Raw genomic sequence first — 52680 nt, forward strand, 5'->3', positions numbered from 1 at the left:
AACCGCGCCGCACGCAACGCAACAGAAACGGGCAGGGGAGCAAACCCTGCTGGATCGGGAGAGACTTCATGATTTCACGCCGCACTGCGCTGGGCCTGATCGGGTCGGGGATTTCGACATTCGCGATCGGCCGCGCATCCGCAGCCGATTATCCGGCGCGGCCGGTGCGCTGGATCGTGGGCTATCCGCCGGGCGGCGCCACCGACATCATCGCGCGCCTGATCGGGCAGCGGCTGTCGGAAAAGCTCGGGCAGCAATTCGTGATCGAGAACAAGCCGGGCGCCGGCAACAATATCGGCACCGAGGCTGCGATCAACGCCGAGCCGGACGGCTACACCGTGCTGCTGGTCAATCCGGCGAACTACATCAACGCTTCGCTCTATGCCAATCTGAAGTTCAACTTCGTGCGCGACGTCGCGCCGGTTGCCTCCTTCAACCGCGTGCCGAACGTGATGACGGTGAACAAGGACGTTCCGGCGAAGAACGTCGCCGAGTTCATCGAATACGTGAAGGCCAATCCCGGCAAGGTGAACATGGCCTCGTCCGGCAACGGCACCTCGGTGCATCTCTCCGGCGAGATGTTCATGTCGATGACCGGCTGCAAGATGCAGCATGTGCCGTATCGCGGCGCGGCGCCCGCGATCACCGACATGCTCGGCGGTCAGGTGCAGGTGATCTTCGACAACATGCCCTCGATCATCCAGCACATCCGTTCCGGCTCGCTGCGCGCGCTCGGCGTGACGACGACGGAGCGCTCCTCGCAACTGCCCGACGTGCCGGCGATCGCCGAGACCGTGAAGGGCTATGAGGCCAGCGCGCTGTTCGGCATGGGCGCGCCGAAGAACACACCGAAGGAGCTGGTCGCCAAGCTCAACGGCGAGATCAACGCCGTGCTCGCCGAACCGGACATGCGCAAGCGCCTGGTCGAGCTCGGCGGCGACTCGCTGATCCAGACGCCGGACGCCTTCGGCAACGACATCAAGGCCGAGACCGACAAGTGGAAGAAGGTGGTCGAGTTCGCCGGCCTCAAGGTCGAGTAGGTCTCGAGCTGAATGCGCAAGACAAGTCCGGCGCGCGCGGGCTTGTCTTGCGCCCGGCTGCAAAATTGACCGGCTTGAAGCCGAATAGGGTAGCAATCGGGAACCTAACCCGGTATGCCGCGCTTGAGTGACGGCGATACCCTGAGAGTCGGAGCGGGTTGGATCATGCGCACATGGCGATTGGCAGTGCTTGTCCTGGGAACGATGACGCTTGCCGGTGCGGCGGGCATCACGCCGGCCGCTGCCGATTATGACTATCCGTGGTGCGCGCAGGGGCCGGACCTCGGCTATCCCGGCGAATGCGCCTATCAGACCTTCGAGCAATGCCAGGCCAGCGTGTCGGGGCGGTATCTCGCTTGCGGTGAAAACCCGCGCTTCCTGTTTCGCCAGCCACCGCCGCCGTCGCCGCGCCGTGATCATCGCCGGCACCGGACGGTCTATCCCGACTAGGTCCCACCACAGCACGACGGTTGCCAGCGGCCACGACATCGATCGTCGCCCTGCCTCCATCCTGACGCGATCGTGAAGCGGCGCGCTTGACGCGGCGCGGTTTGCGCTTATACTAAACCGTATGGTTAAGTATCAAGACGAAGCGCTGGACCGCACCTTTGCCGCGCTGTCCGATCCCACCCGCCGCGCGCTGCTGGCGCGGCTCGGCGAGCAGGACGGCCTGTCGGTGAGCGAGCTGGCGCAGCCATTCGCGATGTCGTTGCCCGCGATCATGAAGCATCTCGACGTGCTCACGGATGCGGGTCTCGTCGCGCGCGAGAAGACCGGACGCACGGTGGCCTGCCGGCTCACTGCCAGGCCGATGGAGCAGGCGATGAACTGGCTCAATCGCTATGCGCAATTCTGGTCCGACAATCTCGACCGCCTTGCAGCTTTTGTGGAGGAAGACCCATGGTCAGTAAACCGGCCGAAAAATCCGCAGCCGCAGCCGATCTTGCCGCTCGCCCAGAGTCCGCGCGGCCAAGCCTCACCCTCACGCGGCATCTCCGCGCGCGGCCGGAAAAAGTCTACGCCGCGTGGACCGAGCCGGAAAACCTAGTGCACTGGTTCGGTCCCGGCGAACTCAAGCCCGGCACGACACAGGCCGAACTCGACGTCCGCGTCGGCGGACGCTACCGGATCAGATTCACCGGGATGAGCGGCGAACATCACGAGGTCGGCGGCGTCTATCGCGAGGTGGTGCCGAACGAAAGACTGGTGTTCAGCTGGGCCTGGCACTCGACCCCCGAGCGCGAGTCCGAGGTGACGGTGTCGATCAAGCCGGACGCCGGCGGCACGCTGCTCACCTTCCATCACGCCCAGTTCACAGACGAAACCGCGCGCGACAACCACAGGCGCGGCTGGAGCGAATCCCTCGGCAACCTGCAACAATATGTCGACGCCTGATCTGCAAAGGAGCATCTCATGCAACAGCACAAGATCGTTTCGCGCGACGAGTGGATCGCAGCCCGCAAGGCACTGATGGCCAGCGAGAAGGAGCTCACCCAGGCCCGCGAAGCGGTGAGCCGGCAGCGCCGCGAATTGCCCTGGGTCAAGGTCGACAAGGATTATGTGTTCGATGGGCCTGAAGGCAAGGTGACGCTCGGCGATCTCTTCAGGGGCAGGCCGCAGCTTGTGGTGCAGCACGTGATGTTCGCACCCGAATGGGACGCAGCATGCAAGAGCTGCTCGTTCTGGGTCGATGGTTTCGAGCGCATGGTGCCGCACCTGGCCGCGCGCGACACCACGATGGTCGCGATCTCGCGGGCGCCGCTGGCCAAGCTCGAGGCGTTCAAGCAGCGGATGGGCTGGACCTTCGACTGGGTGTCGTCGGGCGCCAACGACTTCAACTACGATTATGCGGTCACCTTCTCGCCTGAGCAGCTGAAGTCCGGCGCGACGCTCTACAATTACGGCACCACGCCGTTCGGCAGTGAGGAGGCCCCGGGCGTCAGCGTGTTCTATCGCGACCAGGACGGCGCGATCTTCCACACTTATTCGACCTATTCGCGCGGCCTCGACATGATGAATGCGGCCTATCACTATCTCGACCTGACGCCACTCGGCCGCCACGAGGAGGGGCTGCCCTATCCGATGGATTGGGTGCGGCTACGTGACCAGTACCAACCGGCGCCGGTTCAGGCATCCTGCTGTCACAGCTGACGCGCAACGCGTCATGCGCGGTCATTGCGAGCCATCCGTCGCGCCAATGCGCGTCCGATGACAGGTTCAGCGAAGCAATCCGTTGCGCTGCAAGCGCAGGATTGCTTCGTTGCTTCGCCCTTCGCAGTGACGACCAAATGGAACAGGGAAGCCCAAATGCCTTACGTCGATGGTTTCGTCGTCGCGGTGCCGAAGAAGAAACTCAAAGCCTATGCTCAGCTCTCGAAGAAGGCCGGCAAGGTCTGGCGCGAATATGGCGCGCTGGATTATCGCGAATGGGTCGCCGACGACGTCAAGCCGGGCAAGCTGACGTCGTTTCCGCAAAGCGTGAAGCTGAAGCCGGGCGAAACCGTCGTGTTCGCCTGGATCACCTACAAGTCGCGCGCCCAGCGCGACCGGATCAACGCCAAGGTGATGGCCGATCCTCGTCTGTCACCGACGATGAACCCGAACACCGTGCCGTTCGACGTCAAGCGGATGATCTATGGCGGCTTCGCCAGCCTGGTGAAGGTGTGAGGCGGCACGCTTCCGCCGCAATTCGCGCAGTAACCGTCCATTAAGCATCCCGCGCGGCGACCAGCGCGATGGCGCTTGCCTTTACTTGGCGATCCCGTATACTTTGCAATACAAAGTTCGGGCGAATCATGCGCGACCTCGACAAGGCGTTGGCCGACATCCTCGCGATCCGCAATCAGATTGCGGCAGGAACCGCGTTCCGCGGCTATGGTCCAGCGACCGTCGCCGCCACCAGCGGCATCGCATTCGTCACCGCGCTCGCCCAACATCTCTGGCTTGCCGATCCGACCGGCCATCCGATCGCGTTCCTCGCGGGCTGGGCGGCGGCCGCCCTGCTGTCGGCGGTGCTTATCTGGATCGAAATGCAGGCGCGCTCGCGGCGGCATCATTCCGGCCTTGCCGACGCCATGGTGCAACAGGCGATCGAGCAGTTCGTGCCGGCTGCTATCGCCGGCGTGCTGCTGGCGATCCTGCAATGGAAATTCGCGCCGGAGACGCTGTGGATGCTGCCCGGCCTGTGGCAGGTGCTGGTCAGCCTCGGCGTGTTCGCCTCGGTCCGGCTGCTGCCGCGCACGATCGCGCTCGGTGGCGCTTGGTATTTCCTGTCGGGCTTCACGGTGCTGCTGATCGCAAGCCAGAGCCACGCGCTGTCGCCCTGGACCATGGGACTGCCGTTCGCGATCGGCCAGTTGCTGCTCGCGGCACTGTTGTATTTCGCATCCGGAGACAATGATGCCGAAGACTGACGTGACCACCGCGCCATTCGCCTATGATGGCCTCGACCGCGTCATCCATGAGAAGGCGCGGCTCGGACTGTTGACCTCGTTGATGGCGCATCCGAAGGGGCTCGCCTTCGCCGATCTCAAGCAGCTCTGCGGGCTGACCGACGGTAATCTCAGCCGGCATTTGCAGGTGTTGCAGGAGGCCGGCCTCGTCGACGTCATCAAGGGCTATGAAGGCAATCGCCCACACACCAGCTGCCGGTTGACCAAGAGCGGCCGCCGCCGCTTCCTCGATTATCTCGCCGTGCTCGAGCAATTGGTCCGCGATGCGGCCAAGGCTGCCGGCACCGCCGAAAAGGACGACGGAACGTCCGGCCGGTTCGGTATCCAGCCGATTTGATCATCCCGTTTTTTGACCGGAGACTTTGTAATGCAAAGTAATGTCGCACTCGAGCCGGTGGCCGCCGCGCGGCTGCATGTCGGCATCATCATGGACGGCAATGGCCGTTGGGCGACGCGGCGCGGCCTGTCGCGGCTACGCGGCCACGAGGCCGGTGTCGAGGCGATCCGCCGCATCGTCGAAGCCGCGCCGGACCAGGGCGTCGGCACGCTGACGCTCTATGCGTTCTCGAGCGACAATTGGCGTCGTCCGAAGGCAGAAGTCACCGCGCTGATGGGGCTGCTGCGGTTCTATCTCGCCAACGAGATCGCCGCCCTGGTGCGCAATGGCGTCCGCCTCACCGTGATCGGCCGCCGCGACCGCTTGCCCGACGGCATTGCCAACGCGATCGGGCGCGCCGAGGCCGCGACCGCCGACGGCCCCACGCTGCATCTGCGCATTGCGATCGACTATTCGGCGCGCGATGCGATCCTGAACGCCGCGGCGCGCGCCGCCGATGCCGGTCAGTTGAGCCGTGAGAGCTTCGCTGACCTGATCACCGGCGAAGTCGGCCTGCGCGATGTCGACCTGATCATCCGCACCTCGGGCGAGAAGCGCCTGTCGGACTTCCTGCTCTGGGAAGGCGCCTATGCCGAGCTGCATTTCACCGAGCGGATGTGGCCCGAGTTCGATGCCCACGATCTCGCCGACGCGCTCGCCTCCTTCCATCGTCGCGAGCGCCGCTTTGGCGGGCTGACCGCGATCGCGCCGGCGGAGGTTGCGAACCTCTAGCGCGGCAGGCCGCGCCTTCCATTCTCTTCCAAAGCCCGGCCGGGGGGTTGGGCTCTCCATCACAAGATGCGGGGACGAACGATCACGCCAACCAAAGCGGGAGCGATCATCCATGCGCATACTTCTCATCAACGTGCCGCATCCGGCAATCGGCAGCCGGATTCCCGACGACCATCTGCCGCCGCTCGGCCTGCTGTCGATCGGTGGTCCCCTGATCGACGACGGTCACGACGTTGCTCTCGTCGATGCCGAGTTCGGGCCGATGCCGCTCACGGCCATCGTGGCGGAAGCATCGCGATTTTCACCTGATGCCGTCCTGTTCGGTCATTCCGGTTCGACCTCGGGCCATCCTGTCATCACCGAGGTGGCGCAGGCGATCGTCAAGGCCCTGCCGAACGTGCGGATCGTCTATGGCGGCGTGTTTCCGACCTATCACTGGCGCGACATCCTGCGCGAGGAGCGTTACGTCACCGCGATCGTGCGCGGCGAGGGCGAGGAGACCGCGCGCCAACTGATGCGGGCATTGGAGACCGGCGGCGATCTCCGCATCATCAACGGCATCGCATTCCGCGACGATTATGGGCCGCGCGTCACGCCGCGCGCGCCCGTGATCCGCGACCTCGATGCCTATCGGATCGGCTGGGAATTGATCGACCACGCGCGCTACAGCTATTGGGGCGGGCTGCGGGCCGTCGTCGTGCAGTTCTCGCGCGGTTGTCCGCATCTCTGCAACTACTGCGGCCAACGCGGCTTCTGGACGCGATGGCGGCACCGCGATCCCGTGCGCTTCGCCCGCGAGCTGGCGCGGCTGCACCGCGAGCACGGCGTCAAGGTGATCAACTTCGCGGACGAGAATCCGACCGTCTCGAAGAAAGCCTGGCGAACTTTCCTCGAGGCGCTGATCGCGGAGAATGTCGATCTGATCCTGGTCGGATCGACTCGCGCCGACGATATCGTCCGCGATGCCGACATTCTGCATCTCTACAAGAAGGCCGGCTGGCAGCGCTTCCTGCTCGGCATGGAGAACACCGACGAGAAGACGCTGGAGCTGATCCGCAAGGGCGCCACCACCACGACGGACCGCGAGGCTATCAGGCTGATGCGGCAACACGGCATCCTGTCGATGGCGACCTGGGTGGTCGGCTTCGAGGAGGAGACCGATCGCGATCACTGGCGCGGCCTGCGGCAGCTGCTGTCCTACGATCCGGATCAGATCCAGATGCTCTACGTCACGCCGCATCGCTGGACGCCGTATTTCCGCCTCGCGGCAGAGCGACGCGTGATCCAGACCGATCGCAGACTCTGGGACTACAAGCATCAGGTGCTCGCGACCCGGTACATGCCGCCATGGCGCGTGCTGCTCTGGTTCAAGTTCACCGAGATGGTGCTGCAATGCCGGCCGAAGGCCCTGCTGCGCGTGCTGCTGCATCGCGACGCCGGGCTGCGGCATGCGATGCGCTGGTACACGCAGATGGGACGCCGGGTCTGGCCGCACGAAATTCTCGGCTTCCTGCGCGACCGCAGGCTGAAGGACGGCCCGACGGTGCGGGAGTTCTGGGGCGCGCCGCAGGATGGCGAAGAGGAATCGATGTCGTCGCATCGGCCCGAGCGCCACGTCGGATCGTCCCGCGCGGCGTAAGTTCATACCGTCATTCCGGCTCTGGATAACTGGCGCTGATGACTGGACGTCGGAGTCATCAGCGCGATAATTTCCAGATCGGCTGCGCAGAACAAAAAGAACCGTGGCGGTCGAGGCTTCGAGTTGAGCATACAGATTGCGATTCTAAAAATATTGGCCAGTCACGTCAGCGGAAGAGCCACACTCGACTCACTGAAGCACGACCTTGCTATCCTCTCATCGAGCGGCGACGATTGGCATGCGCGGATCAAGCGCCTGGCGTCGCGGGTTCCCGAACTCGACATCTTCGGCAACGGCTATTTGCTGCGTGACGTCGACGGTTGGGAGATCACACCAGCCGGACGCGCGTTCCTTGCCGCGCTCGAGGCCGTCACGCAGGACAATCTGCCGCCCGCACCATCGGCCGAAACTCCGGTTCGCGCCGAGGGCACGTTGATCGTGGTCGGTCACCGCTTCCGGAACCGGACGCGGCCACAGCCCGATCCCGAGCAGAGCGTCACGGTGCGCCGCCAGCCGTCCCGCGAGCCGCGTTGAACCTCACAGCGTCGTGCGCGACCTAACTTCGGGACGTGGTTCTGGAGGTCGCGAATGACTGCCTTGGCTCAATCGATTGCGCGTGCGTTTCCTGCCAATTCGCTTCGGAGCAATGTCGTCCGGCATCTCCTACTGCTGGCCTCGGCCGTGGTGTTCGTCGCGATTCTCAGGGCCAGCTATGGTCTCGACCTCAGCGTCGCTTTCTTCTGAAGCATGATCCGCAAACGCGTGAAGCGGCTTCCGGCGCGACAAATTTTCCGCTCGCAAGTCATACTAGGTTAACCGGACCGGGCTAGCTAAGCGCACGCTTTCCTCGACGCTTTCCTTGCATCTCGAACCGGGCCGATCTTCCATGGATAAGCCGATGCGCTGCCAGTGCGGCAGGACGCGAACCATTGTGCTCGACAAGCATTTCCGTACCGCGCTGGTATGCCTGAAATGCGATGACGTCGAGCAGGCCGCGCCGGCCAAGCCGGCGGAACAGGTGTTGACCGCGCGATAGCGCGGTCGTCTTCGGCATCGAAACCCGCTAGGTTCCGTCTCACGAAACGGTCCAAAGCGAAACCAGATGCCGCATCCTTCCAATCCGCCTGCCGTCACCCTCGCCGACGTGCGCCGTGCCGCCGATGTCATCAAGGGCGCGGTCATGGTGACGGCGTGCAACGAGAGCCGCACGCTCGGCGAGATTTGCGGCTGCCGCCTGTTCCTCAAATTCGAGAACCTGCAATTCACCGCGACCTTCAAGGAGCGCGGGGCGCTGAATCGCCTGCAGGCGCTCTCGCCGGACGAGCGCAAGCGCGGCGTGATCGCGATGTCGGCCGGCAATCATGCCCAGGGCGTGGCCTACCACGCCAAGCGGCTCGGTATCCCGGCCACCATCGTGATGCCGGTCGGCACCCCGATGGTGAAGATCGAGAACACCCGGCGGCACGGCGCCGAGGTCATCATCACCGGTCAGACGCTGGAGGAGTGCTTCGCGTTCGTCAGCACGCATGCCGCGCAGCGCGGCCTGATCCTGATCCACCCCTATGACGATCCGCTGATCATCGCCGGCCAGGGCACGATCGGGCTCGAGATGCTCGAAGCCGTGCCGGAGCTCGACATCCTGGTGGTGCCGATCGGCGGTGGCGGGTTGATCTCCGGCATCGCCACGGCCGCCAAGGCGCTGAAGCCGTCGTTGCAGATCGTCGGCGTGCAGGCCCAGCTCTATCCCTCGATGTACAATGCCGTCCGTGGCGAGCAGCTGCCGATGCGCGGCGACACGCTTGCCGAAGGCATCGCGGTCAAGGCACCCGGGCAGATCACCACGACGATCGTCCGAGAACTCGTCGACGATATTCTGCTGGTCAGCGAGGACCAGATCGAGCGTGCGGTCGCGACCCTGATCTCGATCGAGAAGACCGTGGTCGAGGGGGCCGGCGCCGCGGGCTTGGCCGCGGTGCTTGCCGCACCCGAGCGCTTTGCTGGCCGCAATGTCGGCCTGGTGCTGACCGGCGGCAATATCGACACCAGGCTGATCGCCTCGGTCCTGACCCGCGAGCTCGCGCGCGAGGGACGGCTGACCCAGCTCGCGCTCGACATCATCGACCGGCCCGGACAGCTCGCGGCGGTGTCGATCCTGCTTGCCGATGCCGGTGCCAACATCATCGAGGTCTCGCATCAGCGCACCTTCTCCGATCTGCCGGCCAAGGCGACGCTGCTCGAGCTCGTGATTGAAACCCGCGACCGCGCTCACCTTGAGGCCGTGCTGGCCAGGCTCGGTGCCGAAGGATTTGTCGTGCACGAGCGCTAGCCGGCGCAGTACCTATCCGCGCGCCGAAGCACCTGAGCCGTCATTCTGAGGTGCGAGCCTTGCAGCGCTGGGCGAGCCTCGAAGGATGTACGGCCACCGGCGGGGCCGTCGATCCTTCGAGACGCCTGCTGCGCAGGCTCCTCAGGATGACGGGCTTTGAGGCAACTGGCTAGTCACCTGCCGCCAACTCGGCGAGCTTCGCGATGGTGTTGATATTGCGCGCTGTGCCGCTCGCGGCGGCGGCGATCTTCAGCTTGGAGCGGCCCATGCCGCTGCCAAAGGCGACGTAGATCTCGCGTTTGCCGAGCCGCACCTGCTCGTCCTGCTGGCCCTTGATATCCTTCAAGGCATCCTTGGGCGGCGGCGCGTCGAGGAAGATCGCGACCGTCAAATTCGGCGGCTCCTTCGGGAACGGATTGGCTTTCAGCACCGCGGCGATCTCGTCCGCGCTCCTGACGATGACGCCGACCGGCTTGCCGGCATAGGCGTGCAGCCGCTGCTCCAGCGCGGCCTTGACCTTGGCCGCGCCGAGCTTCGAGGAGAACACGACGTTGCCGCTTGCGATGTAGGTCTGCACGTCGGCGAACCCTTCGGCGACGCACATCGCCTTCAGCTCCGGCATCGGCAGCTTGCCGGTGCCGCCGACATTGACCGCTCGCAACAGGGCGACATAGCGCGGCATCACGGCCTCACGTCAGCAGCAGCGCCATGCCCGGATCGCCCTTCTGCATCGCGCGCTGATAGGCCGGGCGCGCGGCGATGCGGCCGAGATAGTTCCTGATGTTGGGGCAGCGGCCGAGGTCATAGGGCAGGAAGTAGCGCATGGTCGTGAGCGAGAAGCCGATCATGATGTCGGCGGTGGTGAATTCGTCGCCTGCGAGATAGCGCGCGTCGCGCACCCGGGCCTCGATCAGATCGAACGAGCGGTCGACCCGTGCCCGGGTCGCCACCAGCATCGGATTGTCGGCCGCGAGGTTGAGGCGGTTCAGGATCATGCTGCGGCCCATCTGCGCCTGTAGCGTGCCGTTGGCGAAGTGGAACCAGTACAGGAACGGTGCGAAATCAGGATGATCGGACTTCAGCGTCAGGCGTCCATCGCCGTACCTGGCGACGATATACTCGACGACAGCGGCGGATTCGGCGAGCACCAGATCGCCATCGGTGATGACGGGCGCGGCGCCGATCGGGTGCAGCGCCTTGTAGTCGGCCGGCGCGAGGATCGTGACCGGATCGCGCGCATAGCATTTCAGCTCGTAGGGAATCTCCAGCTCCTCGCACAGCCAGACGATTCGCTCCGATTGTGACTTGCCGAGATGGTGAACCGTGAGCATGCGCGCTCCTTCAGGCATCTGCCTTCTTCTTTGGCGGCTTGGCCGGCGGCGGCTCTTCCATCGCCTTCTTCATGGCCCGGGCATAGGCGTCGGCGGCGTTCTCGGCCGAATTCTGCAACCGCTTGGCGGTCGCGGTCGCGTTCAGCATGGTGCTCTTGGCGAGGAAGCGAAAGCGCGCCTTGGTCTCCTTGTCCTTGGCTTTGGCCGCGCGCGCAACCCAGACGGCCTGGCGCTTCTTGGCCGCCGCCATCACGGCCTTGGTCTGGGTTCTTGCGGTTTGCCGGATGACGGCGTCGAGGTCGGCTTCGGCCATTCAGATACACTCATTGACTGGACATGCGCCGGACGGGCGCAGGGAGGGAAGGGAGCTATCACTAGCGCAACCGGTGCCATTTGAACATGCGATCCTTTCGCGATGCTCGGAGACGAGCCCGATGAACGACCCTACCGGTCGCGTTGTTCGGCATGATATAGCGGCACCGCCCGGCCGAAGCGAAGGCCGCAGTCGAAGCGAGGTTTCGATGCCAGCGATCAGCCGACGGAGCCTGCTTGGCGGCCTTGCCCTGCTGGCGGCGACACCTTCGCTTGCCGCTGCGACGTCCGAGACGCTGAGCGTCGACGCCGATGAAGGCCGCGTAACCCTCAATCGTTTCGCCGCAGCGCGTCCCGGCAAGCGGCCGGCCGTGCTCGTGCTGCACGGCTCGCGCGGCTTCGATCTCAGGCCGCGGGCCTATCAGCGTTATGCCGACGCACTGACGGCTGACGGCATCGACACCTATTTCGTTCGTTACTATACGCCGGCCGACGAGCGGGCCTTCGCGGCGATGCAGACGAGCGCGCGCCGCGAGGTCTACGAGGCGGGGCGCTTCGATGTCTGGGCCGCGCGGGTTTCGTCGGCTTTGTCCGCGGTGCTGGCGGGCGCGGACAGTTCCGGCCGGGTCGGACTGCTCGGCTTCTCGCTCGGCGGCTATGTCGCCGCGGCCGCGGCGGCCCGCGACGCGCGGGTGTCCGCGTTGGCCGTGCTGTATGGCGGCATGCCCGACCAGATCGCGCCGCAGGTCAAGCACCTGCCGCCGCTGATCGAATTGCACGGTGATGCCGACCGCAACGTGCCGCTTGCCAGCGGTGAGGATCTCGTCAAGCTCGGCAAGTCGGTCGGCGCGGCGGCGGAGATCGTAAGGTACAAGGGCAAGGCGCACGGTTTCGACTTTGCCGACAATGATCCAATGACCGCCGATGCCGTCAGCCGCGTTGCGGGCTTCTTCCAGGCGCGCCTGAGCGAGGCTTGAGGCCATGCCTCGATGCCGCGCGCGCTAGCCGGCAGTCGAACCCGGCGGCATTTTTGTCCCGGCGAGCAATCCGGCCAGCTCGACCTGGCGGCCGAGCCCGGTCTTCGCCAGCACGGCCTTGAGTTGGTTGCGCACGGTCTCGCGGGAGATGCCGAAAGCGCCGGCGATCGCCTCGACGGTTCGTCCCTCGCCGATGCCGCGCGCGACGCGCGCTTCCGCCGGCGTCAGGTCGAACAGGCCCTGCAACACTTCCGCGGTGGGCACTTCCGCCGGCACCACCGGCGTCACGATCACGATCGCCGACGCGCGGTCGAACAGGTCGCGCGCCGCGCCGTGGATCGGGACCAGATGCACGATCAACGGCGGGCGATCGTCATGCGCCGCGATCGGCACCGAGCGGACCTCCGTGCTGACGAGACCCTGGTCGAGCACGGCCAAGGCCTGGGCGAACAACGAGTCCGCGGCGGTCGCCGCCAGCGCGAGGCGATCGGCGCGATCCTGCATCACGTCGGGCACCAGCCGATCGAACAGCGCGTTCGTCGCCATCAGGCGGCCGCCGCGCCGCAGCACCGCCGCGGGCAGGCCAAGCATCGCCAGCGACCCGGTGGCCGCCTTCGCGCGCTCCATCCCGAGCCGCGCCGACAGCAGCGCGGCTCGCGCCAGATGCGGGCGCAGTGCATCGAGTTGCGCGATCGCCTCCCGCTCGATCGGTCCGTGCTGATACTCGCGCTCGACGCTGTAGATCAGCACATCGCCGCTCGGCACCGGAATCGCGGTGCCGGCACCCCATCCGAGCCCGCGCGGTCGGAAGAACTCGCGGATCTGCAAATCCTGCTGGACCTCCTCGGGCGTATCGAACACGTCGATGTCGCGCAGGAAGCCTGCATGATTGGCCGCGAGCAGGCGCGGCAACCGCCCGTTGCGCTCGTGCCAGCCGCCTTCGACATAGGCGACCGTATCCTCGTGCATGTCGGGCGATGCGACCCAGCGGACGTCGTGCGGGGCTGCGGTCAGCAGCACGATACCGCGCGCCTTGGCGATCCCGCCTACCCGATGCAGGACGTTCGGCCACAGTTCAGGGAGGACCGCGGCCTCGTAGGCCAGTTCGATCAGATGCTCGTGCAGGTCGTTCGCCATCGGCCATCCAGGACACTGTGTTACCCAGTAGACAAACCCATCGACCCCGGAAATATTGCGTAGAGCAATTCTGCCCGGCTCACGAGTCCGGGCCATTCCGGGGCGCTCGACGGCATCATGACGCTGTCCGGCGTTTCGCCGGCTTTGCGCGCGATTTTCGCGCAGGCGCAGTGGCCCGTCCTCGCTTGGCGGCGACCCGATGCGCGGCGGCCAGCCCGGCCTGCGCCCATGCGACGAGTTCGTCGGGTTCATCCAGCAGCCGCTCCGGCACACGCCAGAATGCCAGGTCGATGGTCGTACCGTTCTTGGCATAGTTGAGCGGAGGGCTCGTCGCAGCCTCCGCGAACGTCTCGCGATTTCGATCGTCGACCCGCACGTAGAGCGAATTGTCGGCAACCATCCCGAGCATCAGGCCGTCGCAGAATACGCCGGTCTTGCCGAACATCCGCCGCATCGTGAGCTGGCCAAGCGGCGCGAGTTGCTCGCGCAGGAATTCGGCAAAGGCGATGCTGGCAACCATTCCCGGTCTCTCAAGGCAATCAGGATCTGCCGAATGATGACCGGAACCTCAGCCTCGGACAACCGCTGTGATGCGATCCGGAGCGGGAAGGAAAGCCTGGGGTGTTCGTGTTTGGGAAAGGATGGATTGGCGCGAAGCGCTAGGGGAGCGCGGAGAGGTTCTCGCCGGAAGCTGTTGGGAGAGCACCTCGGTGCTCTCCCGACAATGGCACTTAGTTGCAGCCGCAGCCGTGCGAGCGACCGCCGCCCAGGATGCCGGACAGGATGTTGGTGTTCTTGAGGCTGATCGGCAGGATGGCCGACACGTTGGTCTTGTTGCCGTTCAGGACGTTGACGCCGCCACCGAGCACGTTGACGTTGTTGAGGGCGTTGACGTTGAGCGCGGAGACCGCGGTCGTGATCGGAGCCAGCACGGAGCCGATCAGGCCACCGCCACCGCCACGGGGGCCACCAGCGAAGGCCGGCGAGGCCATGAGCGAGGCGAGAGCGACGGCGACGATATACTTCTTCATGACTTCCTCCGTTGTTATCGAGCCAAGCCGTTTGCTTGGTGGCCGCCACTATCCACGCTCCGGATTCGACTACAACTTGAAGTGGTTTTTTACTCTAATACTTAGCGTTAACCATGTTATCAAAACCCCTGATGGCTTCATTGGTGCTGATAATCCCATCAAAATCGCGCAGGCGCCGGCAGGCTCGAACGAGTGAAATCAACCAGAAATTGCTGATTTAACGGCCGATTAACCATGATTGCCGACCCTGCGCATGGAGGGTCGGGTGCATGATTCGGCGTGCGTTGTTGGCGGCAGTTGTTGTTGCTTCGCAGTTCGGCGTCTCCGCAGGCCTTGCGCAGACCGCTCCGGCGGCCGAGACGGTAGCGGTCAATGCAGGTTCGATCGGCCTGCGCACGGGCTATGATTCCAATCCGACCGACATTCTCGGGGCTCATGGCAGCCCGTTCGCGACGCAGACGATCAACTACGATTACCTGCGTGGCTCGCTCCAGGACGGCATCATCGGGCTCAACGTCAAGATCGCCGACACGCAATACGATCCGAACGTTGCGGCGCCCAGCACCACCGCCATTATCGCCGCCAGCGGGGCGATCGAGCTTGCACCGAAGCTGGCGTTGCGCACCACGCTGACGACGTCGGTCGACGACAACTGGGCGCGCCGCTCGCACGGCCTGCAACTGCGCAACCGGGTCGAGTACGACACCACCGACTTCAGGTTCTTCGCCAACGTCGACACCGGCATCAACTCGCTGAACGAGCGCAACATCTTCACGCTCGGCGACTTCCTGCCCCAGGACGAGAACTTCGTGACGCGTACGTTCATGCCGGGCTTTGCCTACAAGTTCGCGACCGGCGAGATCGGCTCGTCCGTCGCTCTGTCGCGCGTCAGCTACTTCGCCACCGACCTGTTCGGCCTCGATCGCAGCCATGACATCGTGCAGCCGAATGCGTTCGTGACGGTGAAGGCCAATGGCGTCGAGGTCGAAGGGTCGCTGTCGCCATACTTCGCCAGGTACGACACGACCGATTTCGACGACGTCAAGCAACTGCTCTACACCGCCAAGGTCAAGTATCAGACGGGGGCATGGACCTTCGGCGTCGGTTCGTCGCGGACCATTCAGGACACCACGCTGTCGTTCGCGTCGCTCGACGTCGGGCTGTCGCACGAGGCTTCCGTCAGTTACAAGTTCGACGACAAAAACGCCGTCAGCCTGCTGGCGCGCTATCGCCGTGACGATTACCTCAACACCGACCTGTGGAGCACGACGTTTCTCACCGGGTTCGATTTCGCCCACGATTTCGGCGACGGATATATCGGCACCGCGGGAGCCTCCGTCCGGCAGGTCAGGCGACCCGACGAGGTCCAGCCCTGGGCATTGAACGTGCAAATCGGGTTCCAGAAGAAGCTCGATTTCGGCGACGTGCCGAAGGCGGCCGATGCCAAGGTCGCCGAGGTCAAGCCCAAGACCTGATGTATTGGACCTGATGTATTGGACGTGACGATCGAGACGTGACGATCGAGACGTGACGAGTGAGCTCGAGCGGTCGCGACCTCGCGATCTCCACCTCGCAATCGCGACAATTGGAAACGTTCGGAAGCGTTACGAAACGTATTCGGCGCCAAATTGCCGATGCGTCGGGCCAACGTGACACGTCTGCAACGCTGCTCGCGATCATGCGCCCATGAACATCCTTTAATTTGTGTTCGAGCAATTCATCGCGCCAGTTTGCGAGGGCGACGACGACGCAAGCCGATCCCATCGGGCTTCAGCGGATGTCGTTCATTCGAAGCGCGATGGAACTCGCAGGAAGGGCCGATGATCAGCCGCAGGGCGCTTTCCGGACTATTGGTGACGCTGGTTGGACCCTCCTCGGTTGCCGGCAACGCGCTGGTGCTCGGCCACTGCCGGGGATCGTGTGCGAATATCGATCTGCCGGCGCTCGGCTACGATACGTTTTGCCAGTCGTTCTTCGACATCGCGGCGAGCGGAAGGCTGAGGGCGGTGGCAACCGGCCCCGAGATTCGAAGGGAGATGCGGTCGCTGTTTCGGGAGCGTCGGCTCTATCGCCCGTCCCACGACGACATGCGGATCTTGTGGCGCGACGCGGCCGACGGGTTCTCGGTCGTCAAGGTCGAGTTCGATCTGGAATGTGGCGTGCCGGTGCGCGGATGTCTCGGAGTTCCCGATGGCGAGCTGAAGGGGTTGATCCTGCTCGGCCATGGCATGGCGAGCACGCCGGAGCGGTGCTTCGATGATGCCGACAAGGACTACATGAACGCGCTCGGCAAGCAGCTGTGCCAGGACGGTTACGCCGTCTGGTGTCCCTACATCGTCCAGATCGGGAATCTCGAGAGTCAGAACAATATCGCCGCGATGCTGGCATCTCACGGCGTCTCAGCGCACAACGTGTCGTGCGCGTCGATCGACGCAGGCGAAATCGTCTGCAGGAAATTGACCGGGGTATCCGGCCTGAACGTCGGCGTCTATGGAGTGTCCTGGGGGGCCTTCCTCGCGCTCCATCTGGAGGCTGCCACCGGTCGGATGCGGCCGACCGTCGTCTCCGGATACATGCGTGACGAGAAGAAGTTTCTGATGTCGCCCGTGATCAGCAAGAACCTCGGCATCGAGCTTGCGGCTTACATCCACTTCAGCAATGGTCGCGCCAAATATACCGGCGCGGAGCTGGCGTGCCTGACCTGTCCGTGTCCGCTATTCGTCGAGATCGGCAATCGCGACGCCGCAAACACGACGGAACTCGGACGCGACGAGAAGTTCGCGGAAATGCAGTCCGTCTATGCGTCGTCAGGTCACCCGCATTCGATCGAGATGGCGGTGTTCGACGGCGTGCACGAGGTCGGCGGCACGCGCGCACGGCCATGGCTGTACCAACAGCTGACATCGCCCGCCTACCAGTTCACCTCGCGCCTGAAGAACGCCGTTGCGCTGTGAAGATCGCCGTGCGCCGTCATCGCCTCATCCGGCGGCGCGCCGCCTGGTCAGGCTGGACTCGACCAGCGCGATTAGCTCCCGTCTGAACGGCGGCGAGGCCAGCAATCCAAGCCGCGCCGCGTCGTGAACGGCGCCGGCCACGGCGGCCGCGAGAACCTGCGCGGCGATCTCGGCATCCACGGCGGCGTTGCCTCGCCTATTGACGATGAAGAACGCGTCGCATCCCCTCCGGTACTCCATCTCGAACCGGCGATGAGTGGCCTCGCTGGCCGCGTCGCGCGGGGCTTCCTCGAGCAGCACCCGGTGCGCGGCGGGAAACCGACGATGCACCGCGATCATGCCGTCGACAAACGCGGCGATGCGGCGCGCGCGAGGCGTTGCCGTGTCGGCCGACGCGCGCAGCACCGCAAGCACCTCGTCGAAGTGACGGCGCCGGACCGCCTCGACCAGCGCCAGCTTGTTGGGGAAGTACTGATACAGCGATCCGATGCTGACGCCGGCCGTCTCGGCAACCGCGTTGGTGGTCGTCGCGGCCCAGCCGCGCTCGCCGAGAATGCGAGCCGCGCTCTCGAGGATGACCTCGATGGTGGCGCGCGAGCGGGCCTGTCGTGGCGCTTTCCGCATCGTGCTCGTCGGTTTCGGAATGCGAGTAGTCAGGCGCGGCTCCCCGTGAATAATGTGAGCGAAGTACTCATATTTCATCCGATGGACCAACCGAGTCAAAGGATATTGATGATGCGGGAGATCGCGCGCGAGGTCAGGCTGAAGATCAGGCCCGAGGGACTGCCAGGACCGCAGCATTTCGAGCTGGTTGAGGTGCCGCCGCCGGTTGCAGGTGCGGGCGAGGTGCTGGTGCGCAATCGCATGTTCCTGGTCTCGGCCTCGCTCCGCCAGATGGTGAGCCAGGGGGCGGAGGATGTGCCGGGGGTCCCGTTTCCGGCGCTGCGTCCCGGCGACGGGCTGCGCGGCGAGGCGATCGGCGAAGTCGTGACGGCGCCGCCGACCAGCGGCCTGTCGCCGGGTGACATGGTGCAGCACATGTTCGGCTGGCGCGATTTCGCTGCCGTTCCGGCCGCGCAATGCATCAGGTTGCGGATGCCGCTGCCCGATCCCCTCGGTTACCTCGGCTATCTCGGGCATGGCTGGACCGCCTATGCGGCGCTGACGCGTGGCGCGCAGATCCGTGCCGGCGACACCGTTTTCATATCGAGCGCCGCGGGGGCGATTGGCTCGATGGCGGGGCAGATCGCTCGTCTGTTGGGCGCGGGGCGCGTGATCGGCAGTACCAGTGCATCGGCGAAAGCGGATCGGTTGGTCGCCGAACTCGGCTACGACGCCGCCGTGATCCGCGGTACCGACAAACCCTTCGTCGCGCAATTGCGCGAGGCCGCGCCCGACGGCATCGATGTCTTTCTCGACAACGTGGGAGGCGAGCAGTTGCAGGCCGCCGTTACCGTTGCGCGCGACAACGCCCGTTTCGTCATCACGGGGACATTGTCGGGGCAGCTTGCGACGACTGGAACCGGGCGTGTGGCGCCCGTGGCGCTGGACTCCACCCAGATCCTGCTGCGCAAGATCACGATCCGCGGCTATAGCGCCGACGACAATCCGGAAGCACGCGACGAGTGGTTCGACCGTCTGCCTGATTGGTGCCGCGCCGGCGACATTGCGCTACCTCATATCGTGATCGACGGGCTGGCGCAGGCCACGCTTGCGCTGGCAGATACCGCCCAGGGCCGCTACTTCGGCATGGTCGTCATCAGGCTTTGATCGCCTGTCGGGCTGACGGCTGTCGATTCCTGTCACGCGATGCACATCGTGACCGGTGAAATGGCGTGCCAATCCGCGACGGCCGCGCCTCTTTCGTGTATCCGCCGTCCCTTCAATCCGTTGTCGTCAACCTGAACCCGGAACCAGGGTTACAGGATTGTCGGATCGGACCCATTATGATTTGCTGCAACGCATCTTGCCGATCCCTGACCTTCCCGGGTCTGGGCACGTCGACGTCATATCCGTCTCGTAGAGCTTGTTAGCCGAAGGGTTGAGCAGCATGAGTGGTGCGGAACGAAGCTGCGGTGGATTGGCGAGGCTTCTGATATCGGCGGGATTGGTGGTCGCGGGAGTTACGGCAGGCCATGCGCAGGCGGGGCCGCCCGGACCTCCGGCCGTCGGTGTGTTCGAGGCGGTAAAGCGGCCGATCACCGAATCCAACGAGTTCCTGGGGCGCGTCGAGGCTCCAAACCGCGTCAACGTGGTGGCACGCGTCACGGCTTTTCTGGAGAAGCGGAACTTCGTCGAGGGCGCCGAGGTCAAGGCCGGCGACCTGCTCTATCAGCTCGAGCGCGGCCCGTTCGAGGCCGACCTCGCATCGAAGAAGGCGCAGGTCGCCCAATTGCAGGCGACCCTGGTCAACGCCAAACTCACCACCGATCGCGCCAAGGCCTTGCTCGGCGGCCCGGCCGGCCAGCAATCGAGCGTTGACGCAGCAGTCGCCAACCAGCAGAGCCTCGAGGCGCAGGTGCAGGCCGCCCAGGCGCAGGTCGACCTGTCCCAGATCAATCTCGACTACACCATGATCCGCTCGCCGATCGACGGCAGGATCGGGCGTACCGCAGTCACCGAAGGTAACGTCGTGACACCGAGTTCGGGAACCCTGACCACCATCGTTAGCCAGGACCCGATGTATGTCACCTTTCCCGTGTCGGTGCGCGAGTCGCTCGAGCTGCGCGAACGCTACGTGACACGCGGCGGGTTCAAGGCCGTCGTCATCCGGCTGCGCCTGCCGGACGGCCGGCTCTATGAGAAGACCGGCGAGCTGAATTTCGTCAACAACACGATCGCGCAGAACACCGACACCATCTCGCTCCGCGGCACAATCCCAAACCCGTCGCTGTACAATTCCGCCGAGACCGGCGGTGCGGTGCGCGAGCTCACCGACAACGAGTTCGTGACCGTCCTGCTGGAAGGCGTGCAGCCGGTCGAGGTGCTCGCGATCCCGCGCTCGGCGGTGCTGTCGGATCAGGAGGGCGAGTACGTCTACGTCGTCGGCGCGGACAACAAGGCCGAGCAACGGCGGATCAAGCTTGGACAGTCGACCTCGACGATCGCAGCGGTGACGAGCGGCATCGCGCTCGGCGACAAGGTCGTGGTCGAGGGATTGCAGAAGGTCAAGCCGGGCGAGGTGGTCGCGCCGGGACCTGCCAGCGCCTTGATCCAGTCAAGCATGAAGGTTTCGGCGGACGGCGGCGCCAGCAGCACGCCGAAATCGATGGGCAACAACCCATGATCTCCGCTGTTTTCGTCGATCGTCCGCGGCTTGCGATTGTCATCGCGTTCGTAATCACGATCGCGGGCGCGCTGGCGCTGATGCAGATCCCGGTCGCCCAGTTCCCGGACATCGTGCCGCCGCAGGTCACCGTCTCGGCGGTGTTCCCTGGCGCTTCCGCCGAAGTGGTCGAATCGAGCGTCGCCCAGCCGCTGGAAGCGCAGGTCGTCGGCGTCGACAAGATGCTCTACATGAAGTCGACCAGCGGCAATGACGGCAGCTACACGCTGACGGTCTCGTTTGCGCTCGGCACCGACCCCGACATCAATACCGTCAACGTCAACAACCGCGTGCAGAGCGCGCTCGCGCAATTGCCGACCGAGGTGCAGGCACAAGGCCTGACCGTGCAGAAGAAATCCTCGGCCGTGCTGCAATTCATCGTGCTGTACAGCAAGAGCGCCGAGCAGGATCCACTGTTCATCACCAACTACGCCATCATCAACGTACTTGACGCGATCTCTCGCACGCCGGGCGTCGGGCAGGCGTCGCTGTTCGCCAAGCTGAACTATTCGATGCGGATCTGGTTCGACACCCAGCGGCTGACCAGCCTCAATCTGGCACCATCGGACGTGATCGCGGCGATCCGCGCCCAGAGCGTGCAGGCGCCGGTCGGCCGCATCGGCGCGCGTCCGATCAGCAACGACCAGCAGTTCCAGTTCAATGTGCAGACCCAGGGCCGCCTGACGACGTCCAAGCAGTTCGGCGACATCGTGCTGCGGGCCAATCCGGACGGATCGGTGCTGCGGATCCGGGACGTGGCAACGGTCGAAATCGGTGCGCAGAACTCGGACTCGGAGTCCCGGATCGATGGCAATCCCGGCGTGCCGATGGGCATCTATCTCGCGCCCGGCGCCAATGCCGTGACCACGGCGAAGGCCGTGCAGGCCACGCTGGCGAAACTGTCGGAGCGGTTCCCGCCGGGCCTGACCTATCTCGTGCAGTACGATTCCACGACCTTCGTCTCCGATACGATCAAGGAAGTGATCAAGACGCTCGGCGAGGCCTTCGTGCTCGTCGTGATCGTGGTGTTCCTGTTCCTCGGCAATCTGCGCGCCACGGTGATCCCGGCGGTCGCGGTTCCGGTCAGCCTGATCGGCGCTTTCGCGGTGCTGCTGGCGCTTGGCTATTCCGCCAACACGGTGTCGCTGCTGGCGATGGTGCTGGCGATCGGCATCGTGGTCGACGATGCCATCGTCGTGGTCGAGAATGTCGAACGCGTCATGGAGGAGGAGCCGGGGCTGTCGCCGGCCGACGCCACCAAGAAGGCGATGACGCAGATCACCGCGCCGATCATCGCGATCTCGCTGGTGCTGCTCTCGGTGTTCGTGCCGATCGCGTTCATCCCCGGCATTTCCGGCACCCTGTTCCGCCAGTTCGCGGTGACGATCAGCGCCGCGATGGTGATCTCGGCGCTGAATGCGCTCACGCTGTCGCCGGCGCTGTGCGCGGTGTTCCTGCGCCATGGTGGTCCGCGGCGCGGCATCATGGGACGGGTGCTCGACGGCATCGACTGGGTCCGCGACGGTTACGCCGGCGTGGTGCAGCGGCTGGTCCGCGTCGCGGTGTTGTCGTTGGTTGCGGTGCTGGTGTTCGCCGGCGCGGTGTTCGGGGTGTCGAAGATCACGCCGACCGGCTTCCTGCCGGAGGAGGACCAGGGTGCCTTCTTCATCGCGGTGCAATTGCCGGACGGCGCGTCGGTGGCGCGCACCAGCGAGGTCACCAAGCAGGTCGAGGCATTGCTGAAGAAGAATCCGGCGGTCGACCACGTGCTGTCGATCATCGGCTTCTCGCTGCTCGACGGTGCGAGCGAGCCGAACTCCGCCTTCATGGTGGCGCGCATGAAGGCGTTCGCCGATCGCAAGGCCACGACCGAATCGGTGCAGGCCGCGATTGGGCAGACCTTCGTCGGAGGTTCGCAAATCCGCCAGGCCTCGGTGCTGCCGTTCAACTTGCCGCCGATCATCGGGCTCTCGACATCAGGCGGTTTCGAATATCAGCTCGAGGCGCTGGAAGGGCAGGACCCGGCTTCGCTCAGCAGCGTGATGGGCGGATTGATCGGCGCCGCCAACCGCAACCCCAATCTGACCCGCGTGTTCTCGACCTTCACCGCGACCAATCCTTCGGTCTATCTCGACATCGATCGCGCCAAGGCGCAGGCGCTCGGCCTCAACATGGCCGACGTCTTCACCGCGCTGCAAGCCACGCTCGGCGGCATCTACGTCAACAATTTCAACCTGTTTGGCCGCACCTGGCAGGTCAACGTGCAGGGCGATGCGGCCGACCGCCGCGACATTCCCGACATCTGGCAGATCTATGTGCGCAACACCGGCGGCGAGATGGTGCCGATCCGATCGATCGCAAGCTTGCGGATCGTCACCGGCCCGCAGGTGATCACGCGCTACAACAATTATCGTTCGGTCACGGTGAACGGCAGCCCGGCGGCAGGCGTGTCGTCGGGGACTGCGATCGCGACGATGGCCGATCTCTCGAAGTCGACGTTGCCGGCCGGCTACTCGTATGAATGGACCGGCACCGCCTATCAGGAGCAGGCGGCTTCGGGACAGACCGGCATCATCCTCGCGCTGGCGGTGCTGTTTGCCTATCTGTTCCTGGTGGCGCTGTATGAGAGCTGGACGATTCCGATTCCCGTGCTGCTGTCGGTGACGGTCGGCGTGTTCGGGTCCTATCTTGCGATCAAGCTCGCGGGGCTGAACCTCGATCTCTACGGCCAGATCGGCCTGGTGGTGCTGATCGCGCTGGCCGCCAAGAACGGCATCCTGATCGTCGAATTCGCCAAGGAGCAGCGCGAGGCCGGCAAGCCGATCGTGGAAGCCGCGACGACGGGCGCGCAGATGCGCTTTCGCGCGGTGATGATGACTTCGATCGCTTTCATCCTCGGCCTGCTGCCGCTGGTGGTCGCGAGCGGTGCCGCGGAGATCAGCCGCCGCGCGGTCGGCACCGCGGTGTTCGGCGGCATGCTGGCGGCGAGCTCGATCGGCATCTTCCTGGTGCCGATGCTGTTCGTCACCTTCCAGGGCTGGCGCGAGGGGGTGAAGAACCGGTTCGGCCGCAAGGGACCTGCTTCGGAATCGACGACGCGCTCGTAAGTGTCGATGCGAGGGACTGCGACGCCGCAGGATTCAATGGAGACGAGCGCTGTATTCGTCGGGGAGACAGCGCTCGATCTCAACGCGTGCCCGGTGACGCTTCGGCCTCAATAGGCGCGCCGGTTCGAGATCGCCCCCCACACGAACAGGATGATGATCGCGCCGACCACGGCTCCAACAAGTCCCGCGCCCTGACCGGGCCCGTACCAACCGAGCGCCTGCCCGAGAAAGTTGGCGACAACCGCCCCGACGATACCGAGCACTGTGGTCATGATGAAGCCGCTGGGCTCGTTCGGGCCTGGCATGATGAATTTCGCTATGACGCCGGCAACAAAGCCGATGATGATCGTCCAGATGATACCCATCTTCATTTCCTTCCTGATGCGCGGTGACGTCTGTTGCTCACCGCTGAATCTCCGTAGGCATTGCGCCCGGATGCGAGCAGGCCGAGGCGACCTGCCCGCGATGTCGATGTTCAGCGAATAATTGTTCGATCGTGCTCCTCATCGCGTGTCTTCACGGCGCCGAAGCGGCCGCCTGCGGCACTTGCAACGGCGCTGAGAAGCAGTGCGAAGAACGCGATCAGCGCGACGCGAGACGTTGCCTTGGCTGCCGCGTCGGCAAATTGGGTTGCCTTCAGCTTGGCGTCGGCAACGGCTTGCGTGTACTGCCGCTGATAGTCCTGCACCTTGGTTTTGGCCTGGTCGACCGGGATGCCCTCCATCTGCGCCAGAGCCTGAGCCGCCTGATCGGTCGCTTGCTGCTGCTGCGCGGGATCCCCGGTCAACGCCGCGCGGATCGCGTTGAGAGCGCTGTCGCGAAGTTGTGCCGGGTCCTGGTTGGCGCCCGACGACTTGATCTGGCGCTCGATGTCGGACATCGGGTTGTCGGACCCGGCGAGCACGGGAACGGCGGCGTGGACCGCGCTATCAACGACACGTCCCGCGCCGCCGAGAATGCCGCCCATCGCGCCAAAGGCGCCGCCGACCACTCCGCCCACGGCCGAGCCAAGCAGAAAAAGCATGACAAGGGTTGCTGCGGCCCACGAGACCAAGCCGTGGTACCCGCCTTTCGACGCGAACGCCCAGCCGCACAAACGGCCGGCGACGTAGCCTCCCGCCAACGAGGCGAGCAGCCCGGCCCCGATCCACCAGATCGCCGCGGCGAGCGACAGCGTGCCGGCACTCGGCGAGCCGGTCGATGCCGGATCGATGCTCGCGAAGCCGAGCCCAAGGCCCAGCGTCGACAAGGCGATTTGCGTCACCAGGGCGGTGACGGAGCCGGCGAAGACCGCACCCCAAGACACGCCTGAACGAGACACGCCTGAAAAGGACACGTTCGAACTCGGACCTGAAGTCCTTCGTGTCGGCGCAACCGGATCCGCGGCGGATTGTGCCGCGTTGGCATCATACATCATGTCGCTTTGCTCCCGATTAGCCGCGGCGAAACAGCATGCCGGCGACAAAGCCGACAGCTCCTGCCAGCACGAGAGAGGAGAGCGGATAGCGTCCGACGGTATCGCCAGCGCTCTGCGCGGTCTGTTTCACATAATGACTTCCCTCGTCGTAGGCCTTGCCGGCAAGATCGCCAGCGTCGCGCATGCCATCCTTCGCCTGGCCGTAGAGATTTTGTCCCTTGCCTTCGATCTGCCGGGCTACGCCTTCGGCTCGGGTCTGCTGGTTGCCGGTAACATGGCCGAACGTTTCCTCGATCCTGCCGCCAAGGTCCTTGGCGGCTCCCTTGATACGATCCGAATCCATCGTCTCTTCCTCCTCGACGCCGGTCGATGCCGGGATTTCCGGCATCGAGCCATGCAATGCTTGCGTGGTGGTGTGCTTATTTCTTCAAGGCGTCGCGCGCGGCGTCCTTTGCCTTGCCGATTCCAGCCTGGGCCTTGCCGGCGATCTGCTCTGCCTTGCCCTCGATCTCGAGTCTGTCGTTGCCAGTGACTTTGCCGACGGCTTCCTTGATCGAGCCCTTGACCTGTTCGGCGGTGCCTTTGATCCGATCCTTGTCCATCCGAAACTCCTGAGTTGTGGCCGCGCGTTTTGCGCCCGGGAAACGTAGGGAATGCCCGTCCTGCCGCAATGAACGGGTTGCACTAGTTCGTTGATGAAATTGTACTAGTTGAGCTACTTTTTTGAGATGTAGCCGTGCTCGCGGCCCCAGATCACCGCTTCGCTGCGGCGATGAACGCCGAGTTTCCGGTATAGCGCCGACACATGGTTGCGTACCGTGTTGGACGATAGCGAAAGGCGCTTGCTGATCGCTGCGTCGCTCACGCCGTGACAGATCAAGCCGAGCACTTCGCTTTCGCGTGCAGTCAGCTTGGCCGCGGGGATTTCGATCGGGGTGTTGCTTGGCCGGCGGAGCGCAGCGAGTTTCTCCATAATGCCCTTGCTCAACCAGGATGCATCAGTCATGACGGCGTCGATCGCTTGCACCAGTTCGCGCTCCGTACGCTTGCGGTCGGTGATATCGAGGAATGTGGTCAGGACGCACAGCTGGTCGGCGATGGTGACGGTTTCGGCGGAAACGATGCAGTCGAGGTCGTTGCCGTTCTTGCACGTCAAGCAAGCTTCGAGCTTGTGGACGTGGCCGGACTCGACGATGCCGGCCTCGAACCGGTGCCGGCTCTCCGGCTGCGCCCACAGCTTCATGTCCCTGGGACTGCGACCGATCAGCTCGGCCTCGGCGTAACCGAACTGTCCGGCAAACGCGTCGTTGATGTTGACGAAAGCCTGACCGTCTACCTTCATCAGCGCGGTCGGTACCGGTGAAAGCTGGAACGCCTTGGCAAAGCGTTGCTCGCTCTGGCGCAATGCGGATTCCGCTTTCTCGCGCGCATCGAGATCCGCAAACGTGAACAGCATGCAGGCCTCCTCGCCGACCTCGATCGGCTGCCCCGCCATGATGACGAGTTTGCGTCCGCCGGCAGGCAGCGGCAGCACGGTCTCCGTCTGCGGAATTGTCTTCCCCTCGGCAACGCGTTCGCGGGTCGTTTCCGGATCTTTCGCCTCTGCAAGCAGGTCCATGTCGTCGATCGAGCGACCAAAAACGTCATCCCGGGCGTAGCCCATCATATCGAGGAAGCCTTGGTTGACCTTGACGAGGAGCTGGTCGGACTGCCGGCAGATGAAGGCAGGTGCCGGGTTGGCGTTGAAGGTGCGTTCGAAGCGGGCCTCGGCGGCAAAACGCTCGGTGACATCGGCGATCACCAGCACCAGGCAGTCGGGATCGCCTTTGGTATCGGTGATGACCAGACTGCGGATCTGGTGCACCCATTCCGGCTTCTCGCCGTTCTGTCCGTCGTGGTCGCGCGGCGCAACCACGACCACGACATCCACGAAGGCCTCGCCGGCGATCACTCGCTCGGCAGGATACTGATTTTCAGTCAGCAGATGATTGTTCCGGTAGCGCAGCACGAAGTTGTTGCGATACTCGTCGACCGTCGTGCCGAGCTGGTCCAGCGTTTCGACTCCATGCATCAGCAGTGCGGATTCGTTGGCCCAGGTGATGCTCTGGTCAGACTCGATGATGATTACGCCTTCGCTCAAGCCGGCAATGATCTTCTGAAGCTGCGAGCGATCAATCGTATTGGTCAAGGGCATGGCTCCGACGCCGCGAACCGCCGTTGCGGCAATCAAAAAGGCGGCTGTCCGGCCGCCTCCTTGCGTCGTCACATCGATCCGATGATGAACGGCTCAGGCCTCTGAAAGTTCCAGTCCGGCACCATTCGGGGGCCGCTGTTGCCGCGCTGGTGCCCTTTCTTGGCCGCCCTGGCGGAGCTAGTTTGATACAAGGAGCTGGAGACCTCAGGCCCCGAGCCGATTCCAAATTCGACCAAAGGGAGTTCGAGATTGAGCGTTGCGTTCACCAAGGAAGACAGTGCCGAGACCGCGTCCGAGACGCAATTGCCGGACCGTCCGATCTCGTCACATCCCAATCTGGTGACGGAAGCCGGGCGCAAGGCGCTGGAGCAGCAGCTCGGGGAGGCGCGCGCGGCCTATGAGGCCGCGCAGCTGGTCGAGGACGTCAACGAGCGGCGGCGCCAGTCGGCTGCACCGTTGCGCGATGCACGTTACTTTGCCGAACGGCTGCGCACGGCACAGGTGATGCCTGATCCTGCCTCGACCGAAATCGTTGCCTTCGGGAGCACTGTGACGTTCAGCCGCGCCGATGGCCGGGTGCAGACCTATCGCATCGTCGGTGAGGACGAGGCTGATCCCAAGGCGGGCTCGATTTCGTTCGTCTCGCCGGTGGCGCGTGCGCTGATGGGGAAGGCCCAGGGCGACGTCGTCGGGGCAGGCGATCAGGAGCTGGAGATCGTGGCGATCGCCTAACGCGAGATGAGGTCAAATCGTCATCTCGCTTCAGCCTCTTGTTCGCGCGTGATCTTTTCGGCAAACCGCTTCGCATGGTTCCGGATCATGCTCTAGCGTGTCTTCCGATCACGCCGCCGGCAGGGCAAGGCGCTCGATAGTCTGGATATGCCGCGCCAGAAGGCCGCAGGCTTGCTCGATGTTGCGAGCGCGCAGCGCCTGCAAGATCACGCGATGATCCTGGCTGGGCCGCGGCCGCCAGCCGGCGTTGCGGGCCATCGCGAACACCAGGCGCGAATTCGCCAGCTGCAACCCATCGAGGCTGGCGAGCAGGCGCGGCATCGCGCACGGCGCCACCAACGCGTGATGAAAGGCGCGATTGGCCATCTCGAATTCCTCGACCGTCTCGGCATTGTCGCCTTCGACCAGCGCGACCTCGATCCGCGCCAGCTGGGCCGACGTGAATTTCGGCGCCGCGTTGCGCAGCGCGACCACCTCCAGCGCGGCGCGCATCTCGGCGATCTCCTTCACCGATTTGGTGTCGAGCGGCGCAACCCGAACGCCACGGCGCGGTACGGCGACGACGAGATGCTGCGCCTCCAATTGCCTGAAGGCCTCGCGCACCGGGACGTGGCTGGAATGGAATTCGCGCGCGACATGATCCTGCCGGAGCGGGGCGTCCGGCGGCAACGCACCGCTGATGATGCGTTCGCCGATTGCCTCGGCGATGCGTCCGGCGGTCGTCGTATTCTCACCTTCATTCATCATAGATTATCTATCGCAAAAACGGATGCGCTCGCGCGCAGCGTCAGCTAGCATCGTTCTAAGTCCAAAATCATAGATAATATATCAGATTATCTATGATCCATAGCAAGTGAGAAAGCAAGCCCGATGGTTGATGTCGTTGAGATCGAACGCACCGAAAGCCGCGCCGGCGCGGTGCCGTGCAAGACCTGGCAGCGCGCCGAGGCCGAGGCGCTCTACAATCTGCCGTTCGCGGACCTGATGTTCCAGGCGCAGGGCATCCATCGCGCCAACTTCAATCCGAACCACGTCGAGACCGCGAGCCTGCTCAGCATCAAGACCGGCGGTTGCCCGGAAGACTGCGGCTACTGCTCCCAGAGCGCGCATTACGATACCGGCCTGAAAGCCACCCGCCTGATGCCGCGGGACGAGGTGGTCGCGGTCGCGCAGCGCGCCAAGGATGCCGGCGCCACCCGCTTCTGCATGGCCGCAGCCTGGCGCAGTCCCAAGGACCGCGATCTCGATCAGGTCTGCGACATGGTCAGCGCGGTGAAGGGCCTCGGCATGGAGACCTGCGTCACGCTCGGCATGCTGACGCCAACGCAAGCCGAGCGCCTCTCCGGGGCCGGGCTCGATTTCTACAACCACAATGTCGATACCTCGCCCGAATTCTACGACAAGATCATCACCACCCGTACCTTGCAGGATCGCATCGATACGCTCGCGCATGTGCGTGACGCCGGCATCAAGGTCTGCTGCGGCGGCATCATCGGCATGGGTGAACAGGTCGAGGACCGGCTCGGCATGCTGATGCTGCTCGCCAATCTCCCCAGCCATCCTGAAAGCGTGCCGATCAATCTGTGGAACGAGGTCAAGGGCGTGCCGGTCAACGACACCGCCGAGCGTCCCGATCCGATCGCACTGGTGCGGCTGGTCGCGACAGCGCGGATCATGATGCCGCAAAGCGTGGTGCGGCTGTCGGCCGGACGGCAGTACATGACCGACGAGTTGCAGGCGATGTGCTTCCTGGCCGGCGCGAACTCGATCTTCATCGGCGACGTGCTGCTGACCACCAAGAACCCGCAGCGCGATCGCGACGCCGATCTGCTGGACCGGCTCGGCATCACCTCCCGCCTCGCCTGATCGCAACCTCCAGCACGCGCGCGGCGTCATTCGCCGCGCGACCAACTGCAAATCTGTGAGTGAAGCATGAGCGCAATCCATGCGGCCAACGCCGCTGATTACGCCGCGGCCTTGCACGCCCTGAGCAAGGACGATCGGCTGCGCGGTCTCAAGCCGCGCGCGGGCATCGATTTCGTCTCGAACGATTATCTGGCGCTGGCGACCGCGCCGCGCATCAAGCAGGCCGTTGCGGCCGCGCTCGAGGCCGGCACGCCGGTCGGCGCCGGCGGCTCGCGGCTGCTGCGCGGCAATTGCGAGGAGCACGAGAGGCTGGAGACTGAAGCCGCCGCGTTCTTCCGCGCCGAGACCGCGCTGTTCTTCGGTGGCGGCTATGTCGCCAATTTCGCGGTGCTGACGACGTTGCCGCAGCGTGGCGACCTGCTCGTGCTCGACGCCTTGGTGCATGCGAGCATCCACGAGGGCGCGCGGGCCGGCCGGGCCGAATTCCGCTTCAGCGGCCACAATGATCCGCAGTCGGTCGAGGACACCATTCGCGGCTGGCGCGCCGAGGGTGGAACGGGCCGGGTCTGGATCGTGGTCGAGAGCGTCTACAGCATGGATGGCGACATCGCGCCGCTCGACGACCTCATCGCCATCGCCGACCGGCACGATGCCTTCCTGATGGTCGATGAGGCGCACGGCACCGGCGTCTATGGCGAGCAGGGGCGCGGGCTCACGGCTCCCTATGAGGGCCGCGAGAACCGCGTGATCGTCCACACCTGCGGCAAGGCGCTGGGCGCAGCGGGCGCGCTGGTCACGGCCCCGACCGTGCTGCGCGATTTCATGGTCAATCGCTGCCGCCCGTTCATCTTCGCCACCGCGCCGTCGCCGCTGACCGCCGTGGCCGTGCGCGAGGCGCTGCTGATCCTGCGAGAGGAGCCCGAGCGTCAACAGCGCCTGGCTAGCCTTGTTGCATTCACCCATCACGAGCTCGAAGCGCGCGGCTGGCGCAGCCCGTCGCGCTCGCAGATCGTGCCCTATATCGTCGGCGACAATGCACGCGCGATGCAGCTCGCCTCCGCGCTACAGGCGCGCGGCTTCGATATCAGGGGCATCCGGCCGCCAACCGTGCCGACAGGCACCGCGCGGTTGCGGATTGCGCTGACCCTCAATGTCGACGAGGACGATGTGCGCGCGCTGCTCGACGCGCTCGTCGTGGAGACCAATGGATGGCCGCAATGAGCAACGCGATCGTGGTGACCGGCACCGACACCGGAATTGGCAAGACCATCTTCTCCGCAGGCCTCGCCGGCTTCCTCGACGCGAGTTACTGGAAGCCGGTCCAGTCTGGCCTCGACGAGGAAACCGATGCGCAATTGGTTGCCCGGCTTGGCGGCATCCCGGCCGATCGCATCGTGCCGGAACGCTACCGGCTTCGAACGCCGGCATCGCCGCATCAGTCCGCCGCGATCGACGGGGTGCTCATCGATCCCGTCGCGCTCGACGTGCCGACATCGGGAGACCGGCGGCTGGTGATCGAAGGCGCCGGCGGGCTGATGGTGCCGCTGAACGACGACACGCTCTACATCGACATGTTCGAGCGATGGCGGCTTCCGGTCGTGCTCTGTGCCCGCACCGCGCTCGGCACCATCAATCACTCGCTGTTGTCGGTCGAGGCGCTGCGCAAGCGCCGGATCGATATCCTCGGCATTGCGTTCATTGGCGACAGCAATCCCGAAAGCGAGCGCGCGATCTGCGCGTTCGGGCAGGTGCGCCGGCTCGGCCGGCTGCCGCTGCTGTCGCCGCTCACGGCGGACACGCTGCAAGCGGCATTCAGCGATGCATTCTGGCGCGAAGATTTCAACCCATGATGCGCTCGCCGACGTCGCCGATCTGGCACCCGTTCACCCAGCACGCGCTGCACGGCGCGATGACGAAGATCGTGCGCGGCGAGGGCGCCTATCTCTACACCGCCGATGATCGCCGCATCATCGATGCGATCGCGTCCTGGTGGGTGGTGACCCATGGCCATTGCCATCCGCATATCGTGCGCGCGATCCAGCAGCAGGCCGAGCAGCTCAACCAGATCATCTTCGCCGGCTATACCCACGACCCGGCCGAGCAGGTGGCCGCGCAATTGCTGAAGCTGACGCCTGAAGGACTAGACCACGTGTTCTTCTCCGACTCTGGCTCGACCAGCGTCGAAGTGGCGCTGAAAATGGCGCTCGGCTATTGGCACAATATCGGCGTGCCGCGCACGCGGATCATCGTGATGCAACACTCCTACCACGGCGACACGGTCGGGACGATGTCGGTCGGTGCGCGCGGGGTGTTCAACAGGGCCTATGAGCCGCTGCTGTTCGACGTCGCGTCGATCCCGTTTCCTGCGGCCGGTCATGAGCAGGCGACGCTCGATGCGCTCGAAGCCGCGTGCAAGGACGAAGCCGCGGCAGCCTTCATCGTCGAACCGCTGATCCTGGGCGCCGGCGGCATGCTGATGTATCCCGCCTGGGTGCTCAAGGAGATGAAGCGCATCTGCGAGGCCTCGAATGTGCTGTTCATCGCCGATGAGGTGATGACCGGCTGGGGCCGAACCGGCACCTTGTTCGCATGCGAGCAGGCCGATGTCAGGCCGGATATAGCCTGCTACTCCAAGGGACTGACCGGCGGATCATTGCCGCTCGCGGTGACGCTGTGCCGTGCCGAGATCTACGACGCGCATTACTCCAGCGACCGTTCGCGGATGTTCTTCCATTCCAGCTCCTACACGGCAAACCCGGTCGCTTGCGCCGCGGCGCTCGCGAATCTCGAGCTCTGGCAGCACGGCGCCGGCGAGCGTGTTGCGTCGGTCGCCGCGATGCAGGAGCATCTGATCGGGCCATTCCGCGCCGATGCACGTTTCGAAAACGTTCGCCGCACCGGGACCATCACCGCACTCGACCTGAAGGCCAGCGATGCCGGCTATCTCGCCGGCATCGGCCCCAGGCTCCTGGCCTTCTTCGAACGCCGAAACCTGCTGCTGCGTCCGCTCGGCAACACGATCTACGTCATGCCGCCTTACTGCGTCACCGAGGCGGATCTTCAGGAAATCTATGCGGGGATCAGCGATGCAGCGGATAACTTGGCGTGACGTCAATCCGACCGGCCTGCGGGTGACGGGCGTTTCGCAGCGTTGATACAACTTGCGCGCGAGGCTTGGGTGTGCTCTGACCGGAGACATTACCGATTGGCACAGTCTCCGGAGACCTCGAATGGGATTGTTCGACTGGTTCAAGCCCAAGACCCAGAAGCATGGTCCGACCTTGGAGGGACTTTACGGTGGATTGCCCAAAGGGGTGCATTGGGTCGGTGGAGCCGATCCGGCGGGTGACCCCGAAGGCTTCGTCCCGGATTCTCAGGCGTACGTATTCGATATCGTCGAATGGCGATGGGAGCAGCAGCTCTGGATCGACGCCAGGGCCGGTTCCGACGGCGACCAGGCGGGGTTTGGTCTCGTGCTCGTTCTGTCCGATGGCAGTAACACGGATGCCGTCGAGGTCTGGGAGCCGAAGTTTGGCGGCCCGGTCCTCAAGGAGCGTCAGGAATGGACCATTCCTCGCGGCCATCCGACCCGGGAGTTGGCGCTGCTCTCGCGAGGCGATCCAACGACCCGGCTACTTCGCAGGCTCGAACAATGCTTCGGTTACGAGCCGCATGCGCATCCCGCCTTGCCCGATCGGGCCGCCGTGATCGGCGAGCTGCTGATGTTGCGGGGAGTTATCGTTCCCGAGGAAGGTCGCTTCACCGCACGGATGAAGGTCGTGCTCCAGGAGAGGGAAGGTTGGCCCTACGGCGAGTTCTTCCTGAACATCAATTCGGTCCGCAAGCTGCTCTGGGTCTCAGAAAAATCGAGCGAGTACAGGATCCCGATACTGACCCGGATCTCTCATGCCGGCGTCGCCACGCCGGCATGAGCCGCGGCCGATCCGGACAGCCGTGCCCCGGGGGATGACTGGCGAACGACGCGGCGTCAACGTCTGAAGGCCCGCTCGGAATCTCATGATTATGTCGCGGCCCGCCACTTGGGCTCGCGTCCGACATCGGCGTGCCTTGCAGGCACGCCGATGAGCCGAAGGGTCAGTGCCTGTGCGGCGCCGGGCGCGGCCTGGGTGCGGGATGCGGCCGTGGCGCAGGGTGCGGCCGCGGTGCCGGCCGTGACACATGCGGCGGCGGGCGCCGGGGCGGCGGTGGAGGACGGTGCACAGCCGGACGCGCGACGTGCGGTACCGGCGGATGCGCGACCGCGCGCGGCGCAGGCGGAGAGTGCTGTGCGAATTGCGGTCTTGGCGCATGCGCGGCCGGAGCCGCGACATGCGGTGCCGGTGCGGGATGGTTGCCAGCGCCGGGCGATGTGTGGCCCGTCGGTAGCGTGTGCGTCGTCGTTTGAGCATGTTCTGTCGGCGGAGCGTGCACCGCCGGCAGCGCGTTTCCTGTCGGGAGCGCGTGTCCCGCTGGCGGAGTGTTGCCCGTCGTCGGAGCGTGCTCTGCCGGTGGAGCGTGCACCGCCGGCAAGGCGTTGCCCGACGGCAAAGCGTGTCCGGGAGGCACGGTGTTTGCCGTCGTGGGTTGCGCATGTCGCGGTGGCGGCGCCGCGATCGGCTTGCCCGGATGCGCGGCGATCACGCCGGCGCCGCTGAACCGTGCGGCGTGCGCGGTCGCGGCGACTGCCGGATGACCATGGTTGTTGGCGAGCGCCAGCGCAGGGTCCTTCATCGCTGCTTCCGCGTGCCGCGTCTGCTCGCTGGTCGGCGCCACGTGATGCTCACTCATCGCCGCGAGCTGCTGCGGCGTTGGCCTCACGGTGGTGCCGCCAGTGCCGCCATTGTAGCTGATGTTGGTCGTGTTGTTGATGACGGTCTTGTTGTAGACGTTGGTGACCGAGACATTGGTGATGTTGTTGACGGTGCGGTTGTAGAAGAAGCTGCCGCCGCGCCAGTAGCCGCCGTCATAGCCGAGGCCGGTGTAGCCGAAGCCATAGGAGATGCCGCCGTAGAAGCCGACGGTTGCTCCCCAGTATCCGGCGTGGAAGGCGTAGACGCCATCGTTCCAGCCCCAGTAACCGGGCGTCCATAGCAATTCAGGAGCGGGCGGCAGCACCCACGTGCCGGGCACCCAGTAGTAACCGATGTCGTCGCTCCATGCCCAATAACCCGGAGTCCAGATGTAGCCGTCGCCGGGGATCGGCGGTTGATCGTAGACGGGCAATGGCGGCGGGGCCACATCGACGCTGATGCCGATGCCGATGGCGATCTGCGCGCGGGCAGCGTGAGGCGGCGAGAGACAGCAGAGGCTGAGAGCTAAGGCGAAAGGCAGTCCGGCGATGCGGCGCATGGCACTTACTCCAATCTTCTTCCCCCAGCTCGTGGAGTCGAATAGGCGCGCCGACATGAACCCGTTGTGAATTTGTCCACCGATACGCGATCACGACATCGCGCGACGCAGAGATTGTTCGCAGCGGTTCATGCAATTCAGCTCGGTGTCAGGATGGAACGCGATCGCGCGAACGAATGTTCGAGCATTGCGTGAAACATGAGAGCGCGACGTAGCTGTTTCGCACGGCGCGCCCGCAGCTTTTCTCCGCTGTAGCGATCGGCGAAGGCCGCGGAGTTGTGATCGACGGATTTCAATCAGCGCAAGACTCACAGCAGGGCGGATTGCTCAGTGATCCGCCCTGCGTATCGATCTCTCTCTGCCGATCAGCTGACGTGATGCGCCTTCTCAAGGCCGTAGACCGGCGTCGGGATGCCTTCCATTCGCGCCTTCAGTTGCAGCGCCAGATACTGGGAGTAATGCCGCGACTGGTGCAGATTGCCGCCGTGGAACCACAATGCATTCTGCTGGGTCGGCTTCCACATGTTGCGCTGCTCGCCCTCCCACGGGCCGGGGTCCTTGGTCGTGTTGGATCCAAGACCCCAGACCTTGCCGACCTTCTCCGCGACATCCTTCGAGATCAGATCGGCGGCCCAGCCGTTCATCGAGCCGTAGCCGGTGGCATAGACGACGAGATCGGCGGGGAGTTCGGTGCCGTCGACGAATTTGACGCCGGTCTCGGTCAGTTCCTGCACCGCCGCGCCCTTGCCGCTCTTGAGCTTGATCGAGCCGTCGATGACGAGATCGCAGGCGCCGACATCGATGTAGTAGCCCGAGCCGCGGCGCAGATACTTCATGAACAGGCCGGAGCCGTCGTCGCCCCAATCATGCATGAAGCCGACCTTCTCCAGCGCGGCATAGAAATCCTTGTCGCGTTCGCGCATCTGCTCATAGAGCGGAATCTGGAACTGATGCATGATCCTGTAGGGCAGCGAGGCGAAGATTAGATCGGCCTTGCGTGTCGTCATCCCGTTCGCGACCGCCTGCTCCGAATAGAGCGCGCCAAGCCCGATATCCATCAGCGTGTCGGACTTCACGATATGCGTGGATGAACGCTGCACCATGGTGACGTCGGCACCGCCCTCCCACAGCGCCGCGCAAATGTCGTGAGCGGAGTTGTTGGAGCCGATCACCACCACTTTCTTGCCACGATATTTCTCCGGACCCGGATGGGTCGAGGAATGCTGCTGCTCGCCCTTGAAGATGTCCTGTCCCTTGTATGTGGGCCAGTTCGCCTTGCCCGACATGCCGGTGGCCAGCACGAGCTGCTTCGGCTTCAGCGTGATTTGCTTGCCGTCACGCTCGACCACGACGGTCCATTCCTTCTTCGCCTCGTCATAGCTGGCGGATTTGGCGGTGGTCGAGCTCCAGTAGTTGAGCTCCATGACCTTGGTGTACATCTCGAGCCAGTCGCCGATCTTGTCCTTTGGCGCGAACACCGGCCAGTTCTTCGGGAAGTCGATGTAGGGCAGGTGATCGTACCAGACCGGATCGTGCAGGCAGAGCGACTTGTAACGCTTGCGCCAGGAGTCGCCGGCGCGCTCATTCTTCTCGATGATGATGGTCGGCACGTTCAGTTGCCGAAGCCGCGCACCGAGTGCGATGCCGCCCTGTCCGCCGCCGATGATCAGCACCTGGGGCTGCATCGTGTGACCGAGCTCGGCGAGTTCCTGCTCGCGTTCCTCGCGCCAGCTCTTGCGATCCTTGCCGTGGCCGTGCTTGGCGCCAAGCGGCCGGGTGAAGCCGGATTTCTCTTCATGGCCCTTGAGCTCGGCCATGGTCGTGAGCAGCGTCCAGATGCGGCCATCCTTCATGCGCAAATGGCCGTAGCCGCGCGCGACGTCGGTCTCGAACTGGATCCAGCTCTCGATAATGCCGTCGGCCTCGCTTGCCGTATCGCCGTCGGCGATGCGCCATCCCGACGGCTTGGTGTCGGCAAGCCGCGCCTTCAGCATGTCGTGGATATCGTCCTTGCCTTCCATGGTCTTGATGTTCCAGGTGAAGGTGACCAGATCGCGCCAGTAACAATCGCTCTGAAACAGCGCGAGTGCGCGTTCGATGTCGCCCGACGACAACGCGGCGTTGAGCTCGTCGAGCAGTGCGGTAACTTTTCCGTCCGGGGCCTTCGTGAGCATGGTTTCATTCTCCCATAGGCCGGCGTCGATCGCGTTTTCATCGCGGGGCCGGCGTGTTGTTGGCGAGGTCGAGTGTGCCTCTGCCGCAAGATCAGCAAGCCCCGTGCCACGCTGGCGTATCCTGAAAACGCTCGATATTTCCTCGCGTTAATGCCGGGCGATGCGCTGCGCCACTGTTGCGCCGTGCAACAGGTGTTGCACGCAACGAACTTGATCGGCGGCATGATCCGAGTGACACTCCGGGCAACAACAGGAACGTGCGAGGAAATATCCAGGAGAATCAGCCGTGACCATCGAGCGCGCTGCGCATATCGACGAGTTGGTTCGCGTTGCGGTCGGCCAGACCAGCGCGCGCGATGCCGTCATTCATCAGTCGTGGGTGCGTTGCGTCTCCGAGCACAAGCTCGATCCCTCGGTGCTGCGCGACGCGCGCATCGTGACGTCCGGACGGCTGCGCGAGCATCGCGATGCGATGGACGAATTCCTTCACACCGCCCGTTTCGGCGTCGAGATGCTCTATCGCCAGATCGCCGGGCTCGGTTACGTGCTGCTGCTCACCGATGCCAAGGGTATCACGGTGGATTTCATCGGCGACCCGACCTTCAACAACACGCTGCGCAAGGCCGGCCTCTATCTCGGCGCCGACTGGAACGAGCCGCATGCCGGCACCTGCGCGGTCGGCACCTGCATCGCGACCGAGGAAGCCCTCACGGTGCACCAGTCCGATCATTTCGATGCGACCCATATTCCGCTGACCTGCACGGCAGCGCCGGTGTTCGATCCCAGCGGCGCGCTCGCCGCGGTGCTGGATATTTCCGCACTGCGCTCGCCGGAGCCGAAGGCCAGCCAGTTCCTGGCGCTGCAACTGGTCAAGTCGTTCGCGCACAAGATCGAGAATGCGAACCTGCTGAATCGTTTCCGGCACGAATGGATCATTAAACTGTCCGGCTCCGCGGAGTTTGCCGACGTCGATCCGGATTATGTGATCGCCGTCGACGGCAGCGGCCGCATCATCGGCTTCAACAATCGCGCCCGACAGTTGTTGGCACGCGAACTCGCCAAGCGTCCCGATCTCAGGCTCCGGGCCGACGGCTTCGGCGTGTCCGATATCTTCGAATGCACCATCGACGACCTGCCGCGCTTCGCGCATTCGCGCCCCGCCGGGCAGCGCACGCTGCGGCTGGCCAATAGTGGCGCGACGTTGTTCGCGCAGACCCTCCCGCCGCCGAACAAGCTTGCCGCGCCGGCGTCGTCGCGGAGCGAGGCGGTGCTTCCCGCGCCGCTGCGCAATTTGTTTCGCGGCGATCCTGCGATGCATCACGTGGTGTCGCGCGCCGCCAAGCTGATCAATACCCAGATGGGCCTGCTCATCACCGGCGAAACCGGCACCGGCAAGGAGCATCTCACCAAGGCGCTACATTCGGTCAGCGCGCGGGCAGGCAAGCCGTTCGTCGCGGTCAATTGCGCGGCGCTGCCGGAAAGCCTGATCGAGAGCGAGCTGTTCGGCCACGAGCCCGGTGCTTTCACCGGCGCGGCGGCAAAAGGCAAGAAAGGGCTGGTGCTCGAGGCTGACGGCGGCACCTTGTTCCTTGACGAGATCGGCGACATGCCGATCCCCTCGCAGACCCGGCTGCTGCGCGTGCTTGCCGAGCGTGAAGTGACGCCGGTCGGCCGCACCCGGCCGGTGCCGCTCAATATCCGCGTCGTCGCCGCCACCCATCGCGATCTCGTCGCGCTGGTCAAGGCCGGGCAGTTTCGCGAGGATCTCTATTTCCGCCTCAACGGTGCGGTGCTCGCGCTGCCCCCGCTGCGGCAGCGGACCGATGTCGAGTGGCTGATCGATCGGTTCCTGGATCGCCTCTCGACCGAGCATGAGGTCAGCTATGCGTTGACGGCGAGCGCTCGTGCCGCGCTGCTCAAGTATCAATGGCCCGGCAACATCCGCGAACTGATCAACGCCCTCGATCATGGCTGCGCACTGGCCACCGAGGGGACGATCGATCTTGCCGATCTGCCGGACCGGATCGCCTATCCGGCGGGTGAGGAAAAATCCGGAAAGTCGACGCGGGGTGGCGCGGCAATGTCACGCCAGGCCGACGAGCTGCTGGCGGCATTGCGCAACAATCGCTGGAACGTCTCGCGCGTGGCCCGCGAACGCGGCGTCGACCGCTCGACGATCCACCGCCAGATCCTCCGCTTCGGGATCACGATGCCGAAGAACCTGACCTGAGTGCGACCTCGAGCACGGCCGCAGGCGTCCGTCCGGAACGGATCGCCGCCTTACGCCGAATGGTCGAAGATTGGCGCACCCGACACGATTCGAACGTGTGACCTTTGCCTTCGGAGCAATTTAGCCTGCCTATCCTAAATGCACGACAGGGCACGCTACAATGCGATATGTAACTGAAGATACTAGACAATTCGTATTTCCGCGCCGAACTGTCTATCCAGAATTTCGCTCCGATATCCATCCGGTTGCTTCCGTGGTGCTTCCGCGGAAGCAGCCCCTCACTAGCGAGGGGAACACCTCATGGCAAAGCTGACCAAGCGGATCGTGGACGCTGCCGATGTTCGCGAGAAGGACTATTTTATCTGGGACGACGAACTGCCCGGTTTCGGCCTCCGCGTGTTCGCCTCCGGCAAGCGCAGCTACCTCATCCAATATCGCGCTGTTGGACGCACGCGACGCTACACCATCGGCCTGCATGGCGTGTGGACGCCGGAGACAGCCCGGCAAGAAGCGAAGGTCCAACTCGGGCGCGTCGCGCGCGGCGACAACCCTTCCGAAGAACGTCAGCTCGATCACAAGGCCATCACGGTCAAGGAGCTTTGCGCCCTCTATACCGCTGATCTGAACGCGGGCCTCATTCTGGGTAAGGGCGGGCGACCGAAAAAGCCCACCACCATCGTCACCGACACTGGCCGTATCGAGCGGCACATCATCCCGCTGATCGGCGCGCGCCGGGTCAAGGATCTCACCAAGGCCGACATCAACAAGGTCTTGAAGGACATCATGGCCGGCAAGACGCGCGTCGCCGTCAAGACGAAAAAGCTGCGAGGAAAGGCCATTGTTCGTGGTGGCGCGGGCACCGCCACGCGCACCGTCGGCCTATTGGGCGGAATCCTCACCTACGCTGTCGATGCTGGGATTATAGAGGTCAATCCGGCGCACGGCATCAAGAAGCCCAAGGACAATGTTCGGAATCGTAGGCTGACCGAGGCGGAGTATCGCACCCTCGGGCAAATGCTTCGCGATGCCGCGGCGAACGAAAAATACGCCATGACCGTGGACATCATCCGGCAGATCGCGCTCACCGGCTGCCGCCGCTCGGAAATGATCTCGCTAATGTGGATCGAAGCTGACACCGACGCGAGCTGCATGCGCCTGGTGGACAGCAAGGAAGGTGAGTCCATTCGTCCAATCGGATTGCCCGTCGTCGAGTATCTGGAGGAACGGCGCAAGACCGCAGCGGGCACCTATGTCTTCCCAGGTCAGGGCGAGGACCATGCGTTCGGCAGCTTCCCGAACCATTGGGAACAGATTTTCAGCGACAGTCCGCTCGCCGGCGTCACCCCGCATGTCCTGCGTCACAGCTTTGCCAGCATCGCCAACGATCTCGGTTTCACCGAGGTGACCATCGCGGCGCTCGTCGGCCACTCCAAGGGCTCGGTGACGAGCAAATACATTCACACGCTCGACACTGCGCTCATCATGGCCGCCGACACGATCTCCGGTTACATCCAAGGGCTACTCGAGGGGATCGAATTCAAACAGACGGCCTACGCATTGGATCGTGATTCTCGTCGAGCTGCGCTTGACCTCTTCCTGACCAAAGCGGTTGGAGAGCCGGGGAACGAAGCCGAGGACGAGGAGCGTCGCTTGGCAGCTTGAGGCTTGCGATCAGCCACTGGTCGGCGAGCAATTCATCGCCGCCCACGATGCAGTCGAAAAAGCTTTTTGAAGAAATCGACGATCTTCGGTTTGGCGCCATCGGCGACCAGGTCATTTGCTCCGAACCGGCAGACCATCCTGACACTCCTGCACACCGAGCGCAGCCGTAGCGGCGCGTTGTCTCGTTCGACCGCTTGATCGCCCGCTGCCGCATTGGCTCCGCCAGCATTGGAGACTTTCTGAGGCAGGAACGTCTCGCAGAGGGGGCATCTGACGCAATCGCCTCACGCCCCCGTTGCGCGCAATTTAGGGCACATATACTTCAAGGATCGGGGCGGAAGGCGCCACCGCTTCGGCCCGACGCTTGGCAACGCGCTTCGCCGCATCGCGGACAAGTGCAAGCTTGCGCCTGTCCTTGTCCACGCATGCCAGAATTTGGTCATCAGTTGCGGCGTCGATCTGTTCGGGCTCACAGAGCTGCGCGGCGGCCAAGCGGCAATAGTCGCCCCGCAGCAAATCGGCTCCAGCGAATTGGGCGAGGTCGACGGCGGCGCTGGGCACGCCATATGTCAACCGGATCGCCAGACGTCTCACACGGTCACCGAGATCGAGCGTGGGGTGCAGGATCTCGGCGACGCGAGCCGCGACCGGCATCAGATCGCAAGTCCGCGCTGCGACCGCGCGTATGGGGCCGGCGGCGCCGCCAAACGCACCACCGAACTGCGTCAGCACGCGCTCGATCTCGCTCATGGCACGACCGGACACGAACAAAAGACAAGCGACCGCCTTCTTCGCACGCAGGGTCGCCTGATGATCTTCTGTTGTCCCGCGCTGAAGCGCGTTCAGGACGTGCCACGGCACATTCTGCCTCTGCAGCTCGTTGGGCCATAGCTGAGGCTCTTTCTGCGTGCTTTTTCGGTTGATCGGAAAAAGGAGTTGATCGACCTCGACCGTCGTTTGAGCTGCGGCAATCAGGACGGGATCGCTGATTTCTTGGGGCTGAAGCGAGCCGAGGCAATCTACGAGCGCGACGATGGACCCGACCTCTGCCGCGCTTTCGCCAGCGAGACGGCCCAGCTTGGTCAATTCATACGCGCCTGTAGCGTTCTTCTGCACCAGGCCGTGGCGTTCCAAATCCGCTAGGGCCGAAAGCAGATCCGGCCGGCTCCACTGCCACGCGCTATGGGCGCGCCGGGCTTGGAACGCGCCGAAGCTCGATTCCAGAAATTCGACAATCTCCTCGCTCGGCACGCCTTCGCCGGCCGCTCGTTGTGCCGCGACTAGGACGCGGATAATCAGGGAGCGTGGGTCGGTTGTACCGTCGAGGAAGCGGGACACCAAGTCTTCCGGCTCCGCGGTCACGTATCGCGACCACAGATCATGCTCGGCGCGCGGATCGAGCGCCAGCAGATACGAAGCTCCCTTCTCGGCGAAGCCAAGCCTTCCCGCGCGACCGACTAGGTTCTTGTATTCGGCTACCGAATAGGGCTCGTCGCCGGGATGATTCAAGCCGGCGATGATGACCGATGACGCGGGCGTGTTCACGCCCATCGCCAGCGTCGTCGTGGCTGCGATGACGCGCAGGCCCGAGCCGCTACGGCGAAATTCTTCCTCGATGACGCGCCGCTCTTCGCGGTCGAGATCCGAGTTGTGGAAAGCGACGCCGCGCCCCAGCGCGCTCCGCAAGTCGGCGCTGGCCTGCGAGGGATCGCCGCCGGGCATCTGCGTCAGCGCCTCGGCAGCCGGAGGCAATCCGAGCGACTCTGCGAGATAGTTGGCGCAGCCGCGGGCTTCGCCCTTGGTTTCGCGAAACACGATCACCTGCTGGCCTTCGGCGACAAGCTTGCGCACCAGCGGGATGATCCAATCCTGGCTGGATCCTTTGCCGCCGACAAGACGCCGAACGAGCGGCCCCTCAACCTGCTCATTGCCATTCTCCGGGTCAAGAAAGCGGAAATGCCCGGTGCCGAGCAACAAGCCCTCCTCAAGCGGAACGGGCCGCTCCGTGCGCCGCAAGAGCCGCGCGCCGAGCCATTGCTCAAGGCCGTTCGTGTCCCCGATCACAGCCGAAAGCGCGATCAGTTGGGGCTCGATCCCCTCACGCCGGCGCATCCGGATGAGCGTCAAAATGAACTCCAGATTCGCGCCGCGGCCACGGTCGGCGATCATCTGCGCTTCGTCGATCACGATCGCGCCGACCTGCGCCAGCACATGAGGGAATGTCAGCGCGATCGCGGCGAACTTCTCATAGGTCAGGAGACCGACATCGTATTGGCCCCGCAGCAGAGGCGCGATGTCGTCCGTCTCGCCCGTCGCTTCCACCGTGCGGACCCCGAAACCGCCATAGACGCTCTCGAAGTGCCGCCGCTTGTCTGCCACAAGGGCCTTAAGCGGCAGCAGAAACAAAGCCCGTTTGCGATCCAGCACGTTCCGGAGCGCCGCGAGCTCGCCCACCATCGTCTTGCCCGAGGATGTCGGGGCCGACACCACCAGGTTCTCGCCGTCCAGCACGCCGAAGTCGGTGATGGCGGAGATCTGAAGCGCATTCAAGGACGGGATCGCTCCAGCCCAGGCGGTGACAAGCGCGTCGGGGAAACCGGCCGACGAGAGGCTGGCAAGATCGGACGTCACCTTGGCAGGCAGACGCGCCGGGAAGGCCGCCCGATACTTAGCGCCCGGCACGAACACGGGCCACGCGACATCGCCGTCGATGCTCCCGCGCATGGTCGGGTTCTGCTCTTTGCCGCCCTGCAGCGCGGCCGCCCGGACGCGGCTCGTGACATGCTCGAGGAGGCGGTAGAGCGAGAGCTTGCCGCCGCTCACGACTTCCTCGGCGCCACATAGCGCCTCAAGCAGAAAGTGGGTCAGAAAGCCGTGCCCGAACCGGCGGTGCTCATAGGCGGGCTCGGTCGCCGCGGAGGCGGTGAAGATGATCCGACCAGCGCCGCCAAGCTGAGCCAGGCGCGCTTCGGCGGACAAAAGGCTGCGCGGCTTCGCATCGACGTGCAGAACCTTCGCCCCAATGCCGCCGGAAAAACAACAGTCGAGGAACAGGATCAGGCGCTTTGCCGGTATCCGCGAGAACCATTCCTGCAACAGCTCGAGCGGGATCGCGGAGCCGGCGAGATCATCTGGATTCGCGTCGTGGGTGACGAGCTCATGTGTCTCCGACCCATGGCCGGAGAACGCGATCACCACCGTATCCTCGGGGCCGCAGCCGGCCAGGTCGGCAAATGCGTCCTCAATCCGCTGCCGCGTGGCCTCCGCATCTGCCAGCAAGACTGTGCTGCCGCCCAGCGTGTCGAAGAACAGTGCCTCCAGCGCCGTCGCGTCGCGACGCGCGCAGGTCAGCTCATCAATGCCGGTCGAGCTATAACGGTCGATGCCGATGAACAGGCCGCGAAACGGCATGAGGCACCACGCTACGCCCGAACGACGCCGACGGAGAACGCGGCTCGTGGCTTCTCAGCCTTCTCCAGCACGACCGGCGCGAACGTGTCTTTCCGCGCGACCTGCTTGTTGCCCACCTTCTCGAACCAGACACACCAGACGGCATCCTCCTCCAGCATGGCCGTCTTCCCGACCTGCTCGACCGTCATGATCGGCCCGCCTGACTTCACCCGCACAAGATCGCCGGGCTTGAATTCGGTAGCATCCATTCTCCACGCTCCTTCTCGATGCCTATCTGTCCTCGCCAGGCACCGGAGGAGGTCGCAAGAAGCTCGCCCACGTCCCCACCACCATGAGTGGAGACGCGCACGTGCTAGGAGATCGCCCCATGCCTAACATCAATATATGGTGTGTCGGTCATTCCTTGCACAAGGATTTCGGCGAAGACCGTGTAAGCTCCTGATAGATGTTCTTGATTTGTCTCTTAGGGCTGCGCTGCGTTCCGAAGCGGGATAGCCCGACGGCAACCTGCCGTCGGGCCTATCGTCACGATCTGCCAGATAGCCAACGCCAGGCGCGGCGCCAGAAGCCGGGAGCCGCCTTGACGGGAGCGGGCTGAACGGCAAGTTCGATCGCTGGCGTCTGCCCGTAGAAGCGCGCTTTGGCAGCGCGGTCACGACGACGCTCGGCTTCGACCTGCTCGTCACTCCAGGGGCCGGCCTCGATCACCTTGCTGCGGTCGATCACATAGTGTGACCGGCATTTCAGCGTCCAATTGCCGATCGACGGCCGAAGGGAGACGGTCTCGCCATCGAACGTCATCTTCCAGTCCGTCGGCGTGAAGGGGGCGACGACCTCCTCGCCGCAACCGCAGCAGCAGCTGTGGGCTGATGTGGCATATTCCATCGAAACATAGAGAATGCCTGCCTCAAGGCGCTCAGGGATGTGTTCGACGAAACGATGTTCGAGTCGCTTGTGCCGTATCACGCGAGATCCCCGTTGATCAGCATGTTGCCGTCGGTGGTGTAGGTGCAGTGATGCTCGCGCTCGAGGTCGCGGTAGAAGCCGCGAATCTTCTTCCACTTGACGACCGCGAGGACAGCATTCAGGGCGTTGAGATCCGCGACCTGGATGTTGGAGGCGTAGATGTCCTTGGCGCCGCCGCCGACGAAGGAAATGCGCTGCCGCGCGTGATCGCGCTTCTCCGGCGTACTGGCGGTGACGCGCAGGATGCCGCCCAGCGACCCCTCGTCGAGCTCGAGCCCCATGCCAACATCGACGAACGCGGCGCCGATCGCCTCGAGCTTCTCTACGATCAGCCGCTTAGCGTCACCCGCATCGAGGGACAGGAACGCGAAGGTGACGCCGTCGAGAAGGTGAATGTTGTCGACGCCGAGCGCGACATCGTGCGCCACGATGTTCCGGTGCATCCGGCTGTAGATGCGCTTCAGGTATTCGACCTTCTTGGGCGCTTCCCGCAATTCCTCCAGGCTCGGAGCGCCCGGCGCGCGAAACGCGTTATGGGTCAGGAACTCGTCGCTGTCGAACAGCCGGATTTCCCGGACAGGCGTCTTGGCGACGAAATCCAGGATGTAGCCGCCGGTCCCCCCGACGCCGATGATGGCGACCCGCTCGTTGACGAGTCGCTCGGTCAGGACGCCGATCCCGACACGGTCGGAGGCGGTCTCGACATAGTTGAAGACGCTGTCCTCCTCCTCTTCCGGTTCGCGGAAGGTGCGAGGCGTCGCGCCGGACTTCAGCACTGCGGCCGGGCCCGCGAGGATATTCGCGTAGCTCGTCATCTTGTGGTGGTAGTCCGAGTAGCCGCCGTCTGGCTTGCTGGAGAAGCTGTGCGTCGCCTTCAGGCCGTGGCCGAGATCGAAGGCGCCGGCCGCATGCGAGATGCCCTGGATGGGCCTGCCGTCGGCGTGGCACGGGAAATCGCCGTCCCAGTGGATGACATGGGTGTCGGGCGGGCGCGTCTGATCTCCGGCCAGCGTGAGGCTGGAGATGAGGGTGCCGATGCGCACCTCCCGGCGCGCATCGACATACGGCACCTCGCGCATAACGAGATACCCGCCCTGCTGCTGGACGAAGTAGCCTTCGTCCCGCAGCCGCTTGAGGTCCGGATTACGACTGAACAGTGCGCGTGACATTGAACACCGTGCCCTTCTTCTTGACGTCGACGGAGCCGCCAACCCCGAGCTCACCGGCGGGCGGCGTCGACGCCGCGTGCCGATAGGTCATCGAGAAGACGACGTTGGGTTCGTGCTGGCCCGGGAAGGCGAGCTGGACGATCTGTTCGAACGTCACCGTGCGGGCGTTCACCGTGCGCGGCCGCGAATTGACGATGATCTCGAACGTCAGCCGCGCGGTGATGAACCGCTCGATGCCGGGCTGGACCAGATCGATCAGCTCGCCATGCTCGATCAGGCGATCTTCACCGCCGGGAACCTCGAGGAAGACGGCCTCCCCCTCGCCGGGCTTGGCGAGGCCGTAGAGCACCGTGCCGCTGATGACCGGCTTGCCCCAGAGCAGCTCGTGGTCGTTGAGGGTCAGCTTGAAGTCGCGGTCGGTCTGGAAGGCGATGAACCGCTCGGCGCCGCGCTCACGCAGGTCGAACGGCTCGTTGAGCCTCACATCCTCGAAATCGCCCGAGGGCAGGATCGCGATGAGGCTGTAACCGTCCCGCGGGTCGAGTGCCGCGGCTTCCAGCAACTGGCGGCCGAGCGGCACGGGATCGCTCACCACACGGGACTGGAAGTTGAGATCGCCCTGCGCGAGGAGAAAGCGATACCCCCGCGCCGGACGCAACGCCCGGCCTTCGCGCAGGGCGTCGCCGAGATCGTCGTAATCAAGAAGTTCTTCGGTGTTCATAAGATTGGGTCCTTAGGTTCGGCCGAGGCAGCGCCGCGGCTCTAAGGGTCCAATCGGAGCGAGGGAGGCCGACCGGTAAGGTCAGACGAACTTTTTTTGCAAGGGGCCGTCGGGGGTCTGCCCGCAGATGAAGAAGGCCGGGCAGTTCGGGCAGGTGCGCGACGAAACCTCGGCCGGAAACCGTCCGGCGCGGATGTCGCCGAGAAACTTTGCGAGCTTGTCCTTGCGCCCCTTCAGCTCCCGATCGGACAAGGCAAGCGCATGTGCCTCGCCGTCGGAAAGATGGACGAGCTCTGCGACCGCGCCGGGAAAGGACTGCCTGACCGCCAGCATCAGCGCCGCCGCGCCGACATCCTTGCCCTCGGCCGACCGCATGTGACCCGTGCGAATGCGGCGCACGGCGCGGATGCCGTCCGGCCGCACCAGCACCTCGTCCGGCCGAACGATGATCTCCTCGCCGCCGAAACTGAGGCTGAGCGCGACCGGCGCTTCGGGGACTGCTTCGGCGCGGTTCGCCAGGAAGAAGCGCAGCATTGCCAGCGCCAGATCGCGGAATTCCGCGCGATAGCCGTGCTCGCCGAGCCCCTCGCCGGCGAGCGCCGCATCGATGCGATCTTGCAGCGCCTGCTCGGACACGGGTCCATCCGACGCGATCACCGCCTCGACCACCACGCGAACCGCCTCATGCAGATGCATGAAGGCGGTCGCGGTTCGCCGGCCGCCGACCTGCAGGACATGCGTGTAGAAGAAGCGACGCGGGCAGGATTCATAAAGAGCGATCTGCGGGGCGCCTAACCGCAGCCGTCCGTCGACCACCAAATCGATATCCCGAGCTTCCGCGGCCACGGGAAGCGGCCGTGCCGGCACGAGCGAACGGCGTGTTAAGGTCGCCCCGAGACGGTCGAGGAATGGCGAAAGCGGTCGGTTGTGGCCGTTACTCTTCTCGGTCGGCGCATAAAGGATCAGGCGATCGCGGGCGCGCGACTGCGCCACGTAAAATAGGCACTCCTGCTCCTCGGCCTGACCTGCGCGGAACGCCTCCAGCGCACTGCCCTCCGCCCCCGCGATCATCCCGTCGGGCGCCGGACAGGGCGGCGCCGGCGGCGTGCGTGGGATCGTGTCGCTGTTAAGCCCAGGAATATGGACGCCACCGAACTCTAGGCCCTTGGCGCCATGGATGGTCATCAGCCGCACGGCGTCGAGATGCTGGGCGGCCGCCGGCAATTGGCGCAGGTCGCGGTCGTCGCCGAGCCGCACGAGCCTGCGCACACGATCGAGCAGGCGCGTGATGGGCAGCCCGCGTCCGGCCGGTTGTACCCGCACAAAGTTGAGGAATTGCCAGATCGCGATGCCCCGTGTGCGGTCGGCGAGATCCTCCGACGCGCCCAGGCGCGCGGCGATGCGTGTGCGATCGAGCAACAGCGTCGCGAGCACGGTCCAGGGCGAGGCCGTCTGATCGAAACCATCGAGCGCAGTCGCGAGCTTGGCAACGGTCTGCCGCCCCCTGTCGCTCAAACCGGGGATCGCCTCGCCATGCCGCAGCCAGCCCGCCGGCGCGTGCTCGGCCGCCCGCAGATGGTCGAAGACCGCGACCACATCGGCAAAGGAGGTGGCGAAGTCTCGCCAGCAGGCAATGCGCACCAGGCCCATGGCGCGCCGATCGACCAGGATCGAGAGGAGAGCCAGGAGATCCTTGACCTCACCCCGCTCGAACAGACTTCCCAGGAAGAGGACCGGCACGCCGAGCCGTTCCAGGTCCTGCCCGATCGTCGACAGCTTTTCGTTGCCGGTGCACAGGACCGCCTGGTCACGATAGGCGTAGCCGTCACGCCGCAGCTCCTCGATAGCGTCGGCCAGGGCGACCTGCTGCTGCTCGGCGCGCTGGACCGTGCGCAACTCGGGCCTATGTCCATTGGCGTCGCGGTCCGCGTCGAGGCCACTATCCGCATCGCCGGCGCGCATCGTGATCGCGAAACTGGAGAAGCTGGCGACAATCTCCGGCACCGAACGATAATTACGCTTCAATCGACCGCGATTGCCACCGGCGAAGTCCTCCTTGCCGAACCGGGTTATGTTGAAGGATGAGGCACCGCGAAACCGGTAGATCGACTGCTTGGCGTCGCCGACCATCCAGAGATTGCGGCCGTCGGGCCGCAGTGCGCTCAGCAGCCGCACGCTGCTGCGGTTCACGTCCTGATACTCATCCACCAGGACATGATCATATTGCGCCTGCAGCGCCGCGCAGATGGCCGCCTCCTTTTCGAGCAGTTGCACCGGCAAGGCGACAAGATCGCCGAAGTCGATGCAATGCGCGTTGCGCTTGAGCTGTTCGTAGGCCGCGTAGACGCGGGCAACCTCGCCGGCGCGTTCCGCCGCCTCGCGCGCATCCGAGTCCTGGGCTTTCGCCTGCATGGCGTCGGCGAGCGCGGCGTAGGTTTCGGCGTCGACCACCTCATCCTTCGCCCGCGATACGGCGGCCAACATGTCGGCAATGATCTGGGTCGGATCGTAAAGATTGCGGTAGTACGCGAGCCTAAGCCGCGGGAACTCCCCCTCGAGGAGTTCGACCGCTTCGGTCCGGTCCATCATCCGCGGGTCCTTCGGCAGGCCGAGCTCCGCATGGAAACGACGGATGATATCGAGGCCGAAGGCATGGAACGTGCCGATCCACATCGCGGCCGCAGCCTCGGGCCGCTTGCGCGCGATCCGCTCGGCCATCTCGCCCGCTGCCTTGTTCGAAAAGGTCAACAGCAGTATGCGCCGTGGATCGACGCCCTCGCCTAGAAGGCCCTCGACGCGCGCGATCAGCGTCTGCGTCTTGCCGGTGCCAGGCCCCGCCTCAAGCAGATAGGCTTCGCCGCGATGCGCCGCAGCGGCCGCTTGCAGCGGATTGAGCGGCCGTTCGACATGCGCCGCAGTCGCGGCGGGAGGCACGGGCGGCAGCAGCAAAGCATCGAACAACTGCTGCGCGACGACCTCGAACGGCGCGCCGAGCTTCGCGGCGATGGCGGACGCGGCGAGCCCTTGGTCGACATGGAGCGCCCGCGCGACGGTGCGCGGAAGCAGCAGTTCGCGCGCGAACAGGTCCATCTGGACTTCGCGGCGTTGCCGGCGTCCATAATCGACAACCCGATCCATTCCGACTGGTGAGGGCTCGGCCGGGCGTGCCGGATCAATCATCGGCGCCGCTTCGCCACCAGGATCGTCGCCCAGCTCGACATGGCCGATCTCATGCGCCACGAGGAAAGCTTGCTCGAACGGAGAGCCCATATTCTCGTGAAGAATCAGATCGTCGGCGGCGACGAAAGTCGCGCGGCCGCCATTGAGGACGGCTGCGCCGGCGGCAGTCCGTTCGACATCAATCCCCCGCCGCTTGGCCTCGGCGACAGCAAAGTCATAGGGCGACCAGGGATCGGCGCCGGATGCAACGAGGCGAGCGTGAAGCTCGGCGGCGACTTGCCTGGCGAGCTCCACACTGTCCATGTCAGTCCGCCTCCGCCAACAGCCGGGCGCGCTTCTCGGCCGGGACGCCGGCATCGATCAGCACTTGCTCGAAGGTGACCTGCTCGCCGGCCACCGGTTTGCTGTCGGCCTTATAGCTGCGCGCGACAATCAGGTGCGCTGGCCCCCAGGACGACTCCAACTGTGCGACAGAGCTGCGCATCGCATCCGCCAATATCGCCAGGAAGCGTCGCGGGATACTGACGAGAGAGACCCGCCGTTCGCGCAGTGCGGTCACGACCTGCCGGGGCACGTCCAGACGCTGCGCGACGGCGCGCCAGTCATCGACCGTCAGCGCCGCGAAAGGGTCGGCTGCTGCCGCCGGCATAACCTTCGCGTGTTGCGACCAGGCAGCGTCGATCAGCGCCCGATCGGTAGCAGAGAGGGGTGCGGCATCTTCATAAGCCTCGCGGCTGAGTTCGCGCGAGAGGTCGATGAGCTCCCCGGCATATTCCGGGTATAGCCGCAGATAGCGTTCCAAGGTCGACCGGCCAGGCTCGCTCTCGACCGCGAACGCGTCGAGCACGGCCTCGCGGGATGGACGTCCGCCGCCGGGGCTCACCGCTCGTCTCCGTCGGCCATGGCAGCTCGCAGGGCGGCGAAGGCCTTGTCGCGGTAGGTTCGGACGGTCTTTTCGGAGCGGCCCAAAGCCTTGGCGATGGTCATGACGTCCGGCTCCTTGGAGTCGATGGGGAAGCCCTGTCTCAACATGTGAATGATCCTGCTTTGTTCTGTCGGTAGAGCTTCAATCGCTGCATCCAGGCGCGACCGGTAAGACGGGTCGTCGAAATCCGACACGGCGAAGGGATCGTGGGTCCCTGCGGCCGCCTCGACCTCCGGTGACAGTTCTCCGCTCTCCTCGTCATATTCGAGGGGCTGGGAACGGTTTTCGTCGCGCCAGGCCTTTTCCTGCGCATCGCGCCGCAGGCTCGCTAGCGCGCCATCGAAGCGCACCTCGAAGTAGTCGACCTTTTCGTCGTAGGCGGCGCGGTCCGCCGAAAAGAGCTCGACGAACCGGCCGAACACCTTGTCGCGCACGACCCCGCGCGTCAGCGATTCCGTCTTTCCATCGGAGCTTTCCGCCCTGGGCAAACTGCGCAGCACCCGTTCGGTCAAGATCCGATAGAGGCGCTCGAACCACACCTCGTTGTTGTCGCGACGGCTCGCGCGAATGAAGTAAACGAGACATTCGCTCGGGACGTAGCCCGGGTCCGAGCGCTTGGTGATTTCCGCCCTGGCGATCAAGCCATCACGCGGCAGGACTGCCAATTCGGCGATGAGGGCTTCTATCTTCGGGTCGCGCTCGTAGAGTTCGCCGCTGAGGCGGCGTTTGCGCAGCGGGGTTACGATCGCTTCGCCCGCGCCACGCGCGTCTGCCTTTTGCCCGGTGTCGAAAGCTCCCTCCAACTGGTTCATCGCGCGGCCCCGCCTCCCGTATCGCCCTTCTTGTTGAGACGCGTCTCGAGCGAGCCGATGCTGTCGAGCACCGCCTCGAAATCCGGTGGATCGCCAAAGATCATGCCCTGCATGGCCCTGTAGTCGACGCGCA

51 protein-coding genes and 1 pseudogene are annotated in these 52680 nt (G+C 64.6%); 29 read left to right on the forward strand and 23 right to left on the reverse strand.

Translation table 11 applies throughout. From position 1 onward, the window contains the following. The first annotated feature begins 68 nt into the window (after positions 1 to 68). The 14 genes and pseudogenes from B2W55_RS00885 (at position 69) to B2W55_RS00950 (ending at position 9565) form a co-directional block, all read left to right on the forward strand. Positions 69 to 1040, forward strand: coding sequence for a Bug family tripartite tricarboxylate transporter substrate binding protein (locus B2W55_RS00885; RefSeq protein ID WP_024584537.1), 972 nt, complete (start codon positions 69 to 71; stop codon positions 1038 to 1040). 165 nt (positions 1041 to 1205) lie between these two features. Continuing rightward, on the forward strand, positions 1206 to 1490 hold the full coding sequence (locus tag B2W55_RS00890; protein ID WP_024584536.1) for a DUF3551 domain-containing protein: 285 nt from the start codon (positions 1206 to 1208) through the stop codon (positions 1488 to 1490). 121 nt (positions 1491 to 1611) lie between these two features. Next, positions 1612 to 2088: an ArsR/SmtB family transcription factor gene (locus tag B2W55_RS00895; RefSeq protein ID WP_024584535.1), complete on the forward strand. Its 477-nt coding sequence runs from the start codon at positions 1612 to 1614 to the stop codon at positions 2086 to 2088. After that, a pseudogene (locus tag B2W55_RS00900) lies at positions 2073 to 2435 on the forward strand (SRPBCC family protein); the annotation flags it as partial. The gene B2W55_RS00895 and the pseudogene B2W55_RS00900, both read left to right, overlap by 16 nt. Before the next feature lie 18 nt (positions 2436 to 2453). Further along, positions 2454 to 3191, forward strand: coding sequence for a DUF899 domain-containing protein (locus B2W55_RS00905; RefSeq protein WP_024584533.1), 738 nt, complete (start codon positions 2454 to 2456; stop codon positions 3189 to 3191). Positions 3192 to 3347: 156 nt separating this feature from the next. Further along, a complete protein-coding gene (locus B2W55_RS00910) occupies positions 3348 to 3707 on the forward strand; it encodes a DUF1428 domain-containing protein (protein ID WP_024584532.1) in 360 nt (119 codons plus the stop codon). 128 nt (positions 3708 to 3835) lie between these two features. Further along, positions 3836 to 4453: a hypothetical protein gene (locus tag B2W55_RS00915; RefSeq protein ID WP_024584531.1), complete on the forward strand. Its 618-nt coding sequence runs from the start codon at positions 3836 to 3838 to the stop codon at positions 4451 to 4453. Then, positions 4440 to 4829, forward strand: coding sequence for a transcriptional regulator (locus B2W55_RS00920; protein WP_024584530.1), 390 nt, complete (start codon positions 4440 to 4442; stop codon positions 4827 to 4829). Before B2W55_RS00915 ends, B2W55_RS00920 begins: the two co-directional genes overlap by 14 nt. A gap of 30 nt (positions 4830 to 4859) precedes the next feature. Next, complete coding sequence (locus B2W55_RS00925) at positions 4860 to 5600, forward strand: di-trans,poly-cis-decaprenylcistransferase (RefSeq protein ID WP_024584529.1); 741 nt, start codon at positions 4860 to 4862, stop codon at positions 5598 to 5600. A 112-nt stretch (positions 5601 to 5712) separates the two neighbouring features. Then, positions 5713 to 7239, forward strand: a complete 1527-nt coding sequence (gene bchE, locus B2W55_RS00930; protein ID WP_024584528.1) for a magnesium-protoporphyrin IX monomethyl ester anaerobic oxidative cyclase — start codon at positions 5713 to 5715, stop codon at positions 7237 to 7239. Positions 7240 to 7362: 123 nt separating this feature from the next. Then, entirely contained in the window at positions 7363 to 7773 is a 411-nt protein-coding gene (locus tag B2W55_RS00935) for a hypothetical protein (protein ID WP_024584527.1), read from the forward strand. Positions 7774 to 7827: 54 nt separating this feature from the next. Next, positions 7828 to 7983: a response regulator gene (locus tag B2W55_RS00940; protein WP_168200196.1), complete on the forward strand. Its 156-nt coding sequence runs from the start codon at positions 7828 to 7830 to the stop codon at positions 7981 to 7983. A gap of 142 nt (positions 7984 to 8125) precedes the next feature. Continuing rightward, positions 8126 to 8275: a hypothetical protein gene (locus tag B2W55_RS00945; protein ID WP_157817076.1), complete on the forward strand. Its 150-nt coding sequence runs from the start codon at positions 8126 to 8128 to the stop codon at positions 8273 to 8275. 66 nt (positions 8276 to 8341) lie between these two features. Beyond that, positions 8342 to 9565 (forward strand): threonine ammonia-lyase, encoded by a 1224-nt coding sequence (locus tag B2W55_RS00950; protein WP_024584525.1) that lies wholly within the window; start codon positions 8342 to 8344, stop codon positions 9563 to 9565. Between the two features lie 169 nt (positions 9566 to 9734). On the opposite strand, the gene B2W55_RS00955 is transcribed toward B2W55_RS00950, so the two are convergent. From B2W55_RS00955 to B2W55_RS00965, 3 genes are read right to left on the reverse strand one after another with little or no spacing between them, the layout of a single operon-like run. Then, positions 9735 to 10247 carry a DUF1697 domain-containing protein gene (locus B2W55_RS00955; RefSeq protein ID WP_024584524.1) on the reverse strand — a complete coding sequence of 171 codons (513 nt, stop codon included), beginning with the start codon at positions 10245 to 10247 and terminating at the stop codon, positions 9735 to 9737. A gap of 7 nt (positions 10248 to 10254) precedes the next feature. Beyond that, positions 10255 to 10896, reverse strand: a complete 642-nt coding sequence (locus B2W55_RS00960) for a glutathione S-transferase family protein (protein ID WP_024584523.1) — start codon at positions 10894 to 10896, stop codon at positions 10255 to 10257. A 10-nt stretch (positions 10897 to 10906) separates the two neighbouring features. After that, positions 10907 to 11209, reverse strand: coding sequence for a hypothetical protein (locus B2W55_RS00965; protein ID WP_035637036.1), 303 nt, complete (start codon positions 11207 to 11209; stop codon positions 10907 to 10909). Positions 11210 to 11417: 208 nt separating this feature from the next. Between B2W55_RS00965 and B2W55_RS00970 the strand changes: the two genes are divergently transcribed. Beyond that, positions 11418 to 12185, forward strand: a complete 768-nt coding sequence (locus B2W55_RS00970) for a dienelactone hydrolase family protein (protein ID WP_024584522.1) — start codon at positions 11418 to 11420, stop codon at positions 12183 to 12185. 24 nt (positions 12186 to 12209) lie between these two features. Here B2W55_RS00970 and B2W55_RS00975 read toward each other — a convergent pair whose 3' ends face one another. The 3 genes from B2W55_RS00975 to B2W55_RS00985 all read right to left on the reverse strand — a co-directional run bounded on the left by B2W55_RS00975 (position 12210) and on the right by B2W55_RS00985 (position 14353). Continuing rightward, positions 12210 to 13322 carry a helix-turn-helix transcriptional regulator gene (locus B2W55_RS00975; RefSeq protein ID WP_024584521.1) on the reverse strand — a complete coding sequence of 371 codons (1113 nt, stop codon included), beginning with the start codon at positions 13320 to 13322 and terminating at the stop codon, positions 12210 to 12212. Between the two features lie 115 nt (positions 13323 to 13437). Next, positions 13438 to 13842, reverse strand: coding sequence for a TfoX/Sxy family protein (locus tag B2W55_RS00980; RefSeq protein WP_024584520.1), 405 nt, complete (start codon positions 13840 to 13842; stop codon positions 13438 to 13440). A gap of 211 nt (positions 13843 to 14053) precedes the next feature. Beyond that, positions 14054 to 14353, reverse strand: a complete 300-nt coding sequence (locus tag B2W55_RS00985) for a hypothetical protein (protein ID WP_024584519.1) — start codon at positions 14351 to 14353, stop codon at positions 14054 to 14056. On the opposite strand from B2W55_RS00985, the gene B2W55_RS00990 reads away from it, so the two are divergent. The 3 genes from B2W55_RS00990 to B2W55_RS01000 all read left to right on the forward strand — a co-directional run bounded on the left by B2W55_RS00990 (position 14352) and on the right by B2W55_RS01000 (position 17307). Further along, the gene (locus tag B2W55_RS00990; RefSeq protein WP_145987140.1) at positions 14352 to 14549 is read left to right on the forward strand and encodes a hypothetical protein; all 198 of its coding nucleotides are present in this window, start codon (positions 14352 to 14354) and stop codon (positions 14547 to 14549) included. The genes B2W55_RS00985 and B2W55_RS00990 overlap by 2 nt on opposite strands. A gap of 91 nt (positions 14550 to 14640) precedes the next feature. Beyond that, positions 14641 to 15828, forward strand: a complete 1188-nt coding sequence (locus B2W55_RS00995; RefSeq protein ID WP_145987141.1) for a hypothetical protein — start codon at positions 14641 to 14643, stop codon at positions 15826 to 15828. Between the two features lie 159 nt (positions 15829 to 15987). Next, on the forward strand, positions 15988 to 17307 hold the full coding sequence (locus B2W55_RS01000; protein WP_160306657.1) for a hypothetical protein: 1320 nt from the start codon (positions 15988 to 15990) through the stop codon (positions 17305 to 17307). A gap of 24 nt (positions 17308 to 17331) precedes the next feature. Here the strand turns inward: B2W55_RS01000 and B2W55_RS01005 are convergent, their stop codons facing one another. Further along, positions 17332 to 18009, reverse strand: coding sequence for a TetR/AcrR family transcriptional regulator (locus B2W55_RS01005; protein ID WP_244442328.1), 678 nt, complete (start codon positions 18007 to 18009; stop codon positions 17332 to 17334). 33 nt (positions 18010 to 18042) lie between these two features. Here B2W55_RS01005 and B2W55_RS01010 point away from each other — a divergent pair, with 33 nt between their 5' ends. The 3 genes from B2W55_RS01010 to B2W55_RS01020 all read left to right on the forward strand — a co-directional run bounded on the left by B2W55_RS01010 (position 18043) and on the right by B2W55_RS01020 (position 23739). Next, positions 18043 to 19077, forward strand: coding sequence for an MDR family NADP-dependent oxidoreductase (locus tag B2W55_RS01010; RefSeq protein ID WP_024584515.1), 1035 nt, complete (start codon positions 18043 to 18045; stop codon positions 19075 to 19077). Positions 19078 to 19357: 280 nt separating this feature from the next. Continuing rightward, positions 19358 to 20593 (forward strand): efflux RND transporter periplasmic adaptor subunit, encoded by a 1236-nt coding sequence (locus B2W55_RS01015; protein ID WP_024584514.1) that lies wholly within the window; start codon positions 19358 to 19360, stop codon positions 20591 to 20593. After that, entirely contained in the window at positions 20590 to 23739 is a 3150-nt protein-coding gene (locus B2W55_RS01020) for an efflux RND transporter permease subunit (RefSeq protein ID WP_024584513.1), read from the forward strand. Before B2W55_RS01015 ends, B2W55_RS01020 begins: the two co-directional genes overlap by 4 nt. 107 nt (positions 23740 to 23846) lie before the next feature. On the opposite strand, the gene B2W55_RS01025 is transcribed toward B2W55_RS01020, so the two are convergent. The 5 genes from B2W55_RS01025 to B2W55_RS01045 all read right to left on the reverse strand — a co-directional run bounded on the left by B2W55_RS01025 (position 23847) and on the right by B2W55_RS01045 (position 27344). Beyond that, on the reverse strand, positions 23847 to 24104 hold the full coding sequence (locus B2W55_RS01025) for a GlsB/YeaQ/YmgE family stress response membrane protein (protein WP_024584512.1): 258 nt from the start codon (positions 24102 to 24104) through the stop codon (positions 23847 to 23849). 110 nt (positions 24105 to 24214) lie between these two features. Then, a complete protein-coding gene (locus B2W55_RS01030) occupies positions 24215 to 25156 on the reverse strand; it encodes a PhnA-like protein (RefSeq protein WP_244442327.1) in 942 nt (313 codons plus the stop codon). A 16-nt stretch (positions 25157 to 25172) separates the two neighbouring features. Then, positions 25173 to 25544: a CsbD family protein gene (locus tag B2W55_RS01035; RefSeq protein ID WP_052506872.1), complete on the reverse strand. Its 372-nt coding sequence runs from the start codon at positions 25542 to 25544 to the stop codon at positions 25173 to 25175. A gap of 31 nt (positions 25545 to 25575) precedes the next feature. Next, positions 25576 to 25758, reverse strand: a complete 183-nt coding sequence (locus tag B2W55_RS01040) for a CsbD family protein (protein ID WP_024584509.1) — start codon at positions 25756 to 25758, stop codon at positions 25576 to 25578. A gap of 113 nt (positions 25759 to 25871) precedes the next feature. Further along, positions 25872 to 27344, reverse strand: coding sequence for a helix-turn-helix transcriptional regulator (locus B2W55_RS01045; RefSeq protein ID WP_024584508.1), 1473 nt, complete (start codon positions 27342 to 27344; stop codon positions 25872 to 25874). A gap of 255 nt (positions 27345 to 27599) precedes the next feature. Here B2W55_RS01045 and greA point away from each other — a divergent pair, with 255 nt between their 5' ends. Beyond that, positions 27600 to 28082, forward strand: coding sequence for a transcription elongation factor GreA (gene greA, locus B2W55_RS01050; RefSeq protein WP_024584507.1), 483 nt, complete (start codon positions 27600 to 27602; stop codon positions 28080 to 28082). 108 nt (positions 28083 to 28190) lie between these two features. On the opposite strand, the gene B2W55_RS01055 is transcribed toward greA, so the two are convergent. Next, a complete protein-coding gene (locus B2W55_RS01055) occupies positions 28191 to 28829 on the reverse strand; it encodes a GntR family transcriptional regulator (RefSeq protein WP_024584506.1) in 639 nt (212 codons plus the stop codon). 123 nt (positions 28830 to 28952) lie between these two features. On the opposite strand from B2W55_RS01055, the gene bioB reads away from it, so the two are divergent. The 5 genes from bioB (at position 28953) to B2W55_RS01080 (ending at position 33880) form a co-directional block, all read left to right on the forward strand. Beyond that, on the forward strand, positions 28953 to 29948 hold the full coding sequence (bioB, locus tag B2W55_RS01060) for a biotin synthase BioB (RefSeq protein ID WP_024584505.1): 996 nt from the start codon (positions 28953 to 28955) through the stop codon (positions 29946 to 29948). Positions 29949 to 30014: 66 nt separating this feature from the next. Next, positions 30015 to 31169: an 8-amino-7-oxononanoate synthase gene (locus B2W55_RS01065; RefSeq protein ID WP_024584504.1), complete on the forward strand. Its 1155-nt coding sequence runs from the start codon at positions 30015 to 30017 to the stop codon at positions 31167 to 31169. Beyond that, positions 31166 to 31798, forward strand: coding sequence for a dethiobiotin synthase (bioD, locus tag B2W55_RS01070; protein ID WP_024584503.1), 633 nt, complete (start codon positions 31166 to 31168; stop codon positions 31796 to 31798). Before B2W55_RS01065 ends, bioD begins: the two co-directional genes overlap by 4 nt. Next, on the forward strand, positions 31795 to 33057 hold the full coding sequence (locus B2W55_RS01075) for an adenosylmethionine--8-amino-7-oxononanoate transaminase (protein WP_024584502.1): 1263 nt from the start codon (positions 31795 to 31797) through the stop codon (positions 33055 to 33057). The genes bioD and B2W55_RS01075 overlap by 4 nt, the downstream gene beginning before the upstream one ends. Positions 33058 to 33178: 121 nt before the next feature. Continuing rightward, the gene (locus B2W55_RS01080) at positions 33179 to 33880 is read left to right on the forward strand and encodes a hypothetical protein (protein WP_024584501.1); all 702 of its coding nucleotides are present in this window, start codon (positions 33179 to 33181) and stop codon (positions 33878 to 33880) included. A 163-nt stretch (positions 33881 to 34043) separates the two neighbouring features. On the opposite strand, the gene B2W55_RS01085 is transcribed toward B2W55_RS01080, so the two are convergent. After that, positions 34044 to 35297 carry a YXWGXW repeat-containing protein gene (locus B2W55_RS01085; protein WP_024584500.1) on the reverse strand — a complete coding sequence of 418 codons (1254 nt, stop codon included), beginning with the start codon at positions 35295 to 35297 and terminating at the stop codon, positions 34044 to 34046. A 365-nt stretch (positions 35298 to 35662) separates the two neighbouring features. Continuing rightward, positions 35663 to 37471 (reverse strand): NAD(P)/FAD-dependent oxidoreductase, encoded by a 1809-nt coding sequence (locus tag B2W55_RS01090; protein WP_024584499.1) that lies wholly within the window; start codon positions 37469 to 37471, stop codon positions 35663 to 35665. 286 nt (positions 37472 to 37757) lie between these two features. Between B2W55_RS01090 and B2W55_RS01095 the strand changes: the two genes are divergently transcribed. After that, positions 37758 to 39701 (forward strand): sigma-54-dependent Fis family transcriptional regulator, encoded by a 1944-nt coding sequence (locus B2W55_RS01095; RefSeq protein ID WP_024584498.1) that lies wholly within the window; start codon positions 37758 to 37760, stop codon positions 39699 to 39701. 300 nt (positions 39702 to 40001) lie between these two features. Further along, positions 40002 to 41363, forward strand: coding sequence for a tyrosine-type recombinase/integrase (locus tag B2W55_RS01100; RefSeq protein WP_006023603.1), 1362 nt, complete (start codon positions 40002 to 40004; stop codon positions 41361 to 41363). 306 nt (positions 41364 to 41669) lie between these two features. Here the strand turns inward: B2W55_RS01100 and B2W55_RS01105 are convergent, their stop codons facing one another. From B2W55_RS01105 to B2W55_RS01140, 8 genes are all read right to left on the reverse strand, one after another. Next, positions 41670 to 44774, reverse strand: a complete 3105-nt coding sequence (locus tag B2W55_RS01105; protein WP_006023604.1) for a DEAD/DEAH box helicase — start codon at positions 44772 to 44774, stop codon at positions 41670 to 41672. 11 nt (positions 44775 to 44785) lie between these two features. Beyond that, complete coding sequence (locus B2W55_RS01110; RefSeq protein WP_006023605.1) at positions 44786 to 45022, reverse strand: DUF2158 domain-containing protein; 237 nt, start codon at positions 45020 to 45022, stop codon at positions 44786 to 44788. Positions 45023 to 45299: 277 nt separating this feature from the next. Beyond that, positions 45300 to 45740 (reverse strand): DUF6527 family protein, encoded by a 441-nt coding sequence (locus B2W55_RS01115; RefSeq protein WP_006023606.1) that lies wholly within the window; start codon positions 45738 to 45740, stop codon positions 45300 to 45302. After that, complete coding sequence (locus tag B2W55_RS01120) at positions 45737 to 46909, reverse strand: ThiF family adenylyltransferase (protein ID WP_006023607.1); 1173 nt, start codon at positions 46907 to 46909, stop codon at positions 45737 to 45739. Before B2W55_RS01120 ends, B2W55_RS01115 begins: the two co-directional genes overlap by 4 nt. Continuing rightward, positions 46884 to 47630 (reverse strand): multiubiquitin domain-containing protein, encoded by a 747-nt coding sequence (locus B2W55_RS01125; protein ID WP_024338476.1) that lies wholly within the window; start codon positions 47628 to 47630, stop codon positions 46884 to 46886. The genes B2W55_RS01120 and B2W55_RS01125 overlap by 26 nt, the downstream gene beginning before the upstream one ends. Positions 47631 to 47711: 81 nt before the next feature. Beyond that, entirely contained in the window at positions 47712 to 51113 is a 3402-nt protein-coding gene (locus B2W55_RS01130; protein ID WP_006023609.1) for a UvrD-helicase domain-containing protein, read from the reverse strand. A gap of 1 nt (position 51114) precedes the next feature. Next, complete coding sequence (locus B2W55_RS01135) at positions 51115 to 51693, reverse strand: hypothetical protein (RefSeq protein ID WP_006023610.1); 579 nt, start codon at positions 51691 to 51693, stop codon at positions 51115 to 51117. After that, on the reverse strand, positions 51690 to 52547 hold the full coding sequence (locus B2W55_RS01140) for a response regulator transcription factor (RefSeq protein WP_006023611.1): 858 nt from the start codon (positions 52545 to 52547) through the stop codon (positions 51690 to 51692). Before B2W55_RS01140 ends, B2W55_RS01135 begins: the two co-directional genes overlap by 4 nt. Between the last annotated feature and the right edge of the window lie 133 nt (positions 52548 to 52680).

It is taken from the genome of Bradyrhizobium sp. UBA2491 (assembly GCF_002341725.1).
GTDB lineage: Bacteria > Pseudomonadota > Alphaproteobacteria > Rhizobiales > Xanthobacteraceae > Bradyrhizobium.

Excerpts from the sequence above, each read along its gene's own strand:
- B2W55_RS00975 (WP_024584521.1), bottom strand. The coding sequence starts at position 13,322 with ATGGCGAACGACCTGCACGAGCATCTGATCGAACTGGCCTACGAGGCC.
- B2W55_RS00940 (WP_168200196.1), top strand. The coding sequence starts at position 7,828 with ATGACTGCCTTGGCTCAATCGATTGCGCGTGCGTTTCCTGCCAATTCG.
- B2W55_RS01110 (WP_006023605.1), bottom strand. The coding sequence starts at position 45,022 with ATGGATGCTACCGAATTCAAGCCCGGCGATCTTGTGCGGGTGAAGTCA.
- B2W55_RS01140 (WP_006023611.1), bottom strand. The coding sequence starts at position 52,547 with ATGAACCAGTTGGAGGGAGCTTTCGACACCGGGCAAAAGGCAGACGCG.
- B2W55_RS01055 (WP_024584506.1), bottom strand. The coding sequence starts at position 28,829 with ATGATGAATGAAGGTGAGAATACGACGACCGCCGGACGCATCGCCGAG.
- B2W55_RS00955 (WP_024584524.1), bottom strand. The coding sequence starts at position 10,247 with ATGCCGCGCTATGTCGCCCTGTTGCGAGCGGTCAATGTCGGCGGCACC.
- B2W55_RS01010 (WP_024584515.1), top strand. The coding sequence starts at position 18,043 with ATGCGGGAGATCGCGCGCGAGGTCAGGCTGAAGATCAGGCCCGAGGGA.
- bioB (WP_024584505.1), top strand. The coding sequence starts at position 28,953 with ATGGTTGATGTCGTTGAGATCGAACGCACCGAAAGCCGCGCCGGCGCG.
- B2W55_RS01100 (WP_006023603.1), top strand. The coding sequence starts at position 40,002 with ATGGCAAAGCTGACCAAGCGGATCGTGGACGCTGCCGATGTTCGCGAG.
- B2W55_RS01040 (WP_024584509.1), bottom strand. The coding sequence starts at position 25,758 with ATGGACAAGGATCGGATCAAAGGCACCGCCGAACAGGTCAAGGGCTCG.
- B2W55_RS01120 (WP_006023607.1), bottom strand. The coding sequence starts at position 46,909 with ATGTCACGCGCACTGTTCAGTCGTAATCCGGACCTCAAGCGGCTGCGG.
- B2W55_RS01025 (WP_024584512.1), bottom strand. The coding sequence starts at position 24,104 with ATGGGTATCATCTGGACGATCATCATCGGCTTTGTTGCCGGCGTCATA.
- B2W55_RS00970 (WP_024584522.1), top strand. The coding sequence starts at position 11,418 with ATGCCAGCGATCAGCCGACGGAGCCTGCTTGGCGGCCTTGCCCTGCTG.
- B2W55_RS00990 (WP_145987140.1), top strand. The coding sequence starts at position 14,352 with ATGACTTCCTCCGTTGTTATCGAGCCAAGCCGTTTGCTTGGTGGCCGC.
- B2W55_RS01005 (WP_244442328.1), bottom strand. The coding sequence starts at position 18,009 with ATGAAATATGAGTACTTCGCTCACATTATTCACGGGGAGCCGCGCCTG.
- B2W55_RS01130 (WP_006023609.1), bottom strand. The coding sequence starts at position 51,113 with ATGGACAGTGTGGAGCTCGCCAGGCAAGTCGCCGCCGAGCTTCACGCT.
- B2W55_RS01065 (WP_024584504.1), top strand. The coding sequence starts at position 30,015 with ATGAGCGCAATCCATGCGGCCAACGCCGCTGATTACGCCGCGGCCTTG.
- B2W55_RS00925 (WP_024584529.1), top strand. The coding sequence starts at position 4,860 with ATGCAAAGTAATGTCGCACTCGAGCCGGTGGCCGCCGCGCGGCTGCAT.
- B2W55_RS00915 (WP_024584531.1), top strand. The coding sequence starts at position 3,836 with ATGCGCGACCTCGACAAGGCGTTGGCCGACATCCTCGCGATCCGCAAT.
- B2W55_RS01030 (WP_244442327.1), bottom strand. The coding sequence starts at position 25,156 with ATGATGTATGATGCCAACGCGGCACAATCCGCCGCGGATCCGGTTGCG.
- B2W55_RS01090 (WP_024584499.1), bottom strand. The coding sequence starts at position 37,471 with ATGCTCACGAAGGCCCCGGACGGAAAAGTTACCGCACTGCTCGACGAG.
- B2W55_RS00980 (WP_024584520.1), bottom strand. The coding sequence starts at position 13,842 with ATGGTTGCCAGCATCGCCTTTGCCGAATTCCTGCGCGAGCAACTCGCG.
- bchE (WP_024584528.1), top strand. The coding sequence starts at position 5,713 with ATGCGCATACTTCTCATCAACGTGCCGCATCCGGCAATCGGCAGCCGG.
- B2W55_RS00895 (WP_024584535.1), top strand. The coding sequence starts at position 1,612 with ATGGTTAAGTATCAAGACGAAGCGCTGGACCGCACCTTTGCCGCGCTG.
- B2W55_RS00910 (WP_024584532.1), top strand. The coding sequence starts at position 3,348 with ATGCCTTACGTCGATGGTTTCGTCGTCGCGGTGCCGAAGAAGAAACTC.
- B2W55_RS01015 (WP_024584514.1), top strand. The coding sequence starts at position 19,358 with ATGAGTGGTGCGGAACGAAGCTGCGGTGGATTGGCGAGGCTTCTGATA.
- B2W55_RS01105 (WP_006023604.1), bottom strand. The coding sequence starts at position 44,774 with ATGCCGTTTCGCGGCCTGTTCATCGGCATCGACCGTTATAGCTCGACC.
- B2W55_RS01020 (WP_024584513.1), top strand. The coding sequence starts at position 20,590 with ATGATCTCCGCTGTTTTCGTCGATCGTCCGCGGCTTGCGATTGTCATC.
- B2W55_RS00950 (WP_024584525.1), top strand. The coding sequence starts at position 8,342 with ATGCCGCATCCTTCCAATCCGCCTGCCGTCACCCTCGCCGACGTGCGC.
- B2W55_RS01075 (WP_024584502.1), top strand. The coding sequence starts at position 31,795 with ATGATGCGCTCGCCGACGTCGCCGATCTGGCACCCGTTCACCCAGCAC.
- B2W55_RS00905 (WP_024584533.1), top strand. The coding sequence starts at position 2,454 with ATGCAACAGCACAAGATCGTTTCGCGCGACGAGTGGATCGCAGCCCGC.
- B2W55_RS00920 (WP_024584530.1), top strand. The coding sequence starts at position 4,440 with ATGCCGAAGACTGACGTGACCACCGCGCCATTCGCCTATGATGGCCTC.
- B2W55_RS00985 (WP_024584519.1), bottom strand. The coding sequence starts at position 14,353 with ATGAAGAAGTATATCGTCGCCGTCGCTCTCGCCTCGCTCATGGCCTCG.
- B2W55_RS00960 (WP_024584523.1), bottom strand. The coding sequence starts at position 10,896 with ATGCTCACGGTTCACCATCTCGGCAAGTCACAATCGGAGCGAATCGTC.
- B2W55_RS01000 (WP_160306657.1), top strand. The coding sequence starts at position 15,988 with ATGCGTCGGGCCAACGTGACACGTCTGCAACGCTGCTCGCGATCATGC.
- B2W55_RS00945 (WP_157817076.1), top strand. The coding sequence starts at position 8,126 with ATGGATAAGCCGATGCGCTGCCAGTGCGGCAGGACGCGAACCATTGTG.
- B2W55_RS01125 (WP_024338476.1), bottom strand. The coding sequence starts at position 47,630 with ATGAACACCGAAGAACTTCTTGATTACGACGATCTCGGCGACGCCCTG.
- B2W55_RS00885 (WP_024584537.1), top strand. The coding sequence starts at position 69 with ATGATTTCACGCCGCACTGCGCTGGGCCTGATCGGGTCGGGGATTTCG.
- B2W55_RS00890 (WP_024584536.1), top strand. The coding sequence starts at position 1,206 with ATGCGCACATGGCGATTGGCAGTGCTTGTCCTGGGAACGATGACGCTT.
- bioD (WP_024584503.1), top strand. The coding sequence starts at position 31,166 with ATGAGCAACGCGATCGTGGTGACCGGCACCGACACCGGAATTGGCAAG.
- B2W55_RS01035 (WP_052506872.1), bottom strand. The coding sequence starts at position 25,544 with ATGCCGGAAATCCCGGCATCGACCGGCGTCGAGGAGGAAGAGACGATG.
- B2W55_RS01080 (WP_024584501.1), top strand. The coding sequence starts at position 33,179 with ATGGGATTGTTCGACTGGTTCAAGCCCAAGACCCAGAAGCATGGTCCG.
- B2W55_RS00965 (WP_035637036.1), bottom strand. The coding sequence starts at position 11,209 with ATGGCCGAAGCCGACCTCGACGCCGTCATCCGGCAAACCGCAAGAACC.
- B2W55_RS01085 (WP_024584500.1), bottom strand. The coding sequence starts at position 35,297 with ATGCGCCGCATCGCCGGACTGCCTTTCGCCTTAGCTCTCAGCCTCTGC.